We start from the raw sequence: 57,671 nt of genomic DNA, 5'->3' as shown, positions 1-57,671 counted from the left end.
TCCGAAGGGTTTTACTATGAAGAAGGAGAACGTCCTGGCAAGCATCCGTATTATCATGCAGGCCTTTATTATATTCAAGAGCCTAGCGCCATGGCGCCAGTAGAGCTGCTTCAGGTTCAGCCTGGCGAAAAAGTGCTCGATTTGTGTGCAGCCCCCGGCGGGAAGTCTACTCAGATTGCAGCCAAACTTCAGGGCGAGGGAGTGCTTGTCGTGAATGACAACCACTCGGACCGGGTGAAGGCTTTGGTCAAAAATTTAGAGCTTTTTGGCGTTAGGAATGCCGTTGTTTTGAATGAACGGCCGGAGCGAATGCTGAATGTGTTTCAAGGCTATTTCGATAAAATATTAATAGACGCCCCTTGTTCGGGGGAAGGCATGTTCCGCAAGGAAGAGGATATGATGCAGCAGTGGGAGCGCCATTCTGTGCAGGAATTTGCCGCAATGCAGAGGGAATTACTTGGACAAGCGGCGCAAATGCTAGCACCTGGCGGAACCATTGTGTACTCGACCTGTACGTTCTCACCGGAGGAGAATGAGGCGCAGATTGCGGAGTTTTTGGACAAACATCCTGCGTTTGACGTGGTGCCGATTGACCGTTTCGACCATGGACAGCCGGATTGGCTGCGTGCACCTTGGTGTGAGGAGACTTATTCGGCTCAGGCTCGGGAAGCGGTCGCAGGGACTGCGCGGCTTTGGCCGCATCGTTTGCGCGGTGAGGGGCATTATGTTGCTGTGTTGAGAAGTGGTGTTGGGGCGGAAGCTAGAGTCGGGGGAAGGGCGGAAGTCGGAGAGAGCGTAAGGGCGGAAGCCGGAGCGAGTGTAAAGGCGGAAGTCGGAGTGAGCGTAAGAGCGGGTGCAGGAGCGGGGCGCAGCGGTCGTGACGCGCTGCGTGGGAAGGGCCGCGCGGGGACGGAGTCCCGCGTGAGCTTGGAGCCGCTTCAGGCGTTCGAAGACGAGCTGCTGCGCAGCGAGCCTTTCGCCGCTTTGCGGCTGGTCTGTTACGGCGAGCACGCGTATGCGTCGCCGGCGGGTTTGCCGGAGCTGCACGGACTGAAAGTCGTGCGGCCCGGTTGGTACATCGGCGCGCTGCACCGCGGCCGATTTGAGCCGTCCCATGCGTTAGCCATGGGACTGCGTTTGCGCGAAGCCAAGCGAGCGCTGAGCTTGGCTTCGAGCGACGAGCGAGCCCTTCGGTACCTGAAGGGCGAGACGCTCGAAGTCGCGGAGAGCGAGATTATCCGCGACCCGGAAGTGACCAAGGCAGCCAAAGGCTACTGCCTTGTCTGCATTGACGAACATCCCGTCGGCTGGGGCAAATGGATCGACGGGATGCTCAAAAACGAATACCCGCCCGGCTGGAGGTGGACCTAAGCGGTCATGAAACAAACACAAAGGCTCGATAAAATACTCGCCCATGTGGGCATCGGTTCGCGCTCTGAACTCAAGCGACTTGCTAAAGAAGGCGCAATTTATGTGAACGGCGCTAAAATCAAAGACAGCGGGATGCAGGTCAATCCCGATAAGGACATTATCCAGGTAAACGGTGAAACCGTGCGTTACAGGGAGTTCGTTTACCTGATGATGAATAAACCGCAGGGCGTAGTTTCCGCTACTGAGGACAATCGTGATCGTACCGTAGTGGATTTATTGGACGCGGCATATGCGCCGTTTGAAGTTTTTCCAGTAGGTCGATTAGATAAGGATACCGAAGGTTTTCTCTTGCTTACCAATGACGGAAAGCTAGCTCACAACCTGCTTTCTCCACGTAAGCACGTCTCTAAGACTTATTTTGCTAAGGTCGAGTGGGAGGTTACTGATGAGGATATCGAGGCATTTTCGCATGGAGTGACCTTGGACGATGGGTATGAGACGCTGCCGGGCATCTTAAAAATTCTGAGTGTCGGTAACGAAGCTAGTGGAGTGCTTTCCGAGATTGAGTTAACGATTATGGAAGGTAAGTTTCATCAGGTGAAACGCATGTTTCAAGCCGTAGGCAAGAAAGTTGCCTACTTAAAACGCATTTCCATGGGCCCGCTTGCTTTGGATCCAAACCTAGCATTAGGCCAAGTGAGAGAGTTAACGGACGAGGAGCTTACTGCTCTGAGAAATGCCCACGAGCTTCAAAATTAGTGATTTACAAAAATACTAGTATATGGTATTTTTGGAGTAATACAAATATTTCGCGCGGAAGAACCGCCCATGTCATCGTTGAGTTTCGTTCATTGCGATGGCAGGGTGGTTTTTTATGTTGTTTTATAGGATTTTACTACCAAATTTGTATCCTGTTAGTGATGAGAGAGGGGTTATTTATGAGAAAAAGATTTTCTGTATTAGGAATGACAGTACTTTGTGCAATATCTGTTGGCTATGATGTCATGAATTCTTCTGCACAGAGCGCTACGCAATTCAAAGACACATACCAGCATTGGGCAGAATCTTCTATTCAAAATGCCGTTCAAAAGAAGTACGTTGACGGTTACGAGGATGGCACTTTTAAACCTGATGCCCCAATTAGTCGTGCTGAGTTTATTAAAATGGTGGCGGTGGCTACAGGGGAGAAGGTCAACAAAGTTGATGGGGATGGGTGGTTTCAGCCCTATGTGGATCTTTTGAAGTCGCAGGGAATTATTCCTGCTGAGTTTCCAGAACGGTACAATGAGCCACTGCAAAGGTATGAGATGTCTATTTTGAGCGTGCGAAGTGTCGATAAGACATTGAAAGGATCTATGGTTGATTCTACGAAAATGGGGCTAATTCATGGCGTAAGTAGGACAGATCTGGACGTGTATGGGACTAGTACGCGTGCTCAGGCGATTACGATCATTGAGCGGATTCTTGCTGCCAAGAATGGAGAGAAACTGTCGGTTGATAAGTACGCGGCGAGTGCGGCTGAGATTGCTGAAACTGGGAGTAATGTGGGGACTATGTTGGGGTTGAAGGCGAAAAACATAGGAAACTCTTGGAGTGCAGGTCAGGGAGCAGTTGTTACGTTAAACCAGGTAATCATAGCTGACCCGTCTGACGAGAATGATCCTAATATGGAGTATATTGATACTTCGCATTGGAATTCTAGAGTGGATAAACAGAGGGATTTTGTGGTGATGGCTAAATTCACTGTGGAGGTGGATGAGACAGCTGATGATAGTTTTAGTTTAGGTGGCTATCAGTATCTTACATTGTATGATCAGACTGGACCTTTACATCTTGCTAAAGAAGGTTTAATTAGAGTTATAAGATTCGCTGTCCCAGGAACATATGTAGGGAATGTAGCTTATGGGGTAATGAAAGATCATTCTAGAACGGGATTAACTCTTGATGTTATAGGAAATGAAGTCGGAATTGCAAAGCCATAAGGGGGGGGATATCATTCGAAAATTCTTTTATAGAGTTTTGCTATTTCTTACATTTTATCATTTGATGCTACCATTTGTAGAACTCCCTTCTGAAGCTTCCGGTTCTAAGATACTTTATTATGATTATGAGAAGGGACAGTTTAAAGATTCAATTGTAAATGCACAATATTCGGCATCATCAATTAAACAAATAAATGAGGAAATATTTTCTAATATAAATGGTGAAATTACTTCTCTAAAAATTATTAATAATGGATCTATAATGTTATGTTCAAATTGTTTTATTGGAACTAGAATAAATATTACCAATATAAGCGGTCAAAGTGTATCAGTTTTTGGAATGACAGAAACAAAGCCAGGACATCAAATATATAGACAACCTATAGGAAAAGTTTGGGAACATAAGGGAGAGAATACGCCAGTTGTAGAATTTGATGGGAAATCAGGAATACCTTCACCATACCCTGGACTAATACCTAATATTGGGAGATACAGATACACATTTAATTCGTTCAACTATCGAGATTTTGGAGGTTCAAATAATGGACCCGATTTACGTTATAGCTATGATTCAAACCAATATAAAATATCTGGGAGAATTGATGCACCAGCAAGTGGAGATATAGTGAAAGACTTTGGTAAGGAGGGATGGGCGGTAACAACTGCTTATGAAGTTGATCGTCCAAATCGTTGGTTTATCAATGAGTCTTCTGTAGTTTTAAATGATGGATCACCTGAAATAACTGATGGTGACAAGTTATTACAGAACAGTATAACGATCATTGATGCTAAACAACATCCAGCTTCCCAAGCCCTCCCTTTATCTTACGGTAAAGGAAAAACAGACGGCAAAGGCATGATCAGAACGATGTTGCCTCTAGATAATTCAGTAGACTCATTTTACTACGAAGAACAGGACGCAATAACAGGTGGCCAAACGCCTCCTTACGGTCTGCTCCGAAATTATTACATGTACGCCATAGGCCTATGGAAAGGAGAAACCTACAAATACCAAACCTACATCGAAGTCACCTATACCCCACCAAACAAACCCGATCTAGCCGCAATATCGATCGACGCCGGCAGTTGTGTCCTCTCGGGTGCAAGCACGAACCTCACTATCAAGTTCAAAAACGCTGGTGTGGCTATCCCCAATGGAAGCACATTTAAAGTAACAGTAGCGGCTGACGGCGCAGTGTTCAAGACCTTTACTTACACGGCAGGACTTCCGCCAGGAGAGAGCAAAACCGAGACAGTCCCCTACACCTTCAACAGTATAAAGAGCATTACGTTAACGGTAGATGCTAATGACGATATCTCAGAAACCTCTTCCACGAATAATACGCTTTCCCAGATTGTTACCCCACAAGCTAGCTGCGCGCCTAAAGGCGGTGGCTACTCCGGAAAAACCTCGGCAGACAAGCCTACGATTACATGGAAAGATTCCAACATGATAAAAGCGGATTGGACAATTCCGTCCAGTTGTACACCGGTTAGAGGACGTTTTATTTTATCCCAAGCAACCGGGGAAGACGTTCAATATGGTTGGAGTACACTAGGAAGTACCTCAGTGAATGATATGTCTATTTTTGCTTATGGGATGATGGGTTTTATTGGCTATCCTGGCAACATGCAAAGTGGGCAAGTCGATATTGCTTACCAACTTGAGGATAGTTGTGGAGGAACTTCTTATTTTTATGAAGGGAAATTTACAGTAGGTCCTAAGCCTCCCAATAGACCGCCACAGTTCGAAATCGGGTGGTTTCCGGACAACGACTATTATACTCGCACATCCCTGTCAGAAGCGGTAGTTGGGGACAAGCTGAATGTACGATTGCTGCCAGAAATTGCGCCGAATCATTATGATCCTGATGATGATTCCGTTTCTTTTGAGTGGTTGTTCGCGAACAGCTCAAGTCCTTGGATCAAAAGTTTTCCTTCCATGGGCTATTTAAAAGGAGAGGATAAACTGACATGGCTTACGGCATCAACAGCCGGAGATCATTCAATTTCGGCAAAAATGTGCGATGACAAAGGAGCCTGTACGCAAAAGGAAGCGACAATAACAATCATGCGTCCGGAGCCAGTCCCTTGCATAAATGTTCCGAATCGTGTCGTGCAAAATCGACCGCTTCCGCCTAATGCCATCAATGGCGCTTGCAGCCGACCGGCTAAGAACAGGACAATTACGGAGTATTTTTGGACGAATAATCTTTCAGTTTATCCTAATGTCGGTATGGAAACCGTTACTCTCGAAGTCAAAGATAACTATGGCGTACGAAGTTTACCGGAAAATAAAGCGATCAAAAATATCCATGTCGTCGAGGATAAACCTCCTGTAGCCGTCATTAACCTTCCGCTTTTCGCGGTTCGTGGAAACATTCCATTTCGAGATATTTCATTTAGCCCTGATGGGGATGTCATTGTTGAAACTACGATTAACTATGTCTACGACAGTAATAATGATGGAATTTTTAATGATCACATGCCACTCAATCTACCTATTGCAGTAGGTGGAACGGCACAGCTGCCGGCTGCGAAGATAGGGAAGTATAAACTTACCGTTAAAACCAAGGAAGACTGGGGGCTAACTGACACGAAATCTTTTGTGATCGATATCAAAAATGACTCGCCTGAGGTCGCATTCACGGTAACTAGTGCAAATCCCGAACCACCTTTGTTTCAAACCGCAACTGAGAACGAATTGTTAATGGCGTTCGGGGATCAGTGGGAAGGTTCGACACTTACAAATGCGAATTTACATAAAACAAAGGATATTGCTTTCACGTACAACCCTATTACGAAAGGTTTCACTTCTCATTTTGGAAAGTCGCCTTATAAAGCGCCTGCCAGTAATTTGATTTTTACTAGCGCTATAGCGACCGTTGGACTTGATGTGGGAAGCAGTTTTAGCATGCCACCTTTGTATGGCACTCAATATTTAGGTAATAGAAGCGGAGTGGCTGTTCGCGGTGCAATCCCCTACACGGTGCAAAAGATTGATTGGCAAGGAAGTCCGAACGGTCAACCTACAACTACTCAACTCAGTGGTGTTGACCCGCCGACAGCAAGCAATACGGGTAATTATTTAACATTTGACGCCAAAGGAGGCAGCTACAGTTTATCCTGCAAATATTATTTTGAAAACTACTCAAGTGATGACGATGTTTATCATTGGTGGTGCGACTATACGAGGAAAAATGCATCTGGTCAGGTTTCGTGGGTGAAAAGCTTCGAGAGTAACAGTTCTTCGGTTACTGGTTTTTTTGCTCTGCCAACACAGCCTAATCACATTGGCAATGCAAATAACATGGAGATTAATGATGATGGCACGAAAATAAAAATACCTTATGTACTTTTTAATCCTAATTACTGCTCTTATTGTGGTGGCGGTGATCTTTCTCGTTGGTATGATGTGGAAACTGGTTTTGAAGTACCTTCGGCAACAATTACAAGGCCAAACTCAGGAAATGCAGCTATATATGAAGATACCGAGGTAGCCGTTTATGTGCATCAAGAATATAAGAGCACTTATAGTAATTCCAGCTATTCAAATAGTGGCAGTAACTCAGCTTACAGAGGGATTTATACCAATTATCTGACTTCGCATAACAAACAAACGGGTATTACGAAGCGATTAGATATCAGTACGGTCAATCGAGACGATAGCAGCCAATCCCGTGACGGCAGTGTCATTCGAGGAGAAGGCTCAGATCGTACAACAAGCTCGATCGTGCAAGTAAAATGGGATGTTTCTGAAGACGGCTATGTGTACATCGTAGATGGGTTTAATAAAATAACAGTCGCTGATAAATTTGCCACAAAAATTGCAGACTTCACGACGGCAAATTTGCGTCCCAAGGACTACTCAAGCAATGAACAATTTTTATATGAGAATAGGCAGTTTACGATTGCCTCATCAGGATTCGGGGCTGACGGTGAATACTATCTTATGCTCCAGGAACGATATCACAAGCTCCGAAGGTATAATTTTGTATGGGAATCTTGTGGCAGCTGTAGTGTTGGCAGTTACGTCTCAAGTTATGATGAAGATTCTTCAGGTTCATTTAACAAGTATTATTTTTACACGATAAAAGGAGCCGTTGCCAGTCCCAAATTGTATGCCTCTTCTGAGGTGGGCCAAGTTTTAAAGAAAGACACGGAAATAAGCGATGCAGACTATTCTTTCGACTTTATGCAAACGAATTTGAATTACAGCTTGAATTCACCGTCGGGGTTTATTTTTAGGGCGAAGAACAATAAAAATATGTATAGGCTGGAACTGACATCAAATTGGATTTCTCTTAGCAAAATAGTGAACGGGGATCGTACAGTCCTGAGAAGCAGTCCTATTAATTTGAACACGACAGATTTTGTAAATCTTAAAGTTTCCGTTAGAGGATCGAAATTGAAGGTTAGATTAGGTCAGTTTCCCATTTTTGAAACATCAGACTCTACGTTCACTTCGGGGACTTATGGAGCTTTTATCGGTGGCTTTGGTTCTCATTTGCGTAACGTTTATGTGAAAATACCCATCGTTGATAATACGATAATAAGCGATATAGGAATAGCTGGGGAAGAATTGACGTACGGGACAACTTATGAGGACCCAGAGAACGATCCGCATCTGATTGTTAAAGACAAATGGAAATATGAGCACACGAATTCGGTGAAATTTCTGGATGCTGGCGATGGAAAAAGCGGCTTGTCCAGTTATCATGGCCAGACCTTAATGGGTGCTCCAACGAAAATACTTGATAAAGTTGGTATTTATACACTTTCCTATATTGGCGTTGATGATCCTGCACCACTAGGCTATATGTATCCTAATGTAACTTTTGCCGATTACGTCTCTGAGTCGGATCCTTATTCGAGAAATGTTTTGATTCATCGCAAACCAATCAGTAAGATATCTTGCAGTCAAGATCTGTACTATAAAGTGACCTGTGATGACTCACAAAGCTATGATCCGGATCGTTGGTTAAGTTCCACAAACTACTCTACAGAAGCTGCGGGAATTAACTATGCCTTAACCAAAGGGATCCTTGATCGTAGATACGAATACATTCTTCCGGACGGTACTACAGTTCCCGGGCTTATCGATCGTGTCAAAGAAGTTGGGTTATATACGTTCAGGGTAGCTGTAAAAGATGAGTACAATGCTTGGTCAGACTGGGGAGAGGCGTATATCTGGTTAGACGCTCCGCCTGCAAATCATGCTCCTTTTGTAGATATAACGAACCCTGTAAGTAGCGACTTTAATCATCCATCCGGGGCGGCATCATCAAACCCGCTGTTTACTTGGAACGCTGTTGATTTTGATGCGGATAGTTACATTGTAAAGTCTGAAATCGATGTTCAATATTACTACTACGATTATTATAGTAATCCGCAATATCGATGGGTAAATCAATTTACTCCAACTCTTTTTATGAATAGTAATCTAAAAAGCGAAGGAACGGCGGTTGGTTTAAGCTACACAGCTCCGATGACTTTACAGGATAATAGAGTTTACAAGGTGAGAATACGTGTACAGGATGAAAAAGGGATGTGGTCGCAGTGGTCGGAGAAATATTTTAGCAAGGGATACCCGCCTTCTGCTGTATTGACTTTCCCCAATGGAACACAATCTACCCCTACTCCGATATTAAGTGGCTTACTCGCACCTTCTTGGAATCAATCGGATCCAGACATTCCAACTCAATATAATAGCTTCCAGTATAGAATCCTTGATGATAATGGGAATCAGGTCACATACAGCGAAAATGGGCTTACGAATCAAGCCATTCGAGGAGGCAGCTACGCTTATTCGTGCAGCTATAATAGTAATTCGGGAGCATGGCGAAGTTGCAAGTACGGAACGACGAGCAGTTCATGGACGGTTCATCCGATTGAACAATTTGACCTGTCAGATCTTGAAGGCTTATCAGGCCCATTTCAAGTTCAGGTTCGTGTAAATGACGGCAAGTACTGGTCCGAGTGGTCCAATTCGGGATGGTTCACTTTGAACAGACCTCCCAACGTGACGATGACAATACCTAATGGGACGCAAGCTGCGCCTACGATATACGATGAACTTCGACCTACGTTTCAATGGACACAAACGGATCCTGATCCAGGAACAACGTTCACTTACTTTCAGCTGCTAATTACGAATGAGGCTAATGATGTAATGGTTCTGGATTCTGGGCAATTTTACCAAGGTGCAAATTCAAGTCTAGGAAGTTGGCAAGTCAATCGCGATCTTCCTCCTGCCCAAAAGCTGCGTGTCATAATAAGAGTTTTCGATGGCATTGTTTGGTCTGATTATTCAACACCAACTTGGTTCTACATTAATCGCGCTCCTGTTGCTCAGTTTGACTGGACTCCTAAGCCGGTCTGGGAAGGTGATGTGGTTCAAAGCATGAATTCCTCTTATGATCCTGATGGGGATTCTCTGAGCTATGCATGGAAATTGGAGCAGCCCAACGGAACGGAAGTTTTCTTTTCCTCACCAACGTTTAGCCATAAGTTCCTAACTCCCGGTGTTTATAAAGTGACACTTACTGTGTCAGATGGACGGCTTACGAACTCGATTGTCAAAATGATTACAGCGGCTCCATTAACTATTCACTCCGATGTGACTTATACGAACAATTGGCTGATTTTACATGAGAAAAGCGGTCACCAAACAGTGGCGGCGCCGAAGGATTTTTACTCCGGTGAAATTTTTGTGGTATCTAGTCAAAGCTCGCCGGCGCCTGTAGACGAAGTTACGGCATGGATTGATACTACAGGGTTAGACGGTAAATTGCTTTATGTATCCGAGCGTTTAAGTCCGGCAGCAGGGGATGCCACATCTTTTTGGGGTGAAATTTTCGATGCCAAATTTCAGTCATTCTCGGAGGGATTGCCGGAAGGCTTGCAAACCATTCATTTTCGAATACGATATCGCAATGGGGTGATAAAAACAGAAGATATTCACGTAAATATTATCGGCAATGTCAATAAATCCGTAGGTGTTCACAGGGTTCAATAAATGCTAAGCAGCAGTTATCTTCGGATAGCTGCTTTTTGTATGAAACGGTGAATCCCAAGCTATCCTATGATACAATTAGCGATAAAAAGGCTATGACTAAGGGAGCGAGAAGACCGTGAACTATCGTTTAATTGCATTGGATGTTGATGGAACGCTTTTGAATGACGATCATGAATTAACCGAGCAGACGATTGAAACGATTCAGGAAGTGCATGATCAAGGGGCACATATCGTCTTGTGTACAGGAAGAGCTCCTGACAGCACGCTGCCTATCCTGCAGCAGCTTGGATTAGAAGGAACGATGATTACCCATAACGGAGCCGCGACGGTTCATGCAGACGAACGAGGGAAATCGTTAGTGAATGAGTTTTCTTTTACGCTGCCGGAAATTGCCCCCATGTTGGATTACGTAAGGAGAGAGGGCATCCATTTCGATGTTTGCACATCTTTCAATATGTACATCGAGCGAATTGGCGAATACGAAAAAGAGATGTACACCAAGTTTCTGGTTAGTCCCAAACTCGTAACGGATGTATCTGAGTTAGGTTTGCCGATAGTGAAATTTACGCTTTTTAGTAACCCGGAGATCCTGGATCGTGTTCAACAGGAATGGGACGAACAGCAGCTGTATGGACATTTGCGGATGATTCGAAGCGGTGATTTATTCATCGATGTGATGAGCGCCAAAGCGAATAAAGGAAATGCGTTGAAGGCTTTAGCTGCATCCTTAGAGATCGATCCGAGCGAAATTATGGCCATTGGCAATTATTATAATGATTTGGAAATGATGGAGTTTGCCGGACTTGGTATCGCGGTAGAAAATTCACCGAACGGGGTGAAGGAAGCCGCGGATGCGGTAACCGCATCGAATAATGATGAAGGTGTGCATAAAGCCCTATTAAAATATTGTTTATAAGATAAATTTCCTATAAAATCCTCGATTTTTGGGGATTTTTGTCGTTTCAGGGGTTCTTCCGATTACCAGGCTATGGTAGAATGAGGGAAATAAACTAGACGACGGTGGTGTCATTATGGGGAAAGAACAGAGGAGTTTTAGTAGAAAAAAGAAACTGGTAGGGGCCATTGCCAGTACGGCGATGATTGCCGTGCCATTCTTGACTGTGCCTGCTGCGGCAAATGTGGAGACGGAAATTCCGATTTTAAACCACGATAAGCTGCAGACGATTGTTATTCCTGAGGGCGGGAAAACATATATCAATTTGCACACCCTCTACTATGCGGGTAGGGAGTTCCAGATTAATAATACTTCCACGCTGGCGACTGTAAACCAAAGTTTGTTGCGTTACGGCATTTTAGAAATAAACGCGAACCCGCTAGTAACAAATTCTCCGACTGGACTTGCCACATTTACGGTAACGGTAACCCCTTATGAGAGTGAAGCGACTTTCGACGACACCTTTAATGTAATTATCGTACCAAGTTCCGGAAGCGGGACGGGGCCAAATTTTAATATTAAAAATGTTGTTTCCGTGCTACAGAATTTCCCGTCTCAGTATTCAGAAAAATCAAAGATTGAAGAACTGATGGGACATATCGATCTTGCTTCACCAACAATCAAGAAAGACGATCCATATAGTCAACCTGGGAATCAAATTCCTGTGCCAAAAATGAATGTGACGCCGTTTGAGGCTTTTTCTGGTGTCGATGTGGATGTTAATTCTTATGGTGAAAGTCCGCTATCTTTTGATATTCATCAGTTTTACGAAGATCCCGACGATGAGTCGAATGAATTCAATGAGAATTCATATTTGCATGTTGTTTTCGCAACTTCAGGAAACGAATACATACGAGTCAATAATACGGAGTATGGACAAACTCTGACTCCACTTCAAGCAACAAGTGAGCCCGTGTATCTCCCTGTAGTTGTTTATGACAACGAGGGTGGTGTTGTTTCAGGGACAGTTCCCATTCTTGTACGGCCTTCGGAACGATTTGATATAGAGGAACGTGCTTCTATCACCCTGGATATGCACAATTATTTCAATAATGTAGACGACAGTTCCTATATTGATATGGAAATTATAAATATTAGCGAGGGATTTGGTAGTTTACCCAGCATAGACGGAACTCATGTTACGTTATCACCGCTTAACGGCATCTATAAATTCAAACATATGAAGGCAGATAGCGAGCAAGAATCCATCTGTTTTGTAGTGAAAGAGAATTACGATTTGTATGAAAATGAATTATCCAAGAGCTTTTTATATGAAAACAGCACCTTGGAATTTGACTTAAATCAAATGTTTCCGCAAGAGGCGGGGGCTTCTGTTCAATATTCCGTGTATCATGAGAATCCTTCAATCACATCGATTACATATGGAATTGATTTGACTGAAGGAAACAAGTTGTCTTTTACAGCGTCTAAAGATGCAGCTAATGGTGTTACAAACGAAGAACAACAAGCACCTAACAATTTCACGATCATTGCCAAGGATGTAGTCAATCATCATACCTATGTAGATCGAATCAATATTGCTCCGCGGAACCGAGATGATTCTCATTATACTATTTTTCCAGACAAATTATTCGATTGGCAGAGTAAAGGGGAAGATGTGACAGTTTCCTCAACAGATTCTGATTATCATTTTACGATTCAACATGGATGCAGCGTATATGTTCAAGGTGACAATTTGCCTCCAAATACAAGCACGACGGTTGTCCTTACCTTAGAGAATGGCAAAGTTGTATATAAAATCCCCTATACCTCATATGGACCAGCCTAATTGATGATGAAACAAATGAAACCATCGGTCAGTGAACTTTTAAAACAGAGGAATTACAAAGAAGCGGAGCTCGCGGCCAAAGAGCACATTCGGGCTAATTCATTAGCAGCGCAAAACTGGGTGTATCTTGGGGAAGCTCTCATGCATCAAGGCTATGGGAGCGCATCGACCAAAGCGTTTTATCGTGCTTGGCTGCTCGATCCTGAAGCGACTTGGGTGGTGCCGGTACTAGATGCACTCAAAGAAATCCCTGCTGGTGATGAAAGGGTAGATATTGAGGGACTTCTTCATGTAAGAAAAGTAACGGTGTCTGCCGGAATAATCACGTACAACATGGAAAACACGATTGAGCGTTGTTTGGATTCGCTGCAAGGAGCAGTTGATGAGATTGTTCTTATTGATTGCTCTACGGACAGGACTGCTGAACTTGCTTCGCAATATCCGAATGTCACGATTATTCCTTTTGTTTGGGTGGATGATTTTGCCGCCGCGAGAAATGAAGGTCTTCGACACATGAAGTCGGATTGGGTATTTTGGATGGATGCGGATGAGCATTTGGTAAAAGAAGATGTGAATGCTATACGCGAAGCGGCTGGTCTTTATCACCAAACGGCAATTCCCGCCATATTATGTTTATGGCAAATCAACTCCATCCAAAATCATATCAATCATAATTTTTCACAAGCTCGTTTATTCCCTTTAGGAAAAGGCCTGAAGTACTGGGGAAGGGTTCATGAACAGGTGGGCACACAATCCGGCGTCTATAATCTCGAAGCACAACGTTTTAAGGTAAAAGTAAGAGTGCTGCATGATGGATATGAACCATCGGTCATGAAGAACAAGCAGAAAATCGAACGGAACCTGAAGTTACTGTATAGGATGGTTCAGGAGGGGCCTGATGATCCCGCGGCTTGGTTTTATCTAGGACGTGATCTGATCGGGGCAGGCAAAGAACTGGAAGCCATAGAAGCGCTTCTTGAGGCGGAACGCAGAGCATTAGCTCAACCCCTTTTTGGCAGGTTGCTTGATGTGTATAAATATTTGATGGAAATAAGTTATCATCGGAAAGAATGGGAACATGCGCTGATGTACAGTACGAAGGCTTTAAGCCATCATCCCGACTTTCCGGATGCCCATTACATGATTGCTCAAGTCCGTATAAAGCAAGCGGATCAGCTGTATACAGAAGCGGAAGCAGGGATGAGAAGAGCGAGAGAAGCCTTCCACTCTTTCCGTCATATGGTTTCGCCCGAACATGAAATAGGGGAATGGAAGGTGGATCTAGCCCTTGCAGAAATCGCGCAAAGAGCTGGAAAACCATCAGCCGCCAAGGCGATATATAAGCAAACATTGAAGCAGTATCCGCAAACGGCTGGTTTAATAAGCAAGAAACTCGCCGCCATCGATGCCGAACGGAAGCGTTTAAATCAACAAAGCGAATAAAAAAAAGGCTGTCCCCCCTCATGAAGATGAAGGGACAGCCTTTTTAGTTAATCAAAAATTAAAGAACAAATGCGCTAGTGATGATAACCAGCAAAATGAAAAGAACCAAGATTGCACCTACGCTATTGTATCCAGCAGACATGTCAGAATCCCTCCCTTTTGACTCTATAGGATAGCATATGAAGTAAAGGGCAGAAGTGTATAGACGTTTATCCTGTATACTCATATTTTGGACGATATTGGGACAATCTACAGAAGAATTATTAGATCTGTAGAGGAGGCGAAGAAAGTCGTGGCCGATATGATGCTTAGACCCGACCTGAAAACAGCAGGCGGAGAAGTCTGCGATATGATGTACAATGGGGAGTTTGTCGGTACGTTAACGCTAGTCTACAGGGAATCGGATCGACTTAAAGGCTCGATTCATCTGGAGCGGCAGTCCATTGCACAAGAGGACAAAGAAAGTGTCTATGAATTTGTCCAGTCGTATATTCAGAATGTCATTGATGCACTGGATATTACGGAATGCGAAGTAGTAGTCAGCTATAGTGATTATGATTTTGTGATCGCGACCGACCATGCCATTGGGCCAGTGATGGAGGAAGACGATAACCGAACAACTAATTACTATTTGGATGATGATGACGCTGATTATGAATGGGTGAACGATGATGAAACCAGATTTGATGATATCGAGGGAACGAACGGACCCGAAAGTTTGCACATGATTGAGCAGCGCAGGCAGCAATTGGGGTACGAGCTTGTCAATGTTGGTGAGTATAGAAACCGAGTGGAATATCATGTATACGATAAAGAATCGGAATTGGTTGCTGAAGTTATCACGCACGTGTACGGTTCAGATGTGATTGGGGAAGTCACCTGGCAATTTGATCCTTTTGATGAAGAAATGGACACGGTGACGGAATTGGTTGTAGCCGATTACGATGAAGATGAAACGGATACGTTCATTTTCAATATGATTTTTGATGGTGAAATGATTGACACTGTAGAGCTAACTCACATCGATTTATTGGAGCTTGTAGATGATATTAGGGAAGAATCATTAATTCCGCCGAATCCAGAGGATTATACGATTATTTTGGCCAGGGATGACGGGGATACGTTGACGTATGAAATTTATCAGCAATCGTACGGCGGTCTTCCGATCGGGACGGCAACGGTGGATATTAGTTCCCGGCAGTTAACCGGTTTTATTGACTTCAGGGAGCCGGGAGATTCCGATGATCGTGAGCTGATTGCGGCTTTGTTGTTGGAAGAGTTGGATAAGGAAAAAGAGTACGAAACCTTCAATGTGTCCATGCTGTATCGGAATAAATTGATTGATGAAATTTGGTTCGAGACCGATCAATTGCATTGACCTTGGAGAAAAAAGAAAAGGCATGAACTCCCATTTTGCTAGGAGAGCCATGCCTTTTTTTATTGGATTAGAATGTGTTGGAAACAGTAATTTGATCTAGGGACAAACGGCCGGATGGACGAGCTGGAGTAGCCGCCAAACCAACACTGATTAGCATAACAGGTACGTAACGAGCAGGAACGTTGAATGCTTCAACGAATTTCGCCGCGTCATATCCGCCCATCGGACAAGTGTCATAACCCATTGCTTTAGCAGCAATCATAAGCTGCATAGCGGCAAGGGAAGCATTGCGAATCGCTTCGTCACGAGCAACTTGCGGGTATTGATAAACATTTTCGATTTGAGCAACAAGTGTGTCTTTCACTTCTTTCGGCAAATGACCAGCTTCAACGGCTGGACCGAAAACAAGCTCAGCATTTTTGTTCGCTTCAAGATCACCCAGAACGGCGATAACTACGGAGCTCTCAACGATTTGTTTTTGACCGTATGCAATTGGAAGCAATTTCTCTTTTTGGGCTTGATCGTCAATAACAACCAGCTTCCAGTGCTGAAGGTTCCATGCAGATGGAGCTTGGGAAGTGGAAGTAAGGAGCTGCTCAAGATCAGCCTTCGGCATTTGGTGCCCTGCTTGATATTGCTTAACGGAATGACGGTCTTCCAAAACTTTTAAAACAGCGGATTGTACTTGTGTGCTCATTGAAATGCCTCCAAAAATAATATTATTGTAAAATTATAGAAATTATATTAAAAATTGTAACTCGAAAACAACAATTTACTGTAATCTTAAATGTTATAGTTAGAGTTGTCAAGGGGTCTTCCGTGATGTCGGAAAATGTTGGATAATGGAAGGAAGAAAGGGGTTGTCCCTCTTGAAAATGACGCAAAAAGAGTTGAGCCACCTTGTATTTCTATCGGAAGTTGTCCTGACAGGCAAGAAAAAAAGCCTCATGGAAGAAACACTGCAATGCCTGCTCTATATTGTAAAATCATTGGAAGAGGTTGATCTGCCGGAGACGGTTATCGATCAAATCGAATGTTTGATGGCAACGATTGAATCGGATTTGCGTGATGAAAACGAGCGGATGCAGGAAATCAGGGGCCACTTGGACTGGACGCAAAAGCGGAGGCGGAATCCGCCAGATGTTGATAGATTGTGAGAAGTGCTCACTTCATGATATAATGTAGAGTACTGTTTTTTTATAATTAAGAGGTGATAGATATGAGCTATGAAATCCCAAGAGATGTGCAAATGTTGGGACGTGACATCACAGAGAACCAATTAAAATATCATCACAAATCCGTTTTGATTTCTAAGGAATTTACGTTTGACAGTGCGCATCATTTGCATTGTTATGAGGGAAAATGTAAAAATCTGCACGGCCACACCTATAAACTGCAAGTTATTATGCGCGGTAAGGTGGATAGCCGAGGGATCGCAATTGATTTTGGGGATATTAAACGTATTGCAAAAGAACGCGTCATTGATCGCTTGGATCATAAATATTTGAATGAAGTGCTGCCCCCTATGAATACAACGGCTGAAAATATGGTTGTTTGGATGTACGAGGAGATTCATCAGGCACTTCTGGATGAAAAGCTGTACCCAGCCATTAAGCTGGAAGAAATCCGGCTGTGGGAGACGCCGACCTCCTACGCGGCCATCACTCGCTCGATGATGGAGGAGGAAGAGTAATGCGAGATATCCGCATTCCGATGGTCGAGATCTTCGAGACGGTTGAAGGCGAAGGGACCCGTGCCGGGTTCCCGACGGTCTTCGTCCGTCTTTTTGGTTGCAACCTGCGCTGCACGTGGTGTGACACCAAGTACAGCTACCCGCCCGCTGAAGCGGAGAACGTCATGACCATTGCTGAAATTGTCAGCAAGGTCACTTCGTTCCGCTCCCGGCATATTTGCCTCACCGGCGGCGAGCCGCTCCTGTACGGCGAGAAGTCGCTCGCATTGATCGAGGCGCTCGCCGAGCTGGAGCAGGTCGACGACCTGCACATCGAGACGAACGGCGCAATCGATCTCGCGATGTTTGTAGAGCGTGTTGCCTCGCCGAAGGTGCGATACATTATGGACTTTAAGCTCCCTGACTCCGGTGAGATGGAGCAGATGATTGTCAGCAACTTCGGCTTGCTGCGCGAGCAGGATGAGCTGAAGTTCGTGATCGGCAGCGAGCACGACTTCCGCACCGCGGTGGACGTGCTGGAGAAGTATCCGACGAAGGCGCTGCCGATGTTCAGCCCGGTGTGGGAGACGATGCCGCCGCACAAACTCGTCCAGCATATGCTGGAAGCGGGACTTTCCAAAGTAAAGCTGAATATGCAGCTGCACAAGATCATTTGGGATCCGGCGATGCGCGGCGTTTAGCCGCGCGCCAGCCGTGGTATCCCTTTTTTCAGTACAATAAGAAAAAATGAGGTGTCATGATGAGCATGAACAGCGATAAGAAGAAAAGAGCCGTTGTTATTCTGAGCGGAGGTCTGGACAGTACCACTTGCATGGGAATTGCCAAAGAGGCGGGATACGACCTGTACCCGATTTCTTTTGACTATGGACAGCGCCACAAAATTGAAATTGAAAATGCGAAGCAAGTCGCAGAGCATTATGGCGTGAGCCAGCGCCACAAAATTATTAAGCTTGATTTCCTGCGTGATTTTGGCGGCAGCGCCTTAACGGACGATACCATTGATGTGCCGAACGTGATGAATGGAGAAGCGGAGGAATCCGAAATCCCGGTGACTTACGTGCCTGGACGTAATTTGCTCTTTCTTTCCATCGCAACGTCTTATGCGGAAGTAACAGGCTCCGAGGCGATCTACATCGGTGTGAATGCCCTCGATTACAGCGGTTACCCGGATTGCCGTCCGGAGTTTATTCATAAGGTGGAAGAAGTCATAGCCCTGGCAACGAAAGTTGGTGTGGAAGGGAAAGGCATCACGATTGAAACGCCTCTGATTGATTGGACGAAAGCGAAAATCATCGAGGAAGGATTGAAAATCGGAGTTCCCTATGAGCTGACGACTTCTTGCTACAACGGAAAAGCTGAAGCCTGTGGCGTTTGCGATAGCTGCCGTCTGCGTTTGAAGGGCTTTGAAGAAGCGGGCTCGAAAGATCCGATTCCGTATCTGTAAGTAGTTCAATAGCTGAATGAAAGGCAGGGCGATTCGTGACCAGAATCATGGTGGTGGATGATGATGCGGACATCAGGGAGCTGATACGTGTCTATTTGGTTGGAGAAGGTTTGACGGTGACGCAGGCGAGCAATGGTGTTGAGGCGCTCAGCATGCTCGAAACGACCCCGGCGGATTTGGTCGTCCTGGATATTATGATGCCCCTGATGGACGGTTGGGAATTATGCCGCGAGCTAAGGGCGCGATACGAAGACTTGCCTCTGCTCATGGTAACGGCCAAAAGCGAGTCCGTACATAAGGTGAAAGGGTTCCAGCTTGGCACGGACGATTACCTCGTGAAACCTTTTGACCCTTTGGAGCTGGTGATGCGGGTCAAAGCATTGCTGAAACGCTATCGCATTAACGCTTCGCAGACTATCTCGGTCGGCAATGTCGTCATTGACCGAACGGCCTTTGAAGTTCGTTTGCCAGATCAACGACTGTCCCTCCCTTTGAAAGAATTTGAATTGCTTTATAAGCTGGCCAGCTATCCGGCTCAAATTTTCACGCGAACCCAGTTGATTGAACAGATCTGGGGGATCGATTACGAAGGCGATGATCGGACCATCGATGTGCATGTCAAAAGGTTGCGGGAGCGCTTCGAGCCGCTGACCGAAGAGTTTCGGATTTCCACGATCCGAGGATTGGGGTATAGACTTGAGGTGAAAGCATGATCAAGTCGCTCTACCTCCGTGTGGTGCTGACTTTCTTGGCCGTTGTAGTCGTGAGTGTGTCTGTGGCCTTTCCGCTCGCAACGTTATTTTTCAGAAGTTTGATAACGAGCGAATTTCAGGATGAAATGCTCACCATAGGCAGTCAGATCGTTAAGCTTAGCGAAGATATGCAAGTGAGGCAGTTGGATACGTTCGTGACGGAGAGCAATCGGTTTAATGAAAATTACATTTTTACGCTTTTCAATGAACAGGGCGAGCCGATGACGGCAGTTTCATTAAATAAAAAGGGAGTCCCCCGTATCAGCGCCTCAGAAGTCGCCTATGTTTTGAACGGCAGCATATTCAAAAGCTTGGATTATGGTTTGATCAAAGATCCGCTTGGGGAGATGAAAGTTGGCATTCCTCTTGTGCTTGGTGAGAAGACATTCGCGCTCTTCATTCATCCGAATTTATCTGAAACGACTCGTCGTCAAGTACAGACAGCCATTATTACGGTTCTTGTTATTGTGCTTGTCGTGGGCAGCCTGCTCATTCTCGTTGCTTCGCGATACTTGGTTAATCCGCTGAAGAAATTGACAGTGGCTACGCAGCGGCTCGCTCGTGGGAATTTTAACGTGCATGTTGCTGTGAATCAGAAGGACGAGCTGGGACAGCTGGCTGACAGCTTCAATCATATGGCTGGCGAACTGAAGCAGCTTGAGCAGATGCGGCAGGATTTTGTTTCGAATGTATCGCATGAGTTTCAAACTCCGCTTACGTCGATCCGCGGCTTCTCTAAAGCATTGCGTGGGTCTGAAATCGATGAGTCAGAGCGTCTGCGTTACCTGGAAATCATTGAACGGGAAAGCGATCGGTTATCCCGGCTAAGTGACAATTTGTTAAAATTGGCTTCGCTCGAATCCGAGCATCACCCGTTTAACCCAACTACGTTTGACTTGGATGAACAACTGCGAAGAATTGTTGTTTTCTATGAGCCATTATGGTCTGAGAAACAGCTTGATATGGACTTGTCATTGCCACGTGTGAAAATTTCGGCGGATGCCGATCAATTGAACCAGGTTTGGATGAACTTGATCGGAAATGCGGTCAAATTTACGCCTGTGGGCGGGCATATTTTTGTCAAACTTGTCCCCTTAAGAGATCGTGTTCAGATCTGGGTTCAGGACAACGGGATTGGGATTTCGGAGGAAGATCAAGGACGGATTTTCGAAAGGTTCTATAAAGTAGATCAAGCTAGGCAGCGCGATACGGGAAGCGGGCTCGGGCTTGCCATTGTAAGAAAAATCATAGACCTCCACCAAGGCACGATTGAAGTTCGGAGCGAAGAAGGAAAAGGGACTCGATTTTTAGTAACTTTGCCAATTTTAACCTATACCTTGAAGAAATCATGAACACGGAAGCTTGGAAAGTTTATTTCCAGGCTTTTTTGGCGTTTGTTCATATTGGGTTCATATTTGAAATGTATCTTATAGAAACAATCATTAGATGAGGGGAGTAAAGGAATGAATCGACTCACATACTTTTCCATGAAAAATGTTTCGGCATTATTCATTATCATGATCATGCTTTTTGTAGGCGGCTTGTATTCTTCATCGCAGCTTAAAGTAGAGAACATGCCGAACGTTTCTTTTCCGGTAGTTGCTGTAACGACTACGTATACAGGTGCACCAAAGGATGTCATGGATGAAATTACATCACCCATTGAGAAGAAGTTGGCTAATATCGAAGATTTGGATTCGATGACGTCGACATCAAGTGATAACTTTTCCATGATTATTTTGATGTTCAAACAAAATGTAGACACAGATAAGAAAAAGCAAGCTGTACAGGATATGCTTGCTGAAGTTTCTCTTCCAGCTACGGCTGGAACACCGAAAGCTTCAACTTTTGGCGCGGCTTCCTTCCCATCCAACTACTTAGTTGCTTATGCGGATAATGGAATCAGCCAAACGGAGCTTGATAAATCTTTTAAAGATAAAATCAAGCCAGCTCTTGAAGGAATTAAAGGGATTGACCATATGGACGTAATCGGCGCCAGAGACACCTCGCTGGATATTGAGCTTGATGCTGCCGCGCTTGATGTCTATGGTTTATCGCCAGGCATGGTATCGAATGCGATTAATGCTGCTGCGACGAAAAGTCCGATTGGCAGTGTAGAAATCAGCGGCAATGACAAGATGACGCGTGTAACGGGCAACTTGACCAGTTTGTACGATTTGGAGCAGCTGGAAATTACAACGCCAAAAGGTGATATCGTAACGCTTGATCAGGTTGCAAATGTCAAAGCGATTACGGAATCTGATTTCATCGGTCGACTGGATAGCAAGCCGGCGATTGGGATGATCTTGTACAAAGCAGGCAGTGCGAACGCGGTTGATTTCTCCGATGAGATTCAAAAGCAAATTAATGAGTGGAAAACAACTTTGCCTAACGTTACTTTCAAGAATACGTACGATAGCGCAGACCAAATTAACGAATCCATTGCAGGACTAATTCGTGAAGGTATCGTAGGGGCTATTCTGGCATCCTTAATGATCCTGATTTTCCTCCGTAATGTTCGGATGACGCTTATTGTTCTGGTTTCGATTCCACTTTCCATTTTGATTACTTTACTATTAATGTCTACCCTAGGATTAACGCTCAATACGATGACTCTCGGCGGTATTTTTATTGCCGTAGGCCGGGTCGTGGATGACTCGATTGTCGTTATTGAAAATATATATGCCTCCTTGCAGAAAGCACAGGAGCGTAATGAGTCCGTTATTGCTCTAGCAACGAAACAAGTATCAATGGCAATTACGTCCTCCACCCTTGCAACGGTTGGGGTATTCGCACCACTCGCTTTGGTTACGGGCGTTGTCGGCGGATTCTTTAGACCTTTTGCCTTAACAATTGCTTGTGCGTTGCTTTCTTCCTTGATTGTTGCTTTAACGGTTATTCCGATGCTGGCTAAGCTGCTTGTGCTTCGCAGTAAACCAAGCAAAGTTCATCATGATGAGTCGGCACCAACGAAGTTAACAACGTTCTATGAGAAAGTATTGACTTGGAGTTTGAAAAACAGAATCAAAACGCTGCTTATCTCAGCGCTGATGCTCGTTGTGACAATGGCCAGTACGATTCCATTCTTGTCCGTCGCCTTCTTGCCTGAATCAAGCGCCGCGACGACGATGTATTTCCAACTGAAATTGCCATATTCAACTTCTTTTGAAGCGACGGATGCAAAAACGAAGGAAATCGAAAAAGTCTTGTTAGATACGAAAGACTCAACTGGCGAGCCTGTTTTCAAATTTGTGGAATCCTTAGTCGGTTATGCCGGCAATGACGATGAGCGTACACCGTATGCATCACAAATTTTCGTTCAAGTAAATGACAAAGTAGATGGCAATCAAGTAAAAGATGAAATGAAGGCTTATATTCTCTCTGAATTGCCAGCCGGCTCTGAAGTTGAGCCAAAATCGATGGAAGGTGACTTCGGCGTTTCTTCGACGGACTTTGCCTATACATTGCAAGGCGATGACCAACTTCAACTGGAGAAAGCAGCTAAAATGGTTAAAGATAAGCTGCAAACTTTCCCAGAGCTTTCTGAGATTGAAGATAACTTAAGTGATGCTAAAACAGAAATAGAGATTGCTGTGGATCAGAATAAAGTAAGAGCTTATGGCTTAAGCGCCTCATCTGTTCGAGATACAGCACGCGCCTGGATTCAAAAACAAAGTCTGGGAGATATGAAATTCGATAATATCACATATACCACAACGGTATCGTTAGACAAATCGGATAAAAACACGCTTGAGAAACTGGGCAACATTCCATTAGCCGGATCAAATGGTTCAACGATTCTGTTGAAGGAAATAGCCAAAATTAACGAAACGAAAGGTGCTGCGTCCCTTGCACGTGAAGATCAGCAGCAGCTTGTCAAAGTATCAGCCAAAATTAATGATTCAAATAAAACCGGCGTAAGTGCTAAGCTTACCGCGGCATTAAAAGATGTTGAATTACCGGAAGGCGTAACACCGAAAGTGACGGGTGTTTCCGACGATGTTAATGAGAGCTTCGGTCAATTGTTCGTCGCGATGGGAGCTGCGATCTTCGTAGTTTACCTGATCATGGTTCTAGCTTTTGGAAACGCAAGTGCACCATTTGCTATCTTGTTCTCTCTACCGCTTGCGGTTATCGGCGGGTTGCTCGGACTCGTTATTGCGCACGAGCCACTAACGGTTACTTCTATGATTGGTTTCCTCATGCTCATCGGTATCGTCGTCACGAATGCCATCGTCTTAATCGACCGTGCGCAGCAGCTGCGCCATGAAGGCTACACGGTTCGCCATGCTTTAATCGAAGCAGGGAAAGTGAGACTTCGTCCGATTATTATGACAGCTGGAGCTACGATTATGGCTTTGGTGCCGCTGGCCTTAGGTATTTCTGCAGAGGGCGGGTTGATCGGTAAAGGACTTGGTGTTGTCGTTATCGGTGGTCTGATTACCTCTACGGTTCTAACGCTAGTTGTCGTACCTATTGTGTACGAGTTGATTGAAAGCATTAAGAACCGCATGGGTCGTATGTTCAATCGTAAAAAAAATGACCAAAACACAACCACAAGTACGATAGAGGTATAAGGAGGCACATAGATGATTAACGATAGTTCGAGAAAACGTAAATTTAAATATCGCTCGATGGGCGTAATTGCGCTATTGACCGCTGCTGCGGTCTTAGCGTCCGCCTGTTCCGCGCCAGGAGCCAAAGGGGCTGCGACGGTTTCGTTAGCGCCAAAAGCAGTTAAAACCGAGGTTATTAAGAAGCAAAAAATTAGCAATCCCATTGAGCAGGTTGCTGATGTAGCGGCAGGAACAACGCTGGATGTTGTTTCGAAAGCAAACGGTGAAGTTATGAACGTGGTGAAAAAACGCGGAGAATACGTGGAAAAAGGCGAAGTGCTATTCACTATCGATAATAAAGACGCCTTATCCGCACAACGCAAAAATGAGCTGGCTCTAAAAACCGCTCAAGAATCTTTACAACAGGCAAAAGACAATAAAGTGAACAACCGCAAGGATATGGCGGACAATGTGACAAAGGCACAAACCGCTTTGACTAACGCACAGCAAGATTACAACAAAATGCGTAATGATTTTGATGCAGGTACGGCGGTTCAACATCAAGTGGACCAAATGAAGCAAGCTTTGGACAGTGCGCAAATGAATTTGGAAGCAGCGCAAAGCAAGCTGTCGGCTTTTGACAATTCCGATTCGATCTCTTCCGCTCAAACGCAGGCAGAATCTGCCAGCTTAGCCTTAGAGGATGCGACGCGCTCCTTGGAGAATTATGAAGTTAAGGCACCGGGCAGTGGCGTACTAACTGACTTCAATGTGGTCGTTGGACAAACGATCTCCGCGGCTGCCGGTAAGGTCGGTCAAGTTCAGCAAATTGATCCGATTAAAATCAAAACGGAGCTTACGGAAACCAATTACCAGCTTGTAAAAGGGAAACAAGAGTTGGTTTACTATAATCCAGATACACCGGACAAAAAAGGAACAGCAAAAATTAGCTATTTAGCTCCGATTATGAGCGCGGCATCCAAAACATACACGCTTGAGTTGGAAGTTCCAAACAGTGATCACCAGCTTCAGCCAGGTAGCAGATTCATGGTGCAGCTAACGACGGAAACCGAAGAACAAGTTGTTGCGATTCCAACGTTAAGCGTAATTCGTGAAGAATCAGATACGTTTGTGTTTGTTGAACAAGGCGATCAATATGTGAAACGTAAAGTGAAACTTGGACGTATCAGTGGAGAGTTCCAAGAAGTAATAGATGGCGTCAAAGATGGCGAGAAATTAGTCACTTCCGGACAAAACACATTGAAGGACGGACAAAAGGTAGAGAGCGCTAGTGCTTCCCCAGCCGCGAGTGCGACACCGGCAGCGAAATAAACCAGCAGCGAAACTACACAAAGAGGAGCGTATATACATGAAAAAAAGACCATGGAAAAACAGTCTGACCGCGATTATGCTTGGCGCCATGATCGTGCAAGGCGGCACCGCCGTATGGGCAGCCGATGCTGCGCCAACAGCGCCAGTGAGTAGCCCTTCAGTTAATTATGGACTGACAAGTGACATCCGCGCAGCCGTGAAAAGTGTAGCCGTAACTCCAACGGCTACCGGTTCACAGCTTGCTGTCACTGTTCGCTTATACAATGGAGGCGTGACACAGAACCGGGTGCCTGAGCATGAGCTTCGCGTGCAGACTTCCACCGGCGTGTCCTATACGCTGAAACCAAGCGGAACCAATAAAGAGTCCTTACAGCCGAAAGAAATCGGCGAGCTTGTTTATATGACAGCCGTTGATACGAAGGAGATCGGTACAATTGATCAGTTATCCTTCGTCAACGTTGACGTTTACTCATACCCGAAAGTGGAAACAACGCTGCTTGCAATGCCAACCACTTCCGTATGGTATGGTGCAACGGGAAGTGCGGCGTTGCAAAGTCTTTCTAACATTGCTTGGGGTCAATCCTTCTCGATCCCAGGTGTTAACTCCGGATTAACCTATACAGCAATTGAAGCTTCCATGCAAAATACAACCGCAGGCCGTGTAGCTGTCGTTACTGTTCTTGCTAGCAACCCTGGCACAGGCCGCGAAACAGTACCAGCATTCCGTATGGATGCACAGTCTGAAACGAAGAACTACGAAGGAAAACGCGCGGAAGTAGAGCCAGTCACCTTGGAAGCCGGCGAGCAAAAATATATTCATTTTGCCATCCCGGTTGAAAATGGTGTGACCTTGTCTGACTTGGTTGTCTTGTCAACAGATAACTATGTTCCTAAGGGTGGAACTGATGCGGCGACATTAGCGACAGGTAAATTGGCTATTGCATGGCCGAAAGAGCAAGGGACTTCAACAGCAGTTCCTTATACGATCGGTCAACCGATCGCATTCGATGCCTTGACGAAAGTGGTCGACAAGTCCACACAAGTCTCTTTGATGGAACTTCACCTGCATGAAAACCCAGGCGAGGGTTACAAAACTGCCGTAGCCAAGTTCAAACTAACGAACACGAGCACAACGCCAATTGCATTGCCTGCCTTCGCATCGGAATTGGTGAGCACACAAGGTTTAACGTACCAAGGAGCTCGTCAAGCCAATGTGACACAAATGATGAACCCGGGTCTCAGTTACGTCGTAAGCTACTCTTACATCGTACCGCAATCGGAAACAGGAACCAGCTTCTCCTTGAAGTTGCTTGATTCTGTTGCAGCTTCACCGTACACAACAACAATTGCAGCACTGCAAACGGATCTGCAGCAGGAAGATACTGACTCAACGATTTCCTTGTATCCATTTGATCTTAAATTCAATGATGTGACAGTTAACTCGGTAACGACACCTCAATTGACTTACACGTACAAAGTACGTCTTGATTTGGGTATTGAGCAAAAAGAGAATGTTGTCGTAGACAATAACTTCTCCAAATTGAGATTCGAGATCGTCGATAACGCGGGTCGCGTCATTGGCTCCAAAGATGCGGCTTTCAATGGCGACAATAAATTGATTAGCGGCGTACAGACGTTGGATGCTTCGAACATTACAACGGATCAATTCAGCTATCCATTCACTGTGAATGTGTATGAAACCATTGAAACGGCTAATGGTACAGCAAAACGTTTGTTGAAAGTCATTAAATAAAATGGATTCTAAAAAAGCACCCAGTATGGGTGCTTTTTTGATAAGCGCAGGTGGCCACGTTGGATGATATCCAATGAAAACACCAGTAACGCATCTAAATTGTTCAGTTCATTGGACGAAATCCAATAGAGCGGCCGTATTCATCGCATTAGCGCCGCGATTTATCAATCTCATTGGATTTCATCCAATAAGATTGCAAATTAAGCCTTCAAATCACAGTGTTCATTGGAATTCGTCCAATGCAATGAGCCCTGTGATTTCTTTTTATAATGAGAGGAAATTAAACACGCGCCTTCACCGATTTCGCATAATCCGAGGGTGACATCCCCACTGTTTTCTTAAAGTCTCTGGAGAAATAATGGATACTAGCGTATCCGAGCATCGCGGCAATTTCCGTAAAATTGTACCGGCCTTCTCTGATATAGGTTTTGGCTTGTTCGATTTTCAGCGATTTGAACGCTTCTAACACACCGGTCTGCATTTGTGACTGGAAAAGCTCCTTCAATCGGCTTTTTCCCAAATGAAACGTTTGGCACAACTGATCCTGGGTGAACGATTGCGATAGATTGTCCTTTAAATAAGCGATGATTTGCTGAACGATGCGTTGTTCGGCTTTTTCTTTTTGTAAAGAGGACTGCTTAATCCTGGTGGCTGGATCTATCGTTGAAGCGGCCGACTTTTGATTGCGAATCAACGTGATAAGCAGCGCTTCCAAATATGTTTTGATCAACTGCTCGCTGGCAAAAGGGGCTCCCGGATTCCGTTCCAGATGATGCACAGAAGGCTGATCAAAGGGAGGTAGAAAAGCTTGAAACCCCTCTTGGATGATGAGGGATAGCATATTTCGTTCCCGGTCGCCCAGCGGTAAAATTTTATTTTCAAAATCAGACATCGCTTCCGACGCGCATTCGAAGGAAATGACGATAAGATTAGGCGGTTTATGCTCATGTTTTACGCTAACGGTATGGAATTCTTCCGGTTTATGAAAAATCATATGCCCTTGCTGAAGCGTGTGGATGTGATCATCGGCCCGAACCTCGACCTCACCTTTGTCGACATATAGAATTTCCCAAAAGTCGTGTTGTTCGCCGTCAAACACATATCCCTTTGCATACTCAAAATAGTGAAAGGAAATGAGATTTTGAATGGTTAGTGATTCTTGAAGCTGTATGCGTGGGAATTCCATGCTGTCCGTCCTTTCTTAGCGTCGTTGTGGTGATAGGACCCAGCCTTATTTTATCATATTCGTTTTGGCAAAAGTGCAAATAAATCGGCTTTTTGGATAAATCTTATCCGGCCCGCGTCTTTTATAATAAAGGTAAGAGACGGAGGCGATAACGATGAAAAAAGGGATAAATATTTGGTCATTTCCAGGCTCCATGAAGGTGGAGGAATGTATAGCTGTCGCGAAGGATGCCGGGTTTGACGGTATCGAATTGGCTTTGAACGAAACAGGCGAGCTCAGTCTTGAAAGCAATGAAAGCGAAATCAAAGAATACCGCAAGATGGCTGACGATAAAGGCATTGAATTAACGAGTTTAGCCAGCGGTTTATATTGGACGTACCCTATAACGAGTGGACATGCCGGGACGCGTCAAAAAGCGAAGGATATTATCAAAAAGCAGCTGGAGAACGCAGCGATTTTGGGCGTAGACACGATATTGGTTGTGCCTGGTGCGGTTGGCGTAGATTTCATTCCGGACTCTGAAGTGGTGCCATATGATCAAGCCTACGATCATGCACTGGAAGGGTTCAGTGAGTTGTCTGCGGTTGCGGAATCTTTGAAAGTATCCATCGGCATTGAAAATGTTTGGAATAAATTCTTGTTGTCACCTTTGGAAATGAGAGATTTCATTGATAAAATCAATTCGCCATATGTAGGTTCCTATTTCGACGTAGGGAATGTCTTATTTGCCGGTTACCCGGAGCACTGGGTTACAATTTTAAACAAGCGTATCAAAAAAGTTCATTTCAAAGATTATCGCCGCGCAGCGGGAGGTTTGCATGGATTTGTTGATTTACTTGCAGGCGATGTGAACTATCCGGAAGTCGTGAAGGCGCTGCAATCAATTGGCTACGAAGATTATGTAATCGCTGAGATGATTCCTGGCTATACACATCACGGTCAGCAAATCATTTATAATACATCAGGTGCTATGGACGCAATTCTGGGGAGGAAATAAGCCATGTTGAAAATCGGATTAATCGGGTTAGGTTTTATGGGGAGAACACATCTGGAAAACTATATTCGCCTCGAAGCCGAAGGGGTTCCAATTAAAGTCGTGGCTTTATGTGATATTGATATCGAGAAGCTGGAAGGGAATGCATCCGGAGGGAATATCGATACAGGTTCTTCCGGCATTGACTTCAGCGTTTACAATAAGTATACAAGCGTTGCCGATATGCTTGAAAAAGAGCAGCTGGACTGTGTAGATATGACACTGCCAACGTTTTTGCATCGAGAAATTTCCATTCAATGTTTGAATAAAGGTCTACATGTTCTGTGTGAAAAACCGATGGCACTGAATGCCGAAGAGTGCAAGGACATGATTGAAGCTGCCGAGCAAAACGGGAAACAATTGATGATCGGTCAATGCCTGCGCTTCTGGCCAGCCTACGAGTATTTGAAACAAGCCGTTGCGAACGAAACGTATGGCAAGGTTCTCGCTGGGTACTTCTACCGCGGCGGCGGAACGCCAACTTGGGGACCATGGCTGCTGCAAAATGCCAAAAGCGGCGGAGCTCTTCTCGACATGCACGTGCATGACATCGATATGATTAACTGGTTGTTCGGTAAACCGGAATCCGTCTCCACTTTGGCTCGTAACGTCGTGCCGGGCAGCGGGTATGATGTTGTTTCAACCAACTATTTGTACGAAGACGGTAAGGTCATCAATGCGCAAGCGGACTGGACGCTGCAAGGGGATTATGGCTTCGATATGCAGTTCCGCGTTAACTTCGAAAAAGGTAATATCATTTTCAATGCAGAGGGACTTAAAGTGAACTTGAACGACGGTCCTGGCTTCAAACCTGAGATCTCTGCGGAAATGGGCTACTACCAGGAACTCAAATATTTCGTTGAGACTTTGATTTCCGGACAAAACGTAGCAACAGCTACACCTTTCAGCACGATGGACAGCATTGTCATTGCAGAAGCTGAAATTGAATCGGCGGATAATCGCGGTGCATGGGTTCGTGTAAAATAGCTTCGAAACATAGAGCAACCTTGGACTTCCTCGAAAGAGAAAATCCAAGGTTGTTTTGTTGGATATTAGTAGCATTTGACTGAAATCGCTTACGTATCCTAAACTAAAGGCATTTGAAAAATTGAGGAGCACAGAGGAAAATGATAGACACTCAGTCAACAGCAACATGGAAAAAGCTAAGTCTATTCGCCATCACGTGGCCGATCTTCATTGACTCCGTTCTACGGATGATGCTCGGTACCGCGGATGTGTTCATGCTCAGTCGGATTTCGGATGAAGTAACCGGAGCTGTCGGGTTAGTAAATGAAATTATCGTATTCTGCATCCTGATGTTTGGTTTCGTCGGAATCGGAACGAGTGTTGCAGTAGCCCAGAATTTAGGTGCAGGAAGGGCGAAGGAAGCGAGTCGCATTTCGGCATTGGCGATAACCATCAATTTATTATTTGGGATCGCTGTCAGCATCGTCTTGGTCGTATTTGGCGAATCGATCATGCAGCTAATGAACTTGGCTCCTGACCAGATTGCCATAGCTAAGAAATACTTGAACCTGATCAGTGCTTTTATATGGGTGGAAGCTCTGTCGTATGCAGTATCCTCCGTACTTCGTTCCAATGGCCAGACAAGAGATGTGATGTACGTGACGCTAGGCGTGAACGTGGTCCATGTCGTTGGGAACATCCTGCTTATCTTTGGGAACCTCGGATTCCCTGAGTGGGGAGTTACTGGGGCAGCGGTCTCCACGGTTGTAAGCCGTTTACTTGGAGTTATCGTCCTTTTTGTAATTTTATATCGTCGGATTCCGTTCCCGATTCGTTTCAAGGACTATCTCTCGTTTGATAAACGTATTGTGAAGCAAATCTTGAGCATTGGACTGCCTGCTGCGGGGGAACACTTGTCATGGCAATCTCAATATTTGATGATTGTGAGTTTTGTAAATATTATTGGTCAAGTCGCGTTAAGCACTCATGTGTATGTGATGAATATTACGAATTATTTTATGGCACTTGGTATGGCGATCGGTATGGGTACGGAGATTATCGTAGGCCATATGGTTGGAGCCGGCGAGTTTAAGGCAGCGTACCATAAGCTCATTCGCAGTCTGAGAATGACTTTCTTACTGACCTTTGTAGTTGTTGGTATCGCATCTATCTTCCGCAAAGAGCTGCTTGGATTATTTACGGATAATCCGGAGATTATTGCGATAGGATCGGGGATTTTACTGCTAAGTGTCATTCTGGAGCCTGGACGGACTTTTAATCTCGTTGTTATTAATTCACTCCGTGCGGCGGGTGATGCTAGATTTCCGGTTGCCATGGGTGTTCTCTCCATGTGGGGCGTTGCAGTGCCGCTTGCGTATTGGCTCGGCATTCACATGCACATGGGACTTCTAGGTGTATGGATTGCCTTTGCTTGCGACGAATGGTTGCGAGGTTTGATTATGTATTTGCGGTGGAGAAGCCGTGTATGGGAAAGCAAAGCGCTGGTGAAACCTGCCGGCGGCGGCGTAGCAGCCAACTCATAACCGAAAAAGCACAGGGCCCCTAAGGGTTCCTGTGCTTTTTTGGCTTGGAAGGTTGACATACACATGGCTGCTGGTGGCTGGCTGGTGTAATACTATTCTATTCAAGTTTCTTCTAAATAACTGGATGTTTGCAGGATATGATAGAAAAAATGCTAGTGTCCCGTACACTGGGCGATTACTCTCTAAAACCTGTATAAATGCGGATGGCATCTCTCAAAAATTGTGCGGTTCCTGGTTGTTTATCATCATAGTAAGCCTTAAATCTCTCATCATCCACATACATTTGGGCTAGACCGGCATGTGCCTCTTTGCTGTATTCGCTCCAGTAATAGGATAGCCATTGCTTGTGCAAATCCGCGGCTTTTTGGGCGGCTTCTCCGGCCGGATCCCCTGTTTTGAAAGCTTCTGCAAGTGTGGATATGACTTCATGGCTCAGTCTCGTAATCTCATCATGCTCAGCTTGCGTCATGTTTTTCACTTTGTGATTCGATTTATTTACTTGCTCATCGCCATATTTCTCACGAATCTCTTTCCCGTACTTATTCTCGTTCTCATCGATCAGTTGTTGTTTAAAGCCCTCGAATTTCTCTGTATTTGACATAGTGGATATTCTCCCTTCATGTAAGGCTATCGTTTTCTCCACATTAGCAATCAAGGCATCCAGCTGCGCTCTTTTGTCCAGGAGCTGTACATGATGTTCTTTAAGAGCATCGGCTCCATGGAAAGTGGGTGCTGTGATGATGTCTTTAATGCGCTCCAGATTCACACCTAATTCTCTATAAAATAAAATTTGCTGCAGCCTATCAACCTCCGCCTGCCCATAGATGCGATATCCGGAGGAATTGATTCTTGCCGGCTTAAGAAGTTCAATCTCATCATAATATCGAAGCGTTCTAGTGCTCACACCTGCTAATTTCCCAAGACTCTGCACGGTGTATTCCATCTGTTCACCTCCTGACACCTTCACTCTACAGCTTTACGCAGCGTGAAGGTCAATGACTTTTTTATTGCCAAAACCTGGTTCAAAGTTATACAAGCCCTATTCCGAGAATAGGATAATACGAGCCGTAAGGCTTGTATGTATAAAGTGCGAATGGGTGATTGAAATGTATGTGATGCTAAGTTTTTTACTTTTGGGGTTGTCGCTTTCCGCACCGATCGGCCCTATTAATGCCGCAATGCTGGATAAAGGCATCAAACGTGGCTTTGTGCATGCATGGATGATCGGCGTAGGCGGCATGCTTGCTGACGTCATCATGATCGTTCTCATTTATTTTGGTCTTGTCCACTTCCTTACAACGCCATTTATGAAGACATTTCTATGGATTTTTGGATGTTTTGTTTTACTCTATACAGGAATCGAAAGCGTCATTGGTGCTGGAAAGTTGAAAACGGAAGGTTATAAATCGGAAGAAACGTTGTCCAAATCCTTTTTTACCGGATTCCTCATGGCCATCAGTTCTCCCTTGTCCATCCTATTTTGGCTGGGCATCTATGGATCGGTGTTAGCTGAAACCATTGCCAAGTATGATAGAAACCATGTGCTGCTGTATACGGGGATCATGTTCGTGGGGATTATCCTGTGGGATCTCATCATGGCTTCGTTAGCCAGCGTATTTCGCAAATTCCTGTCGCCGCGCGGACTGTCGGTCATTTCCGTCGTTTCAGGTTTATCCTTGATTGGTTTTGGAGTGCATTTTGGATTAAAAGCCTTTCATGCCCTGTTTGCTTCCTAGGAAGCTGCTCCTTCCATTTGAAGCTGAGCCCCCAAGTGACAACGCCAATAACCCCAATGAACAAGCAGCTGATCCAGAAGCCAGGTCTGCTCATCGGGTGAAAGGCCGTTCCTGTGGTAGCGGCTAAGATAAGAAACATGCCTATGTATCTTTTGATTTTCCCCCATAAGGATAACTGAAGCAATCGTCCTGAGGAGAGCAGGATGAAGAGCCAATTCATCAGGAGCATGATGCCTGCTGCGGTGGTGATATAGGCGTACAATTTCTCAGGTAGAAATAAGGCCATTAGCACGGCTGCCGTTATTCCGCCAGTTGTAAATCCGATGGCGGGTAACGGCATTTGGCGTTTGCCCTCTGTTCGTTTAGCAAATATAGCGGGAGCATTGTGATCTTGAGCTAGTGAGACAAGAATCGTGGTAACCGCAAACAGGGATGCGACCATGGTTGAAAACCCCGCAATGATTAATATTGCATTGAAGGCATGAGGAACAAACGGGAGTTGGTAGGAACCTAAGGCTACCTGAAAAGGGCTTTCTTTTCCCTGCAGATCGCTCAGAGGGATCAAAGTCAAGGCGAGCGCTAACGAGGCGATATAGATGATGGTTAAAAGAACAATCATCGAGTTCCCGGCTTTTGGGGCCTCTTCAGGCCGCTTAAGCCTGGCAGCCATGATGCCCATGATTTCAATGCCGCCAAACGCATAAAAAGCATAAATGAAGGATGACCAAATACCTACTCCCCCTTTTGGCAGAAAGGCTTGCTTGGTAGTCGGAAACTTTGGCGGGTAGGTCCCTGTAAGGAATCCAAAGACTGCTGCGCCAGCGATAATCACAAACATCACAATGGCGGATACTTTGATAATGGCAAAAATATGCTCAGCACGTTCAAAAACTTTCGTCCCCAGAAGAATAACGCCAAGTCCCAGGAGCGCATAGGCCGTGGCAAAGACCCACATCGGGAACCTAGGGAACCAGAAGCGGGTAAAAAAGGATAGCGCTGTTAACTGACTTCCCATGATTAATAGCTCTGAGCACCAATAGACCCAGCCGCTGCTGAATCCTGCCCAGCGTCCGAAAGCCTTGGCGGCGTAGGTTTGAAACGAGCCTTGCTCGGGTTCCTTGCCCGTCATTTTAGCCAGAACGTCGTAAACAAGATAAGTGCCGAAAGCTGCGAGAATAAACATGAAAAGGACGGAGACCCCTCCCATTTGAATCGCGATGCCGGAGCCGAGGAAATAACCGGTACCTATCGTGCAGGCGACTCCGAGTAAAGTCAACTGCCACCACTTCATTCCCTGGGACTTGCTCGCACTCATCTTGTCGGTCATGCAGCCTCCTAATAGCCGTTCTTTTGATAACAACAGCTGTTATTATAGCTTGACCGCTGGTAAAATATACGTAAGATCATGCCATCTGAGCGAACAGCTGGTTGTCACGAAGGATGACGTTGTAGGAGGCGAGTCTTGCGCTAGGCACATTATGACAACGTCCTGTGTGCACTTCAAACGTCCAACCGTGCAGAGGGCATTCCAGCTCTCCGTCAATCAGATCCACGGTATAGCCGCCATGAGGGCAAACACTTGAGTAAAGGGTGTACTGGTCATCGTCTACCTGCATCAAAAAATATAGATCACGGTCAAGCTCAACCTCCGCAGGAAAAGCAGTAAATTGATCAATGGAACCGATGAGGATTTCCTTCATGTTTGAATCTCCTTTTTCGAAATAGTGTTAGATTGATTATAATCCACTGCCCTTCAGAGACCAAGAGTGAGCCATGACAAACTAAGGAGTACGATACAAATGAACAAAATCAATCCATTATTAGCAGCGTTCCAACAAACTAGCTACCCATTGGGTGGACATGGCAAAAGAAATATTCAAGTTTTGATAGACGCCTTGCAAGATGTTGATGGCCTTACGGATGGAGATACTTACGGGAATGGTAAGTTAATTGAGGATTTTCAAGCAGAAATGGCAACGTTTCTTGGAAAAGAATCGGCCGTCTTTTTCCCAAGTGGAACTATGGCGCAGCAAATTGCTCTACGCATCTGGTGCGACCGGAAAGGGAACAAGAAAGTCGCCTATCACCCGCTCAGCCATCTGGAAATTCACGAGGAAGACGGGTTAAAGGAACTTCATCACATCCAGCCTATTTTACTTGGTGAGAAAGATCGGTTAATTCGTCTGGAGGATGTGCAACAACTTAAAGATGATGTCGCTTGTATCTTGCTGGAACTGCCACAGCGGGAAATCGGCGGGCAGCTTCCGGACTATGAAGAGCTTACACAGATCTCATCTTATTGCCGCAGCCGGGGCATCCACTTACATCTGGACGGGGCTAGACTGTACGAGATTCTTCCTTATTATCAAAAGTCTGCACGCGAAATCTGTGAACTGTTTGATAGTGTGTATATTTCGTTCTACAAAGGGATTGGCGGCATTGCCGGCGCTATTTTAGCGGGAGACGAGACGTTTACGAAAGAGTCTAAAGTGTGGAAAAGGCGTCACGGCGGCGACCTAATCAGTCTGTACCCGTACATCGTTAGTGCAAGTTACTATTTCAAGCAGCGTGTGGATAAAATGGAGCAGTACTACGAGGGGGCCATAGAACTTGCTGCTAGGTATAATCAGGTTCCTGGCATTGTTACGAACCCTGTTCAGCCAGTCACGAATATGTTCCACGTACATATCCAAATGCCAAAAGAGAAAATGGAATCCCTGTTAATCAACTTATATGAGGCAACTGGGGTTGGACTCACACATTATGTAAAAGAGATAAACGAGACATCCTGTTGTTATGAGGTTTCTATCGGTGATCGGTATGCTAGTGTACCGAAGGATGAGCTTGGAAAAGCTTTTGCATGGTTAGAGAGTCAGATGATAGAAAACCGCGTTTAGAACGTTAATGAAATCCCCAAACTGGTAACAGGAGGGGATTTTATGTTGTTTTCAGGCATAAAGCCCCTCTATTGTCCAGAACTGAATTACATCATCTACTTAATTTGGTGAATCTTTCGTATCGTATAATTTTATGAAACATCCGCTTATCGGTAAGGGCATTAAAAATGTATTTATCTGGACGTGTATTGACCTCTATGATCCATGGCTTCATTTCTTTATCAATGCCTATATCTACCCCATATGAACGAAATTTCGGGAAAATGCCACTCATATGTTTACTAATCCTAATGCCTAGCACCTTAAGCGACTCCACATAGGAAACTTGCTCCTTTTTAGACATAAAAGGGGAAAGTAGTTTTTCCACTGGCATCGGCTTACCCCCGCTATGGAAATTGGTCACGACCTTATTAGGTTTCGCTAATCGTCCCACAACTCCGGTTACTTCCCACTTATGGTGTTGGTTTCGCTGTATCATAATGCGCAGATCAAACGGAAGTCCGTGATAGTGGAGTAAGGGGATGCCCTTCTGCACCAAGTAGACTTTCTTCCTTTTGGCATGCTGAAATGCGCGATACGTTCCCTTAAAGGTTGCGAATGAACGGTGCCGCGTGCCGTTCGCCAACCGATATCGGCTATCCGTGCGAGACAACTTAAAAATACCATAGCCTCCGGTGCCATTACTCGGCTTTAGATAAACGGTTCGATATTTTCCCAACATCCCCTCCACGTTTGCTTCGGTTGCAAGAATTGTGGGTGGCAGACTAAGAGCTAATTCCTCATTTGTTAATAAGGCTTTGTATTTGCCTAACTTGTTATTCCAGTAAACCATGCCTTCACCCCAATCATCAGTATTCATACTTTTCTATCGATCCGGTACAACCCGATAAACGTTTTTCTTCCCTACATTTTGTAAAATACGGGTTGGCACACGTGATATTTTCAACACATCCGTGATCCCTTTGGCATTTTTCGTCAAGGTTAACATCAAGATTGTTCCTCGCAGTCTAGCTGTATGCCGAGGAAGTTCGGTGGATACGAAATTTCCTAGAGATGACGCCGCTACCCGATTTCTAGTAAGTCCGTCGATGTCCGTCACCTTAAATAATCTTATCGGATGCAGCACATGGGGATGCGCTCCCAGTACTACATTCACACCATGATGAAACAACACCTGCATGAGCTGGATCTGGTTGCGGTCGGGATAAGTTCGAAATTCTTTCCCGAAATGTAGGCAGGCGATTATAAAATCTGTTCGACTCTTCAAGCTTCGCACGTCCGCTATTATTTTTTTATGGTTTAGCCGGTTGACTAACCAAGGCTCCGGGACTCGAATCCCATTCGTTCCTTTCGTATAAGCCAATATTCCGATTTTAATTCCCTTCACGTTAACAATCAGTTTCCGGCCAGCTTCCTCGGCGGAGCGATACGTGCCCGTATGTCGCAGACCGTGTCGATCGAGGACGTTTAATGTTCGCCTCAAACCAGATCGTTTCCCGTCCATACAATGGTTATTGGCTGTGCCTACTACATCGAAGCCCACGTCCCGGAGCGTAGCAGCGAATTTGTCTGGAGAGTTAAACAACAGTTTTCCGGGTTTTTCGCGGAAATGTTTGCCGGAGAAGGTCGTCTCAAGATTACCTATCGTTAGATCAGATTTTCGCAGATAGGGTTTCACTTTCGAAAAAATAGGGGCGAATCCTCCTTCCCGGGCAGCTGAGGCGATCATCTGCTTCTTCATCAACAAATCCCCGACTGCAGCGATTGTGATTTTCATCAATTCAACCACTCCTTCCTTGATTACACTTTATGCGATAAACAGCCAAATGCTTGTAAGTTAGGCACCCTCGGTTACTTTCGGTTTTGTGCTTTTCATTTCATTTTCAGAAAGATGGGGTATATTACAACGGAGTAGCCACAATCTATGTTTTATGGCAAATTTGGACGAAACTAGCTGCTTTGAAAAAAGGGTTGGTTATGGAACTTCGCATAAAATGTGGACTAGCCTTTGCTGTGTTATTTTTGATTCATGCTTTTTTATAGCGATTAAACTGAGGAAGTTGGTGGCAGGTCTGTGCATATTTTACTGGTTGAAGATGATGTGAAGCTTGGTGAGCTGATTCAATATAAGCTTAAAAAGCAACTGTACCAGGTGGAGTGGGCGTTAGATGCGGAGTATGCAATGGATTTAATGGAAAGAGTCACCTTCGATATTTATATATTGGACTGGATGATTCCACACAAAACCGGTATTGAACTGTGTAAAGAAATCCGATTGAAGAAGAATCGGACGCCTATCCTTATGCTAACGGCACGAGATTCCGTTACTGACCGCGTTCAAGGATTAAATGCCGGTGCAGATGATTACTTGGTGAAGCCATTTGATTTTGAGGAATTGATTGCTCGCCTTCATGCCTTATATCGTAGAAAGGAAACGAACTGGGAAGCGGATACTAAAATATTTGGCGATACACTTGTCATTGACCAGAGTACATTTGAAGTAAGTAGAAACGGGGTTTCGATTCCTCTTTCACGCCGCGAATTTCAATTGTTGTCTTTTATGTCACAGCATCCAAAACAAATATTAAGTAGAGAGCAGTTAAGTGACCGAGTATGGGGCATAGATGCGGAAATTACACTGAATACAGTTGATGCCACCATTAAATTACTGCGTAAGAAGCTGGACGACCCATTTTCAGATAAAATCATACAAAATGTACGTGGACTTGGTTACCGCTTGGCTGTAGAGGGAGGAGAATGATGTTCGAGCGAACAAGAAAGCAACTGACGATATTTTTCGGCAGTATCCTTGGCGTTGTCATCATCCTAATCACTGCTTTTTTTTATCTGCTTCTACAGAAAACACTCCAACACAATGAAATTCAGAAATTAGATGATCTCAAAAATAAAATGGCCCAGCAATGGGAGCATCGCGTAGAGGAACAAGCAAAAGGAATTCGACAAGTGGACCGTAAGAATGTTGAGTGGATATTCCTACTTTCAGATGAACTAATTGTTTGGGTGAGTCCGGATCAGAAAACCCAAATTTCACCTAGTCGTTACACTTCAATGTCCAATCAACTATTAAATTGGTCACAACGATATGAAATGAAACGTGAGAAGGGTGAACGGTTTTATATAGATGAAAGTGGGAAAAGACAGACCTTTCTAGTCAGTTCTCAAATTTTAAATGACGTTGGCGGCGTATATTGGATGGCCATAGACATATCCTCAAATGAAGCGCTTCTACGTACAATCAGGCTAATCCTCATGCTTTCTACCGTTGTTTTATTATCCATTGCAATCTGGTTAGCTTATTTCTTTGCTGGCAAAGCAATGGTCCCTATTAAAAAATCCTATGCTCGCCAGGTTGAGTTCACAACGAACGCATCTCATGAGCTAAGGACACCACTGAGTGTTATTCATTCATCGGTTGAATTATTGGAGGAATGCAAGGACACCTTACCAGAGTTCGAACAGCATATCCTAGATAGTTTGCAGGATGAGGTGAAAAGGATGATCCGACTTGTAGAGTCATTACTAACTTTAGCCCGCAGTGATTCGAAATCACTTCCGATAAAGATGGATAAGATTAATATAGTTCAAGTTTCTCATCAAATGTATCAGGCGATACAGCCGCTGGCACTTGCGAAAGGAATTATTTTAAAGTTGGATGCCCCAGTAATTGAACATGAACTTACATTCATTCACGGAAACCTCGATCAAATCAAGCAGTTAGTTTATATCTTACTTGATAATGCGATTAAGTATACACCACCTGGTGGACAAGTAACGATCACTTATCTCACTTCACAAGACGATAGACCAACTTTACAAATTGCTGATAGTGGAATTGGTATACCCAAGGAAGAACTAGCGCGCATATTTGAACGTTTCTACCGAGTAGACAAAGCACGTTCACGAGAATTGGGTGGCGCTGGATTAGGTCTATCTATTGCCGCGGATATCCTGACCAGTCACAGTGCCTACATTCATGTAACGAGTGAAGAAGGGAAAGGTAGTCTATTCGAAATTGAATTCCAGCCAGAGTGAATTTCAGTTTAATTTCATTTACATCATGTATCATGATTGAAGTAGATGAAAAGTAAAGCAGGATATCACAAGTACTTCTTGTGTAAGTTGGAGGAATGAATATGGCCAAAATGGATAAAAAATGGGTTGTGCTTTGTACGACAGCCATTGGCGTCATATATAGTGTTGGATATATAACGACAGAAACCCAAGCTGTTCTATCTCAACCACAGAAGCAAATTCAAACCAATACTCATACAGTTAACAGCCAGGTCAAAAGCCAATATAAGAGTGGCACCTTCGAGGGAAGTGGCAGTAATCGGCGTGGTTCCATTGGAGTAAAAGTGACCATTACAAATGATAAAATAACCGACGTCGAAATCAGTCACTTTGCCATGCATTATTCCGAAAAAGACGTTGTTGGATTACCAGAAGAAGTCATACAAAAACAAAGCGCTCAAGTACAGAATGTTTCAGGCGCAACGTATAGTACACAAGCTTTTCAAGATGCTATAGAAAATGCACTTACACAAGCGCGGAATGTCTAATGGTTCGTATTTTTAAAAAAACTAAGTTATTTATGGATACGGTCGTTGAAATAAAAGTCGTTAGCTCCCTTTCGGTGACTGAGGTCGAGCCGGTGATTGAGCAAGCATTTGAAGCATTTCGGAATGTGGAACTTGCATGCAGCCGTTTCTCTCCGGATAGTGAATTAATGAAGGCTTCTCAACAGATTAGAACTCATGTTCAGATCAGCTCGTGGTTATTTCAACCATTGAAGTTTGCTTTGGAAGTAGCGGAATGGACCCAGGGGATATTTGACCCAACAATCGGTAAAACAATGGAAGATTATGGATTTAATCAGCATTATTTAACAGGGAAAATTAGCTCGAATCTAGCTTCAGATAAGGCTACTTATCGAGATATCGACTTACGAGAGCAAGATTGCTCGATGTATTTGCATAAACCAATGGTAATTGATTTAGGAGCGGTTGCGAAAGGATTTGCTATCGACATCGCCTCCCGGACGCTGGCTTGTTTTCAGGGCTTCGTTATTAATGCTGGTGGAGATCTTTTTGCTGGTGGGGTAGATGAGATGGGCCAAGCTTGGCGAGTTGGCATTCAACATCCAGTACACAAGGATCATATCATAGAAACCATTGAAGTATCGAACGAATCGGTATGTACATCTGGCGGCTACGAACGTAAAAGCAAAGTCAGTGCAGAGATCCATCATATTATTAACCCGAACAGCAAGCAATCGCCTCATGAGTTGATTAGCTGCAGTATTGTGGCTCCATACGCCATGTTGGCAGATGTCTTCTCAACGGTTATTTGTATATATGGGTTGGATCAAGGCAAAAAAATGATGATTGAAATGGAATTGAAGGGGATTTTGATTACACACAAGCTACATGTGGAAAGAGTTGGAGGGATATAAATGTCTACTCATCCATGGCATAAAAAACCAAAGAGCTATGTTATTATTTGCTTGGTAGCCTTTCTAATCATAGCTGAGGTATTATCTTCAGATTTAAGAGGAAGTTATAATGTCTTGATTGCTCTGATTACAGCAGTAGGGATGGATTGGATCTGTTTTCTGTTAGGTAAAAGAAAAAAATGGCTAGCAGATGGTTCTGTAATAACAGGGATAATTATAGGCTTAATTTTAAGTACAACAACCTCTTGGTATTTGATAGTTATTACTGTAATCATGGCTATTCTATCTAAACACCTTATTGTTTTTAAGAAAAAACCGGTATTTAATCCAGCCGCCTTCGGCCTACTTTTGTCTATTCTCTTTTTTCAAACTGGGCAGAGTTGGTGGGGAGCATTTGGGGATCTACCGGTGTGGACAATTGGATTCCTTTTGGTAGGCGGTTACTTGGTTACAAATCGCGTGAACAAATTCCCACAAGTTTTTTCATTTCTTAGTGCATATTTTTTGTTATTGCTTCTTATGGGGTTCATGCATGTCGGAGAAGTTGCCGATGCATTTCGACCGCCTTTTATAAACGCTTCATTGTTCTTTGCTCTCTTTATGCTGACAGACCCACCAACCTCGCCAGCCTCCAATAAGGATCAAGTAATTTTTGGTGTGCTAAGCGCAATAGTAGGTGTTGGTGTTTATGTTTTTTTTGGTGGCCTAATGTACTTATTTATCGGACTGCTTATTAGTAATGCCTATCAGGTGGCTAGATCGAGGAAATAAAAACCGCCTTCTTAGAAGGCGGTTTTCTTATGGTCGAACCCAAAAGAGCAACTTCGGATAAAATCAATTATTTTGGATTCAATGTGAGCAAATAGTTGTATTTACTTGCATGTTTTTGCTCATCTAATATAATGCCATACAAAGTATCACGATAAATACCAGGAGGGAGACCAAACCATATTAGCCGATATTTCTCAACTGCAGACCACTCACCTTGGATAGCTTGTTTAAATCCTTCAGTATAAGAATGTACTTTCGGGTATAGTTCATTGCTGACACCATAGATCTCCTGTCCAGTAAGATCTTTATAAATACCACGAAACATCTGATTATGTCCTCGTTCATCATCACGTATGGCGGCAATAAGGGCTGACTGTTCAGCAGTTGGTGCAAGCTTAATAAGTTCATCGTAGAACAACTCATCGTTTCGTTCACCCTGTACAGATGATTTCACTAATTCTAAAGCTTGTTGTAAGTTTACATTCCATTTTGGTTGAAATGTGGCACGATATTGATTTGGATATATGCAATACATCTTGATCCTCCAATGATTCTATAATGAGATCATTTTATGTACGAATATTTCTTATTGTTCTAAGTAAATGTAAATAGAATATTCAGAAATCAGTGATCGGAATGCCCGTGTACCGAAGGAAGAACTTACGAAAGCTTTTGCGTGGTTGGAGAGTCAGATGAGAGAAAACCGTGTTTAGATCGTTAATGAAATCCCCAAACTGGTAACAGGAGGGGATTTTATGTTGTTTTCAGCTATCAAACCAATGGCTGTCAGTGCTGGTGGGGAGCCGTTTGACGATCAACACTTTATTTTTGAGCCGAAATGGGATGGCGTTCGAATCCTTATCCATAAGCAGGGAAGCCGCATTGAAGCCTACACGCGGAGCGGGAGAGCGGTCACACACAAATTCCCGGAATTGCAGGATGCGCTAGGTGCGATTAGGACGTCTTCTGCCATTTTGGATTGCGAGGGGATTGTACTGCGTGATGGTATACCTGCGTTTGATGACTTTATGTATCGGGACCGGATCAGTCAATCAGGTAAAATAGCCCGTGCTGTGCATACGCATCCAGTGACTTTTGTTGCTTTTGACCTTTTGTATACGGACAGAGAGCATTTAGATGAGCCTTTAGTGGAGCGGAAAAAGCGTTTATCGGAATCCATTGATGCTACACCGGTACTGATGCCGACGTTGTTTGTGGAGACGCAGGGGAAGGCGCTTTTCGAAATGATGAAAGAACGGCAGATGGAAGGAATCGTGGGCAAGCGGAAGAGCTCGACTTATGTGCCTGCTAGCCGAAGCAGCGAATGGCTTAAGATCAAGGTTGTGAAATCGATTCATGTGGAAATTTTGGGGTATAAAATAGACCCTTTCGAGCTGATCATCGGGCTGAATTTCAGGACGGTGAGGCATAAACCGGTTGGCGTAGTGGCAACGGGTATTACGACGGCGGATAAGGAATTATTTCTTATGCTGGCTGCACCGCTCTGCACGGTAAGAGAGGGCAACACGCAGTGGGTGGAGCCGCGCTTATGCTGCCGCATTGATTATCTGGATCGATCGGATATGCATCAGTTGGAAAAAACGACATTTCGGGGATTTCTTTTAGATATGAGAGCTGAGGATTGTGTTTGGCCGTACTGAGATTTGTTAACAATAACAAGGTTCTTCTTGCAAATTGCAACTTGGTAAAATAAGTATGATAGAATGAAATCTGTGGTAGGAATAACTACAATCAGGAGGTTGAATCTACGTGATGTTTGAACACATGGTTTGTTTTAAATTTAAGGAGACTTTAGCTCCGTCAAAGGAACAGGAATTGATAGCGAAATTGCTGTCGTTCAAAGGCCAGATTCCGGGCATTGTTGAAATTACCGCAGGAGTGAATGAGACGGAAGAAACGGGGAATAGGCAGGGATACACGCTGGGATTGCGGGTGACTTTCCAAGATCGCGAGTTTTTACAGCAATATGGTCCCCATCCTCTTCATCAGGAATTTGTGCAGTCACTCAAAGGTATCCTTGATAATGTGGTTGTGATTGATTACCCTATTAAATAGTGTTGGCGGATTGATAGGAAGGGGCTGGCAGCTTTTGCCGGTCCTTTTTTTGCTTTTGGGAAAACTCCATTGCAGGAAAAAGACCAGTTACCTTAAGGGATTGGAAGACCGTTAGTTTACCCTTATTTCCCATAATAGAAATGAAGTAGCGCACTAGAGAGTTGGGAAAAGTATTACCGCGGTAAAATAATTTTCAACTTAAGGAAGGTGTCTGCTAGTGCAACAATGGAAGGAAAATGACAAGCAAAGAACGAAAATCACTAGGTTTGCGGGAAAATATCTTGGTGTTGCGATACTGTCAGTCATGCTTCTCTTGTATGTGCCAAACCTGGCAGGGGCAGTAGGAAAACCTGCGCATGGTCCTGACGTATATGTTATTCAGGGAATGCTGAAGACACTGGGCAGCTATTCAGGTGAAATTAACGGATACTATGATGATGTGACTGTTAGGGGAGTTAAGTATTTTCAGAAAAAACACGGACTTCCCGTAACTGGCGCGGTCGATAATCGGACCCTCGAATCAATCACATATGCTTATATAAGGGCTAAAGGAGCGGGTCAAGGCGGAACTGGAAGCGGCCAAGGCGGTGGTCATGGTCATGGTGAAGGTAAAGGCTTTGGCGGAGGTGGCAAAGGTCAAGGCGGGGCCGGAGGCGGACAAGGTGGCCAAGGCGGCGGTCAAGGCCAGGGTGAAGGTAGAGGCTTTGGCGAAGGTGGCAAAGGTCAAGGCGGAACCGGAGGCGGACAAGGTGGCCAAGGCGGCGGTCAAGGTCATGGTGAAGGTAGAGGCTTTGGCGGAGGTGGAAAAGGTCAAGGCGGAACCGGAGGCGGACAAGGTGGCCAAGGCGGCGGTCAAGGCCAGGGTGAAGGTAAGGGCTTTGGTGGAGGCGGCAAAGGTCAAGGTGGTGGCCAAGGCCAAGTAGCGCCGACGCCAGCACCGAACGGCAATGGTTTTAAAGCGCCGAATGGCAACGGAGGACAGACACCAATGCCAAATGGCAATGCAGCACCTACGCCAGCACCGAACGGCAATGGTTTTAAAGCGCCGAATGGCAACGGAGGACAGACACCAATGCCAAATGGCAATGCAGCACCTACGCCAGCACCGAACGGCAATGGTTATAAAGCGCCAAATGGTAACGGAGGACAGGCACCAATGCCAAATGGCAATGGAGCGCCGGCACCGAACGGCAATGGCTTTAAAGCGCCGAATGGTAACGGCGGGCAGGCACCAGCACCAAATGGTAACGGTAGTGGGAACGGAAACGGCAGTGGAAATGGAAATGGCACGAATGGCAATGGAAACGGCAACGGTAACGGTAGTCTGTCAGATGATGAAGACTAATAGGGATAAAGTAGAGTAACTATCTGGAAAAGTCTGTTTCATTCTTATAGGATGAAATGGGCTTTTTTAGTTGTTTATCCCTGAGTCGTTTGACCATCCTCAAGTTTTGATTCCTGACGCTGCTTCCAAAATAAAACGGTCAGCATCCGCTCTACCCATTCTTTGTCTTCATCGGTTAAAAGAAAACCATCGAACATCAGCTCATTCTCGCGCAGAAACCTCCGTAAATTCACAGGGTTGCTCTGGAATTTCTCTGTGGAAGGTGATGATTCCAAGTATCCGGCGAGGTCCATAAGCTCAGAATACGACGTGTTGAGTCCTTCGGAGAGTTTCATCAACACTTCCGGAGAAGGGATGCCGCGATTTCCGTTTTCCAACTGGGAGATGTATGCCGCAGAAACGCCAGAACGGTCAGCTAATTCCCGCAGAGTAAAACCTTTTAATTTACGCAAATCTCGTAATTTATCATAAAAATACATGTATTTTCACCCTCGCGATTTGAAAAGTAAACAGTAGTAAACATTTTAATAATATCATGTATACAAAAGTAAGTACACTGAGCGGCGCGTGGGAAATATCCAAGATGAATGTTGTTTAAAGTAAACAATTTTGGTTGCGATAGTTAAATTTTGTGATATAATAGGTACTAGGGGAACAAGATGAGAACAGAAGGAGAGCAGGGATGATATAATCTGGCAAAATAAAGATAGTTACCGGAAAATAAAGTGCGTTACTTGAAAATAAAGTTTGTTAGCGAATGTTAACTTTTGTAAACAATTGGTTTTCGAGGCTAAAGTGAGCGTGAATAATGAGATTAGATACTAATCTACTCTTTTCTTAGCGCATTTAGAATTTTTAATAGGTTTGAGCAAGGACATGAATAATCCGATTTTCAAATGAGACTTATTGGTTTTTTTTAGATATATGTAAAAGGGGAGGAGAGCAGAGATATGAGGATCATGGCTAAGACCGATTCGTTTGTGAAGGCTCGAATAATCAAAGGGTACTCCCAAAGGGAGCTGGCAAAACACTCGGGTTTAAGTCATTCCTATATCAGCTTGCTGGAGAGATCGTTGAAGTCGGTGGGACCTGCAACCGCGAAGAAATTAAGTGATTTGTTGGAGAAGGATTTGGAAGATGTATTTCGGATTTATTAATAGTAGAAATAGTTCAAGACAACAGATTACAACCTCTCATTGAAAAACCTAGATTTAATAGGGCTAATGGGAGGTTTTTATTGTGAATATAAATAAATTTGTGGGGACTATATGAAGTCGGTAAACGAATCCAGAGATTCAGAATAAACACAGAATTGTAACCGATTTTGAATGCAATTCCTTCATAGAGGGTACTTCACATAGCACCGTATTCACGCCGCCATTCAGAAATCCTCGTAGAATCAACAAATCCAATCTATAACTTTATTTTCTTCAGACAGGTACTATACTATGTTAGTACTATGTTTAGCGAACTCTTCCCGTTATGATATCACTATCTGATTTTTGGCAAAATTCTCGGATAGGGAGATTATTATGAACCGCTATGTGATAGGACTAGCCCCATCTGTATTAGTGGCACTTGGAATTCATGTTGGACACAGTGTAATACTTACGTTTGTGCTCTTTTACAGTTGGATAGGTATTATACCGTTTATGGACTACCTTGTATGTCGAAAGAATAGGCTGGCCCGTACGATTGGCGATTGGGGACTTACAGCATCCCTCCGTCAAATGATAGTTGGACTTAGCTTGGGGCTCTTTTTTCTGGTTACTCTCCTAATTGGTGCTTATTATTTGCAAGACATGTTGTTCGATATCGAGCGATTGAGATACTTGTTAGAAGAGTGGAATTTTTCCGGTGACCACTCCGTACTATTGCTACTCATATTGGTACTGCTCAATCCGTTTTTAGAAGAAATCTATTGGCGCGGATACTTATATCACAGGATCGGACAAAGCCTTGGTTCTGTGAAAAATTTGCTTCAGGCTTCTTTTTGGTTTGCCTCTTATCATTTGATCGTCATAATACCGGTATTCAGTTGGCCGCTTAACGCTGTCGCTGTGGTTCCTATTTTTGCAGCAGGTGTAATATGGGGATGGATTCGCCACCGTACGGGTTCGATACTCATTCCGATTATAAGCCATATGTTTGCCGATCTTGGAATTGTGATCATAAATATGCAGTACGTAAAGTAATATCTCTCGAGCAAGCTCGATTTTATGAGCAAAAAATCGGAGGGACTTTTAAGGGTTATGCTAAGTTTCTTACCTTCAACTGGTAATGATTATAAAAAATTAATTGAGTATCATGGTGAGGTATTAGAAACTGTCATTATTGAGGATATCTTCATGCCTGAAATTATTAAGCTTTTAAGTGAGAATAGAAATAATCCCTCTTATTCAAGTAATATGGTAATATAAGGTAAATATCTTGGAGAGGTGTGGATTTTATTGCGGAAAAAATCACTGTTTATCTACTTGTGTATTGTACTCACATTAATCACAGCAAATGCAGAGACTCATACCGCTATTGCGAAAACATCTGCTGATTACAAAGACCTTATCGGCTTGGATGAGAAAACGAAGGCTAAAGTAGACAAATGGTTAAATGAAGGCTTAATTCAGGGGATCTCGGAAGAAAGATTCGGTGTCAATGAAACGATAACCCGTGCTGAGTTCGCGAAGATCGTGGCTCTTTCCGTAGGAATAACAATAAACAATACATTGAAAATTTCTAGTTTCAATGATGTGAGGTCAGATGATCCCGTATATGGAGACAAGCTTTCTTTTATAGAAGCACTTCGCGAATCGGGTATTACTGATGGTATAGAGATCGATCATTTCAATCCTAGTGGGTTGGTCACCAAAGAGCAGTTTGCTGTTTTTTTAATTCGCGCTCAAGGAAAAGATGCAGAGGGTAAACAAACGCAAGCAGGAAGCGATGAAACAGTATCCAATTATGCAAAAGGGTATGTGGCGCTAGCTTTAAAATTGTTTCCATATCTACGTTCTGAAGGATCATTCTATGGTTCGATCCCAATTACTCGTCAAATGGTCCTTCTCGGTTTGGATGACTTAACGGTAAGTTATTGCGGCTGTAGGAACTCCGAAGGTGATCGATTAAGATAATTTTGTTGAATTTGGTAGAGGGTATGATTTCATTACGTTAACGAGGAACCATTGTTGAGGGCATGCTTCGCGGCATCTCCTCTTTTTGCTCATTCAAGTAACGGGCAGATTTGCGTGGTATAATGGCATGGTAAAATATACATATAGCTTACTAACAGGAGGATGCTAAATGGGGAAGTTTGCGCTTGCTAAAGCAATCTATGAAACGGCACACCTAACAGGGGAGTTTAAACTGCGTTCTGGTCAAGTTTCAAATCAATACTTTGATAAATATTTATTCGAATCAAACCCAGCTCTGTTAAATCAAATTGCAGAGCAATTATCAGAGTTGATTCCTGAAGGAATTGAAGTACTGGCTGGTCTAGAAATGGGGGGCATCCCCATTGCAACTGCACTTTCACTTAAAACAGGAATTCCTGTTGTCTTCGTACGAAAAAAAGGTAAAGAATATGGTACTTGCAAGCTTGCCGAAGGTATGAATATTTTAGGGAAAAGAGTGTGTATTATCGAGGACGTTGTTACCACTGGTGGTCAAATACTGTTAAGTGCAGCTGATCTAAAGGAAGTCGGTGCAATTGTACAAAATGTGCTCTGTGTCATTGAACGTGATCAAAAGGGAAGAGATAATCTCGAAGAAACTGGACTAGAGTTTAATTCTTTATTCAAGATGGATGATCTACTCGAAAGTGTAAAATAAACAACGAATAAATCGGTGCCTCTAAGAGGTGGCACAGATTTTATTGAAACAAAAAAGGCCGTTTCCGCACGAAGACTTTAGGCAGTTAGAATTTTATTTTGAAGGAAAATTTAAAAAGTATGCACCTAATGAAATCATAAATGCTGACTTCAATACTCATATTATGTTTGTTTATGGGCTATCCTCAGGGGGAATTATTTGGATAATTATTGGAATTATAGAGTTGTTAAAAAAAATTGGAAAAATGGGCTTGTTTCTTATGATGTTTGCGAAGTTTATTATGAAAATGACAAACCCACATCATGGATTTGGGGTAAAAATGTACTTAGTGGTGAGAGCAAAGTGGGCTTAGAATTGACGTTAGATTCAGTTCAGAAAGCTTTTACAAAGCCAGTGCTTGAAATCATTGGAGATGATGAGGAATTAGTTGAAATAGAGGAGTAATAGGGTACGGTAATATTGAACTTTTTTGCACTAACGAAAGAACTATAGCTCAAGAATGACACCGCGGCTGCCGGCATGAATCGGTAGTCTAGTTAAATCCGTAGATATTCAATGGAATGAAGGAAAAAAGTGGTGACTCCCAGAATGATATCTTAATAATTCATATTAACTTTTTGAGTGTCTTGTTATGAGGTGAATTAGGTGACTAAGTGGGAAAGAGCGTTATCAAAGGTATGTGAATGTTTAGAATCAAGATCAAATTTAGAATGGTTATTAGTTGGTTCGGTCGGATCCGTTTTGCAGGGATGTGAGATGTCGCCAGGTGATGTAGATATTTATGTAAAAAATAAAGAAGAAGTAGAACAAATTGCAGACTTATTTAAAGAGTTCTCGCTAGTGTCTAAATGTGAGCCTCCTCATGGGGAAAAATGGTTATCATCATTAGAAGAACCAACATTTACCCAAACCTTTGGCTCAGGATTCACATGGACAAAGGGTTGCTGGTTAATAGAAGATTTCAAAGTTGAAATTGTTCAAATTTCCAATTCTGCTGGTATACCAGATTCGTTAGATGGAGAGGGGATTTGGGAAGGTGGGCAATTCGTATGGAGTCATTCTAGGGAAATATACTTTGGAAAGCACATAATTCGTACGGTGCCTTTAGAAATACAGTTAGAATCGAATTTAAGACGAAAAAGAACTGATAGGATACAATCTATTTTGGCATCATTTAAAAAATATGGTTACGATAATAAATTAATTCAAATTGCATTATCAAAAGAGAATTTAATTTATTTTTACAATGAAATGGATATAATCATTAACTAATCGAAAAACGTTTGTTTAATAATAAACTAGGACTGTATCAAGACGTAGAACGTAACTGCAGAGATACGAGGGCAACCGAGCAGATTGCTCGGTTGCCTTTTCCGCAATAAATGGCAGGATTTTGGAAGTAGGAAATAAAAAGAGGTGCAGTTTATGAATAAACCATATGAAATTCAACCAATAAGATTATTGGGAGGATGGATGGTAGAATTTAATAACTTTTATGAATGCGAACCTGATAATTGTGATGATTTTGCTGCATATTTTGTTGAAGGCTTATTACAAATTACCAATAACGAATATAATCTTGTTCTCGACTTGGGTTGGTATCCAAATAGTGATAAGAACGGTACATATGAACTATTTTTAATTAAAGATTATAATTGGGAAAACCCATTAGAATATTTTCAAAGTAGGAATACAAAAGAAATTGTAGATAAAATTGAGTATTGGACAAACTATGGATTTTTTCAAAAATATCTATAATGGATGTTCCGTTATTACCAGACTTTTAAATTTATATTGTTAAGTTAAAGGTGAAAGTTGGTTAAATAAACTACAAAGTGAGGCTGACGATGTCTTAGTCAATAAGCAGGACTATGCAGGCAACTCGCATAATCCGTGCTGCCTGCATAGATAATTGGTTTAAGCTTTATTTCACAATAAAAGTACATACAGTAATTGAATTTTATCTGTTCAGAAGTTCACGATCAGTCCAAGTTTTGTAACGATCCTTTGTCCAGTTGGTGATGGTGTTGCTGTAATGGTTAATTGTATATACATCTCCAAGTTTATCTTTATATAAGTATAGTTCTTCTTGATCATCAGGTGCTCCAGATAGCCTGCGTAAATGAAAGTTCGTGTCCACTTCATAGATGCCATTTTGTATCACTTCAGCCGATTGAACGATAGAGGGGGCAATTTCTCCAAGGCTGCCTTCTTTATTCGGTATTCCATAGAGACGAACGAGCATTTTTCCTCCTTCATTAACTACACTATTACTTGAGCTTGTTAAACCCAATGGGGAAACATCTTGTTGATTTAGAACTGTGTTCGCCACTCGAATGTTACCATTTAGATCCATCACAGCGATTCTGCCGGAACCTGGATAGTAGCCTTTTCTAGCCGCTCTCCGTTCGCTTGCAATCCATACGGATCCGTCCGCATTTTTTTGAACAAACTGTGGTAGGAAGGGGAAGTCAGTCACTGCCTGCGTTTGACCATCAATAATTGAAAATAACTGAAAGCGGCTATTCGGAGGAGGACCGATAACAGCAATGGGAAAATAGGAATAGATGGCAATGAGCTGCCTTCTATCATCGATTGGATACAAAGTTCCCTCAATTCGAAGTGTCGTGTCTCCTAATATGTGCTGTTCTTCTTCCTTTAGCTGACCCAATGGATGGCCTTTGTAATATAGTTTACCTTCTTGGTTTTCAATCTCGATGCTAGTTCCTTTCATACCTTTTGCTATAGGCATTTCATTTTCGGCTAACTTGTCTTCAATATTTTTCGCCTTCACGTCATCGAGCCATACTGGAGATTCCTTTAAGGATTTTGACACTTTTATCATCTTGCTGGGAGCATCTACGGAATATCCTGCTCTAATGTAAAGCGCTTCATCATCGTCATCAACTATTTGTGTCATAACCATATCCTGCCCACTCCAAATAGAAAGACCCTCTACAGTAGTCCACTTCAAGTCTATCATCAATTGTGTATGGGCAAATTTCCAGGTTAGTGGTAGATAGGTGACATCGCGAAACTCCAGAAAGGGGAACAGTTCATCTTCATTTTTAATATGCTCGCCCCAAATTTGGATTGGATACTGACTGACTTGGGCTGTGTAAGTAATATTTGTGGATTGATTAAATGTAAGTTCTTGCGTGTATGGCTGTTTCTCTAATGCTTTTTTCATCCAATAGGGGGAGGTACAACAGCTTCTGTAAACGGTTAAACCATTAGATTCGCTCCAGTCAGAGTCAAGTTCAAGTTCCTGTAATGTATCCCAATTAAGCGGAGCGTAAGTAATATCTTTATAAACGATAAAAGGAAAACGGCTTTTTTTATTATCAACAAGCTGCCCATTAACTTTAATGGGAAAGTTAGCAATATGAATTTTCACAGCACCATTGTCAGCTTGTGCAGTGCTCGGTAACAGATAGATACCAATCAAAGCAACTAGTCCAAATAAAATCCTTTTTTTCATACAAATACACATCCTTATAAAAATCTAATTATTTTGAAAGGAGCGGGATTGCCTAGAATAGGGAATCAGAGCGCACAGATTGAATAATTTTGTAAGCAGTGGTGAGTCTTTGTTTTCTGATTAGAATTGATTATTTATCCATTCTTCAAAGCAATTGTTATCGCTAATTGGGGCTATTGAAAATGAAATACCTAGCCGAAATTATAAAAGCAATTTTTAAAAAATAAAACTTCAAATATAAATGATCTCAACCAAAACACCTCCACGTATTAAGGACATATACTTCAGACGATAACATGTGGAAAAAGTTTCTTTGATATTACAAATAATTGAAAACAACAAAACGTTTAAATGGCTGTGAAAAAGAAGCCGCTGATTCTAATCACCGTGGTAAGAATATTGGACAGCTACTCTTACAACATGTCGAGGAATATTATAGGTCAAAAAATTGTCATTGGATTGTGCTTCTAAGCAACCTGTGAAAGAGCTCATCAGTTCTTCGAACGAGAAGGATATTACGGCATCCGGCACATGATCTGTTGCCTCAGTCTATTAAAGTAACGAGAGATGAAGTTAATACCAAGTCGTACGTAAGTTTTTATATAAACATTCTCTAGTGCTTAATTGATGGTACAATTTACTGGTACAGCAATTATCTTCTTAAGGAGTGCAAGAATGCTAAATTTTAAAAACACGACATTGGAAATTTCAAATAGTGGTATTGATACAGCTGTTCTATCCGTTGGGGCTACGGAACAATTCGGACCGTACTTGCCTATGCATTTAGATACGCTTATAGCTGAGTTATATGCGACCGCATATGGAAACGAATTGAATGCTTATGTGTTGCCTACAATCCCTTTTAATACCTCCGAAGAACATGCCAATTTCAAGGGAACAGTTACTGTAAGTCCCAACATCTTAACAGCTATGTTGGAGGATATTGTTTGCAACCTGATAAGACAAGGATTTAGAAAATTCTTGGTCTGCACCGGACATGGCGGTTCTTACTGGGAGGGGGCATTTGTTAAACATATCAATTACAAATACCCGGAAATTATTGTGATTTCCGCAAATCACAATAGTCATCTTGCGTGGAATGAGGCAGTTGAAGCAGCCGGTTTGAAAGGCTTAAATGAAATGCATGGTGGTCTATTGTCCGTTTGTACGGCTATGTGGCTTTGTCCTGAACTAGTTAAATCTCACTCTATGGGTTCAGAAATACCTTCAGAGAACCGTCTTTATGCTGATTATTTAGGATGGGATAAGCTTACCAAGGATGGTTGTTGGGGAAAGTATGATGTAGGGATCTATTCACAAGAAGAATTAGCGGATAAGGGCAAGATTTTTTGGATCACCTTTATTCAAAAGAGGACTGAAGGTCTTAAACGAATCCTTGAAGAAGGATTCCGTCGAAAAACTCAAGGTTGATTAACTTAATGAAAGAACGTTAGTTTATAGAGGAGAACTTCTAGTGTACATATGTGTAGTGTGCGGATGGGATCAATTAGAAATGCCTCAGTATATGGAAAATGGACTTCCTATGTTTAACATCTGCGATTGCTGTGGGTTCCAGGCGGGTTTTGATGATGACGCTAAAAATGAACCAGAATCAATTGAACAATACAGGAAGAGATGGGTTGACTATGGTTCTAATTGGTTCAGTAGTAAGCCATCAAAACCACAGGGCTGGAATTTGGAAGAGCAACTTAAAAAAATTGGAGTTGATCTATAGTTTAATTTCAGTTAATAAATTGGTTGTTGAACTAACGCAGAACGAAAGTTTGTCACAACACGACAGCAGCCGGCAAACGCTCCCTGTCTTCGGTATTTGATCGATGGTTAAATATTAGATTGACAGGAATTATTTGGGATTATATACTGGCGTAATAATTCAAAATTATATATTTCAAACGCAATGATTGGGATTATTAAGGAATATCTATTGCCCAGAGAACTGTCGCCTGGTGCGAGACAGTGTATAGGTACCCCAACTCACCCATAAGCGGTTAGACTGAAGTTAGTAAGTCTTAACGGGTAACCTCCGTAATCTGGTCCTAAGGATTTGTGATAAATCTTGTTGCAAATCAAAAAGAGTGGTACCGCGAAGGTAAAACCTATCGCCTCTTTGAGGCGATAGGTTTTTTGTGTTTAAAAAAGGAGGGAATAAATATGAAAAATGTTATTGAGTATTATTCAAGTTTTGATGAGTGGGGAAGGTTAGATAGAGAACCACTCGAATTCACTATTAATTGGCATTATATAAAGAAATACTTGCCGAATTCTGGCTCTATCTTAGATAATGGCGCGGGACCAGGAAAATACTCGTTTGAATTAGCAAGACAAGGATATAACGTGACCCTCTCTGATATCACACCTAAATTAGTCGAGATGGCAAAAGAAAAGGCAGATGAGCTGGGATTAACTGAGAAATTTAGCGGGTTCCATTCGTTGAATGCTACTAATTTAAAGGAAATTTCAAATGAAAATTTCGATGCTTCTCTTATGTTAGGCCCCTTGTATCATTTGCAGAACGAAAATGATCGAATAGCTGCTGTTAGGGAATTGCATCGTGTGACAAAGAATAACGGTATCGTTTTTGTAGCTTTCCAAAGTCGAATGAGGATGTTACTTACTTCCTTGCTCTTCCCGACATTTTGGAAACCAAATGATAATATAGATACCATTAATAAATTCATAGATGAAGGAATTTTTAATCACACTGATCAAGGTCGTTTTACAGGCGCATATTATTACAATATTGAAGATATCAAACCATTCATGGAGAACCATGGGTTCGAAACGATTGACTTAATTGGTTCTTCAAATCTCGGTGCATTAATAAACAACGAACAGAAACAATATTGGACCGACCAAGGTGAAAAAGAAAAGTTAATTGAACTACTTATAAGAATAGCCGGGGATCCATCAGTATTAGGAGTATCATCTCATTTACTTTACATAGGCAGAAAGAAATTAAAAGTATAAGCTAATTTTAAAAAACAAAGAACGATAGATAAATTAAGGTAGCCGACGAATAATTTGAAGGAGGTGATGTGCATGTCTTGCTTCATTTGTGACAAACATAACGGAATTTCTAACCAACCACCTGGTGGGTATATTTATGAAGATGAGCACTGGATGGTTTGCCATTTTCCTACTGAGCAATCAGTTCTAGGACAATTATTGATAGAATCAAAACGACATTTCCTGGATTTCTCTGAAATGACTGATGAAGAGGCTAGAACGTATGGATATCTGGTTAAGAAACTCTATTCAATCTTGAAAGAGATCACTGGTGCGGAACGGGTATATTCTCTTGTAACGATCGATGGAGTTCCACATTTCCACGCACATTTCATCCCGCGAATGGGTCAAAGTGCAACCAAAGGTATTAAATTTATTACACAGGAAAAGTCATGTGAAGTAAGAGATGCCACCGAATTAGTAAAAAAGCTAATTGCGAAGTTTAACTAATTCCTCGTGTGTATTTAACGGTGAACTATAGTTTAGCGATATAGGAGCAGTTGCCGCTACGGCAATTGCTCTTTTTCATGTACGCCCAGCATGGGCGTCATCTCTAGGGTGAAAGTCCCGAACGGGGGCTGGCGAACGCCTACCGTTAGCCAAGAGCAAGGGTGTCCATCGCGAGGTGGAATCCGAAGGAAGTTGGAGGCAAATGCACGAGCCAAGGTACACGAACTGGGTTAGAGGCAGGGTTAGTCGGATGAGCCACCATGTCATGGCGAAATCCGAAGTCGCCAAAGGCTAACTCTGTAAACCCCAGTGGTTGCGGGCAGAAAGATGACGTTCTTATCTGTGGAGGCCTGCGGAAAAAAAAAAAAAGCGAAGTAACTTCGTAACCACAACTG

Annotated in this window: 54 protein-coding genes and 1 other annotated feature (1 of these 55 only partly in view); of the genes, 43 read left to right on the top strand and 11 right to left on the bottom strand. The window is 43.4% G+C overall.

The features are described 5' to 3' along the window. From GON05_RS23965 to GON05_RS23935, 7 genes are all read left to right on the top strand, one after another. Positions 1-1,371, top strand: partial view of an RsmB/NOP family class I SAM-dependent RNA methyltransferase gene (locus GON05_RS23965; RefSeq protein WP_157322599.1) — the 3' portion only. It extends 189 nt beyond the left edge of the window; only the last 1,371 of its 1,560 coding nucleotides appear in the window; its start codon lies beyond the left edge, outside the window; its stop codon occupies positions 1,369-1,371. 6 nt (positions 1,372-1,377) lie between these two features. Beyond that, positions 1,378-2,130 (top strand): pseudouridine synthase, encoded by a 753-nt coding sequence (locus tag GON05_RS23960; RefSeq protein WP_157322597.1) that lies wholly within the window; start codon positions 1,378-1,380, stop codon positions 2,128-2,130. A 179-nt stretch (positions 2,131-2,309) separates the two neighbouring features. Continuing rightward, positions 2,310-3,353 carry an S-layer homology domain-containing protein gene (locus GON05_RS23955; RefSeq protein ID WP_157322595.1) on the top strand — a complete coding sequence of 348 codons (1,044 nt, stop codon included), beginning with the start codon at positions 2,310-2,312 and terminating at the stop codon, positions 3,351-3,353. Between the two features lie 625 nt (positions 3,354-3,978). Then, complete coding sequence (locus GON05_RS23950; protein WP_181646684.1) at positions 3,979-10,371, top strand: PKD domain-containing protein; 6,393 nt, start codon at positions 3,979-3,981, stop codon at positions 10,369-10,371. Between the two features lie 115 nt (positions 10,372-10,486). Beyond that, positions 10,487-11,287 (top strand): Cof-type HAD-IIB family hydrolase, encoded by an 801-nt coding sequence (locus GON05_RS23945; RefSeq protein ID WP_181646683.1) that lies wholly within the window; start codon positions 10,487-10,489, stop codon positions 11,285-11,287. Positions 11,288-11,402: 115 nt separating this feature from the next. Then, on the top strand, positions 11,403-13,115 hold the full coding sequence (locus GON05_RS23940; protein WP_157322591.1) for a hypothetical protein: 1,713 nt from the start codon (positions 11,403-11,405) through the stop codon (positions 13,113-13,115). 3 nt (positions 13,116-13,118) lie between these two features. Next, positions 13,119-14,558 (top strand): tetratricopeptide repeat-containing glycosyltransferase family 2 protein, encoded by a 1,440-nt coding sequence (locus tag GON05_RS23935; RefSeq protein WP_157322589.1) that lies wholly within the window; start codon positions 13,119-13,121, stop codon positions 14,556-14,558. A gap of 58 nt (positions 14,559-14,616) precedes the next feature. Here GON05_RS23935 and GON05_RS39415 read toward each other — a convergent pair whose 3' ends face one another. Further along, positions 14,617-14,700 (bottom strand): hypothetical protein, encoded by an 84-nt coding sequence (locus tag GON05_RS39415; protein ID WP_127454711.1) that lies wholly within the window; start codon positions 14,698-14,700, stop codon positions 14,617-14,619. Between the two features lie 159 nt (positions 14,701-14,859). Between GON05_RS39415 and GON05_RS23930 the strand changes: the two genes are divergently transcribed. After that, the gene (locus tag GON05_RS23930) at positions 14,860-15,936 is read left to right on the top strand and encodes a hypothetical protein (protein WP_157323231.1); all 1,077 of its coding nucleotides are present in this window, start codon (positions 14,860-14,862) and stop codon (positions 15,934-15,936) included. A gap of 67 nt (positions 15,937-16,003) precedes the next feature. Here GON05_RS23930 and GON05_RS23925 read toward each other — a convergent pair whose 3' ends face one another. Continuing rightward, the gene (locus tag GON05_RS23925; protein WP_127454496.1) at positions 16,004-16,633 is read right to left on the bottom strand and encodes a nitroreductase family protein; all 630 of its coding nucleotides are present in this window, start codon (positions 16,631-16,633) and stop codon (positions 16,004-16,006) included. A gap of 178 nt (positions 16,634-16,811) precedes the next feature. Here GON05_RS23925 and GON05_RS23920 point away from each other — a divergent pair, with 178 nt between their 5' ends. From GON05_RS23920 to GON05_RS23880, 9 genes are all read left to right on the top strand, one after another. After that, positions 16,812-17,093: a hypothetical protein gene (locus tag GON05_RS23920; protein WP_246239435.1), complete on the top strand. Its 282-nt coding sequence runs from the start codon at positions 16,812-16,814 to the stop codon at positions 17,091-17,093. 62 nt (positions 17,094-17,155) lie between these two features. After that, positions 17,156-17,629, top strand: a complete 474-nt coding sequence (queD, locus tag GON05_RS23915; RefSeq protein WP_157322585.1) for a 6-carboxytetrahydropterin synthase QueD — start codon at positions 17,156-17,158, stop codon at positions 17,627-17,629. Continuing rightward, a complete protein-coding gene (locus GON05_RS23910; protein ID WP_127454490.1) occupies positions 17,629-18,309 on the top strand; it encodes a 7-carboxy-7-deazaguanine synthase QueE in 681 nt (226 codons plus the stop codon). Before queD ends, GON05_RS23910 begins: the two co-directional genes overlap by 1 nt. A 65-nt stretch (positions 18,310-18,374) precedes the next feature. Further along, the gene (gene queC, locus GON05_RS23905; RefSeq protein ID WP_157323229.1) at positions 18,375-19,073 is read left to right on the top strand and encodes a 7-cyano-7-deazaguanine synthase QueC; all 699 of its coding nucleotides are present in this window, start codon (positions 18,375-18,377) and stop codon (positions 19,071-19,073) included. A gap of 35 nt (positions 19,074-19,108) precedes the next feature. Next, entirely contained in the window at positions 19,109-19,786 is a 678-nt protein-coding gene (locus GON05_RS23900) for a response regulator transcription factor (protein ID WP_181646681.1), read from the top strand. Beyond that, positions 19,783-21,177, top strand: coding sequence for a HAMP domain-containing sensor histidine kinase (locus GON05_RS23895; RefSeq protein ID WP_157322584.1), 1,395 nt, complete (start codon positions 19,783-19,785; stop codon positions 21,175-21,177). Before GON05_RS23900 ends, GON05_RS23895 begins: the two co-directional genes overlap by 4 nt. A gap of 111 nt (positions 21,178-21,288) precedes the next feature. After that, positions 21,289-24,402 carry an efflux RND transporter permease subunit gene (locus tag GON05_RS23890; protein WP_157322582.1) on the top strand — a complete coding sequence of 1,038 codons (3,114 nt, stop codon included), beginning with the start codon at positions 21,289-21,291 and terminating at the stop codon, positions 24,400-24,402. Between the two features lie 12 nt (positions 24,403-24,414). Continuing rightward, positions 24,415-25,713, top strand: a complete 1,299-nt coding sequence (locus tag GON05_RS23885) for an efflux RND transporter periplasmic adaptor subunit (RefSeq protein ID WP_157322580.1) — start codon at positions 24,415-24,417, stop codon at positions 25,711-25,713. A 37-nt stretch (positions 25,714-25,750) separates the two neighbouring features. Further along, positions 25,751-27,466, top strand: coding sequence for a hypothetical protein (locus GON05_RS23880; RefSeq protein WP_157322578.1), 1,716 nt, complete (start codon positions 25,751-25,753; stop codon positions 27,464-27,466). A gap of 280 nt (positions 27,467-27,746) precedes the next feature. Here the strand turns inward: GON05_RS23880 and GON05_RS23875 are convergent, their stop codons facing one another. Beyond that, the gene (locus GON05_RS23875; protein ID WP_157322577.1) at positions 27,747-28,652 is read right to left on the bottom strand and encodes an AraC family transcriptional regulator; all 906 of its coding nucleotides are present in this window, start codon (positions 28,650-28,652) and stop codon (positions 27,747-27,749) included. A 154-nt stretch (positions 28,653-28,806) separates the two neighbouring features. On the opposite strand from GON05_RS23875, the gene GON05_RS23870 reads away from it, so the two are divergent. The 3 genes from GON05_RS23870 to GON05_RS23860 all read left to right on the top strand — a co-directional run bounded on the left by GON05_RS23870 (position 28,807) and on the right by GON05_RS23860 (position 32,195). Continuing rightward, the gene (locus GON05_RS23870) at positions 28,807-29,649 is read left to right on the top strand and encodes a sugar phosphate isomerase/epimerase family protein (RefSeq protein WP_157322575.1); all 843 of its coding nucleotides are present in this window, start codon (positions 28,807-28,809) and stop codon (positions 29,647-29,649) included. 3 nt (positions 29,650-29,652) lie between these two features. After that, positions 29,653-30,672: a Gfo/Idh/MocA family protein gene (locus GON05_RS23865; RefSeq protein WP_157322573.1), complete on the top strand. Its 1,020-nt coding sequence runs from the start codon at positions 29,653-29,655 to the stop codon at positions 30,670-30,672. Positions 30,673-30,812: 140 nt separating this feature from the next. After that, positions 30,813-32,195, top strand: coding sequence for an MATE family efflux transporter (locus tag GON05_RS23860; protein WP_157322571.1), 1,383 nt, complete (start codon positions 30,813-30,815; stop codon positions 32,193-32,195). Positions 32,196-32,370: 175 nt separating this feature from the next. Here the strand turns inward: GON05_RS23860 and GON05_RS23855 are convergent, their stop codons facing one another. Next, positions 32,371-33,138, bottom strand: a complete 768-nt coding sequence (locus GON05_RS23855; RefSeq protein ID WP_157322569.1) for a MerR family transcriptional regulator — start codon at positions 33,136-33,138, stop codon at positions 32,371-32,373. A 163-nt stretch (positions 33,139-33,301) separates the two neighbouring features. Here GON05_RS23855 and GON05_RS23850 point away from each other — a divergent pair, with 163 nt between their 5' ends. Then, positions 33,302-33,931 carry a LysE family transporter gene (locus tag GON05_RS23850; protein ID WP_157322567.1) on the top strand — a complete coding sequence of 210 codons (630 nt, stop codon included), beginning with the start codon at positions 33,302-33,304 and terminating at the stop codon, positions 33,929-33,931. Here the strand turns inward: GON05_RS23850 and GON05_RS23845 are convergent. Both GON05_RS23845 and GON05_RS23840 read right to left on the bottom strand, forming a co-directional pair. Beyond that, positions 33,846-35,258, bottom strand: a complete 1,413-nt coding sequence (locus GON05_RS23845; protein WP_157322565.1) for an amino acid permease — start codon at positions 35,256-35,258, stop codon at positions 33,846-33,848. The genes GON05_RS23850 and GON05_RS23845 overlap by 86 nt on opposite strands. A 76-nt stretch (positions 35,259-35,334) precedes the next feature. Continuing rightward, a complete protein-coding gene (locus tag GON05_RS23840; protein WP_127454465.1) occupies positions 35,335-35,631 on the bottom strand; it encodes a Rieske (2Fe-2S) protein in 297 nt (98 codons plus the stop codon). Positions 35,632-35,730: 99 nt separating this feature from the next. Between GON05_RS23840 and GON05_RS23835 the strand changes: the two genes are divergently transcribed. Further along, on the top strand, positions 35,731-36,828 hold the full coding sequence (locus GON05_RS23835; protein ID WP_157322563.1) for a threonine aldolase family protein: 1,098 nt from the start codon (positions 35,731-35,733) through the stop codon (positions 36,826-36,828). Positions 36,829-36,919: 91 nt separating this feature from the next. Here the strand turns inward: GON05_RS23835 and GON05_RS23830 are convergent, their stop codons facing one another. Both GON05_RS23830 and GON05_RS23825 read right to left on the bottom strand, forming a co-directional pair. After that, on the bottom strand, positions 36,920-37,687 hold the full coding sequence (locus GON05_RS23830) for a YheC/YheD family protein (RefSeq protein WP_157322561.1): 768 nt from the start codon (positions 37,685-37,687) through the stop codon (positions 36,920-36,922). A gap of 6 nt (positions 37,688-37,693) precedes the next feature. Further along, on the bottom strand, positions 37,694-38,605 hold the full coding sequence (locus GON05_RS23825) for a CapA family protein (RefSeq protein WP_246239392.1): 912 nt from the start codon (positions 38,603-38,605) through the stop codon (positions 37,694-37,696). Positions 38,606-38,902: 297 nt separating this feature from the next. Between GON05_RS23825 and GON05_RS23820 the strand changes: the two genes are divergently transcribed. From GON05_RS23820 to GON05_RS23800, 5 genes are all read left to right on the top strand, one after another. Next, positions 38,903-39,589, top strand: a complete 687-nt coding sequence (locus tag GON05_RS23820; protein WP_181646680.1) for a response regulator transcription factor — start codon at positions 38,903-38,905, stop codon at positions 39,587-39,589. Further along, positions 39,589-40,881: a sensor histidine kinase gene (locus GON05_RS23815; protein ID WP_185157243.1), complete on the top strand. Its 1,293-nt coding sequence runs from the start codon at positions 39,589-39,591 to the stop codon at positions 40,879-40,881. Before GON05_RS23820 ends, GON05_RS23815 begins: the two co-directional genes overlap by 1 nt. Positions 40,882-40,982: 101 nt before the next feature. Then, positions 40,983-41,408, top strand: a complete 426-nt coding sequence (locus GON05_RS23810) for an FMN-binding protein (protein WP_157322555.1) — start codon at positions 40,983-40,985, stop codon at positions 41,406-41,408. Beyond that, positions 41,408-42,301 (top strand): FAD:protein FMN transferase, encoded by an 894-nt coding sequence (locus GON05_RS23805; protein ID WP_157322553.1) that lies wholly within the window; start codon positions 41,408-41,410, stop codon positions 42,299-42,301. Before GON05_RS23810 ends, GON05_RS23805 begins: the two co-directional genes overlap by 1 nt. After that, positions 42,302-43,072 carry an RnfABCDGE type electron transport complex subunit D gene (locus GON05_RS23800; protein ID WP_157322551.1) on the top strand — a complete coding sequence of 257 codons (771 nt, stop codon included), beginning with the start codon at positions 42,302-42,304 and terminating at the stop codon, positions 43,070-43,072. It abuts the gene before it with no gap. A gap of 67 nt (positions 43,073-43,139) precedes the next feature. Here GON05_RS23800 and GON05_RS23795 read toward each other — a convergent pair whose 3' ends face one another. After that, positions 43,140-43,607 (bottom strand): ferritin-like domain-containing protein, encoded by a 468-nt coding sequence (locus GON05_RS23795; RefSeq protein WP_157322549.1) that lies wholly within the window; start codon positions 43,605-43,607, stop codon positions 43,140-43,142. A 220-nt stretch (positions 43,608-43,827) separates the two neighbouring features. On the opposite strand from GON05_RS23795, the gene GON05_RS23790 reads away from it, so the two are divergent. From GON05_RS23790 to GON05_RS23780, 3 genes are all read left to right on the top strand, one after another. Beyond that, positions 43,828-44,733: an ATP-dependent DNA ligase gene (locus GON05_RS23790; RefSeq protein ID WP_157322548.1), complete on the top strand. Its 906-nt coding sequence runs from the start codon at positions 43,828-43,830 to the stop codon at positions 44,731-44,733. Positions 44,734-44,845: 112 nt separating this feature from the next. After that, entirely contained in the window at positions 44,846-45,148 is a 303-nt protein-coding gene (locus tag GON05_RS23785) for a Dabb family protein (protein ID WP_157323223.1), read from the top strand. Between the two features lie 217 nt (positions 45,149-45,365). Beyond that, positions 45,366-46,493 carry a peptidoglycan-binding domain-containing protein gene (locus GON05_RS23780; RefSeq protein ID WP_309492730.1) on the top strand — a complete coding sequence of 376 codons (1,128 nt, stop codon included), beginning with the start codon at positions 45,366-45,368 and terminating at the stop codon, positions 46,491-46,493. A 74-nt stretch (positions 46,494-46,567) separates the two neighbouring features. Here GON05_RS23780 and GON05_RS23775 read toward each other — a convergent pair whose 3' ends face one another. Next, the gene (locus GON05_RS23775; protein ID WP_127454445.1) at positions 46,568-46,972 is read right to left on the bottom strand and encodes a helix-turn-helix transcriptional regulator; all 405 of its coding nucleotides are present in this window, start codon (positions 46,970-46,972) and stop codon (positions 46,568-46,570) included. A 471-nt stretch (positions 46,973-47,443) separates the two neighbouring features. On the opposite strand from GON05_RS23775, the gene GON05_RS23770 reads away from it, so the two are divergent. From GON05_RS23770 to GON05_RS23735, 8 genes are all read left to right on the top strand, one after another. Beyond that, entirely contained in the window at positions 47,444-47,650 is a 207-nt protein-coding gene (locus GON05_RS23770) for a helix-turn-helix domain-containing protein (RefSeq protein ID WP_127454443.1), read from the top strand. 375 nt (positions 47,651-48,025) lie between these two features. Further along, positions 48,026-48,688: a CPBP family intramembrane glutamic endopeptidase gene (locus GON05_RS23765; protein WP_157322546.1), complete on the top strand. Its 663-nt coding sequence runs from the start codon at positions 48,026-48,028 to the stop codon at positions 48,686-48,688. A 24-nt stretch (positions 48,689-48,712) separates the two neighbouring features. After that, complete coding sequence (locus GON05_RS23760; protein WP_246239390.1) at positions 48,713-48,913, top strand: hypothetical protein; 201 nt, start codon at positions 48,713-48,715, stop codon at positions 48,911-48,913. A 30-nt stretch (positions 48,914-48,943) separates the two neighbouring features. After that, positions 48,944-49,621 carry an S-layer homology domain-containing protein gene (locus GON05_RS23755; protein ID WP_157322544.1) on the top strand — a complete coding sequence of 226 codons (678 nt, stop codon included), beginning with the start codon at positions 48,944-48,946 and terminating at the stop codon, positions 49,619-49,621. A 169-nt stretch (positions 49,622-49,790) separates the two neighbouring features. Beyond that, entirely contained in the window at positions 49,791-50,318 is a 528-nt protein-coding gene (pyrE, locus tag GON05_RS23750; RefSeq protein WP_157322542.1) for an orotate phosphoribosyltransferase, read from the top strand. A gap of 198 nt (positions 50,319-50,516) precedes the next feature. Then, positions 50,517-50,762 carry a hypothetical protein gene (locus GON05_RS23745; protein ID WP_157322540.1) on the top strand — a complete coding sequence of 82 codons (246 nt, stop codon included), beginning with the start codon at positions 50,517-50,519 and terminating at the stop codon, positions 50,760-50,762. A gap of 201 nt (positions 50,763-50,963) precedes the next feature. Further along, entirely contained in the window at positions 50,964-51,590 is a 627-nt protein-coding gene (locus GON05_RS23740) for a nucleotidyltransferase family protein (RefSeq protein WP_157322538.1), read from the top strand. A gap of 153 nt (positions 51,591-51,743) precedes the next feature. Next, positions 51,744-52,076 (top strand): hypothetical protein, encoded by a 333-nt coding sequence (locus GON05_RS23735; protein WP_157322536.1) that lies wholly within the window; start codon positions 51,744-51,746, stop codon positions 52,074-52,076. Positions 52,077-52,278: 202 nt separating this feature from the next. On the opposite strand, the gene GON05_RS23730 is transcribed toward GON05_RS23735, so the two are convergent. After that, entirely contained in the window at positions 52,279-53,799 is a 1,521-nt protein-coding gene (locus GON05_RS23730; RefSeq protein WP_157322534.1) for a hypothetical protein, read from the bottom strand. A 329-nt stretch (positions 53,800-54,128) separates the two neighbouring features. Between GON05_RS23730 and GON05_RS40125 the strand changes: the two genes are divergently transcribed. The 5 genes from GON05_RS40125 to GON05_RS23705 all read left to right on the top strand — a co-directional run bounded on the left by GON05_RS40125 (position 54,129) and on the right by GON05_RS23705 (position 57,276). Continuing rightward, complete coding sequence (locus tag GON05_RS40125; RefSeq protein WP_157322532.1) at positions 54,129-54,281, top strand: GNAT family N-acetyltransferase; 153 nt, start codon at positions 54,129-54,131, stop codon at positions 54,279-54,281. A gap of 193 nt (positions 54,282-54,474) precedes the next feature. Continuing rightward, on the top strand, positions 54,475-55,230 hold the full coding sequence (locus GON05_RS23720; protein WP_157322530.1) for a creatininase family protein: 756 nt from the start codon (positions 54,475-54,477) through the stop codon (positions 55,228-55,230). A gap of 94 nt (positions 55,231-55,324) precedes the next feature. Then, complete coding sequence (locus GON05_RS23715; RefSeq protein ID WP_246239389.1) at positions 55,325-55,534, top strand: hypothetical protein; 210 nt, start codon at positions 55,325-55,327, stop codon at positions 55,532-55,534. Positions 55,535-55,708: 174 nt separating this feature from the next. Continuing rightward, positions 55,709-55,930 (top strand) — a binding site (T-box leader). Between the two features lie 41 nt (positions 55,931-55,971). After that, positions 55,972-56,787: a class I SAM-dependent methyltransferase gene (locus GON05_RS23710; RefSeq protein ID WP_157322528.1), complete on the top strand. Its 816-nt coding sequence runs from the start codon at positions 55,972-55,974 to the stop codon at positions 56,785-56,787. A gap of 72 nt (positions 56,788-56,859) precedes the next feature. Next, positions 56,860-57,276 carry an HIT family protein gene (locus tag GON05_RS23705; protein WP_157322526.1) on the top strand — a complete coding sequence of 139 codons (417 nt, stop codon included), beginning with the start codon at positions 56,860-56,862 and terminating at the stop codon, positions 57,274-57,276. The last annotated feature ends 395 nt before the right edge of the window (positions 57,277-57,671 follow it).

It is taken from the genome of Paenibacillus anseongensis (assembly GCF_009757995.1).
GTDB lineage: Bacteria > Bacillota > Bacilli > Paenibacillales > NBRC-103111 > Paenibacillus_E > Paenibacillus_E chondroitinus.
This window is presented reverse-complemented; position numbering and strand designations above follow the sequence as displayed.

Excerpts from the sequence above, each read along its gene's own strand:
- GON05_RS23960 (WP_157322597.1), top strand. The coding sequence starts at position 1,378 with ATGAAACAAACACAAAGGCTCGATAAAATACTCGCCCATGTGGGCATC.
- GON05_RS23955 (WP_157322595.1), top strand. The coding sequence starts at position 2,310 with ATGAGAAAAAGATTTTCTGTATTAGGAATGACAGTACTTTGTGCAATA.
- GON05_RS23940 (WP_157322591.1), top strand. The coding sequence starts at position 11,403 with ATGGGGAAAGAACAGAGGAGTTTTAGTAGAAAAAAGAAACTGGTAGGG.
- GON05_RS23935 (WP_157322589.1), top strand. The coding sequence starts at position 13,119 with ATGATGAAACAAATGAAACCATCGGTCAGTGAACTTTTAAAACAGAGG.
- GON05_RS39415 (WP_127454711.1), bottom strand. The coding sequence starts at position 14,700 with ATGTCTGCTGGATACAATAGCGTAGGTGCAATCTTGGTTCTTTTCATT.
- GON05_RS23930 (WP_157323231.1), top strand. The coding sequence starts at position 14,860 with ATGATGCTTAGACCCGACCTGAAAACAGCAGGCGGAGAAGTCTGCGAT.
- GON05_RS23925 (WP_127454496.1), bottom strand. The coding sequence starts at position 16,633 with ATGAGCACACAAGTACAATCCGCTGTTTTAAAAGTTTTGGAAGACCGT.
- GON05_RS23920 (WP_246239435.1), top strand. The coding sequence starts at position 16,812 with ATGACGCAAAAAGAGTTGAGCCACCTTGTATTTCTATCGGAAGTTGTC.
- queD (WP_157322585.1), top strand. The coding sequence starts at position 17,156 with ATGAGCTATGAAATCCCAAGAGATGTGCAAATGTTGGGACGTGACATC.
- GON05_RS23910 (WP_127454490.1), top strand. The coding sequence starts at position 17,629 with ATGCGAGATATCCGCATTCCGATGGTCGAGATCTTCGAGACGGTTGAA.
- queC (WP_157323229.1), top strand. The coding sequence starts at position 18,375 with ATGAACAGCGATAAGAAGAAAAGAGCCGTTGTTATTCTGAGCGGAGGT.
- GON05_RS23895 (WP_157322584.1), top strand. The coding sequence starts at position 19,783 with ATGATCAAGTCGCTCTACCTCCGTGTGGTGCTGACTTTCTTGGCCGTT.
- GON05_RS23890 (WP_157322582.1), top strand. The coding sequence starts at position 21,289 with ATGAATCGACTCACATACTTTTCCATGAAAAATGTTTCGGCATTATTC.
- GON05_RS23885 (WP_157322580.1), top strand. The coding sequence starts at position 24,415 with ATGATTAACGATAGTTCGAGAAAACGTAAATTTAAATATCGCTCGATG.
- GON05_RS23880 (WP_157322578.1), top strand. The coding sequence starts at position 25,751 with ATGAAAAAAAGACCATGGAAAAACAGTCTGACCGCGATTATGCTTGGC.
- GON05_RS23875 (WP_157322577.1), bottom strand. The coding sequence starts at position 28,652 with ATGGAATTCCCACGCATACAGCTTCAAGAATCACTAACCATTCAAAAT.
- GON05_RS23870 (WP_157322575.1), top strand. The coding sequence starts at position 28,807 with ATGAAAAAAGGGATAAATATTTGGTCATTTCCAGGCTCCATGAAGGTG.
- GON05_RS23865 (WP_157322573.1), top strand. The coding sequence starts at position 29,653 with ATGTTGAAAATCGGATTAATCGGGTTAGGTTTTATGGGGAGAACACAT.
- GON05_RS23860 (WP_157322571.1), top strand. The coding sequence starts at position 30,813 with ATGATAGACACTCAGTCAACAGCAACATGGAAAAAGCTAAGTCTATTC.
- GON05_RS23855 (WP_157322569.1), bottom strand. The coding sequence starts at position 33,138 with ATGGAATACACCGTGCAGAGTCTTGGGAAATTAGCAGGTGTGAGCACT.
- GON05_RS23850 (WP_157322567.1), top strand. The coding sequence starts at position 33,302 with ATGTATGTGATGCTAAGTTTTTTACTTTTGGGGTTGTCGCTTTCCGCA.
- GON05_RS23845 (WP_157322565.1), bottom strand. The coding sequence starts at position 35,258 with ATGACCGACAAGATGAGTGCGAGCAAGTCCCAGGGAATGAAGTGGTGG.
- GON05_RS23840 (WP_127454465.1), bottom strand. The coding sequence starts at position 35,631 with ATGAAGGAAATCCTCATCGGTTCCATTGATCAATTTACTGCTTTTCCT.
- GON05_RS23835 (WP_157322563.1), top strand. The coding sequence starts at position 35,731 with ATGAACAAAATCAATCCATTATTAGCAGCGTTCCAACAAACTAGCTAC.
- GON05_RS23830 (WP_157322561.1), bottom strand. The coding sequence starts at position 37,687 with ATGAATACTGATGATTGGGGTGAAGGCATGGTTTACTGGAATAACAAG.
- GON05_RS23825 (WP_246239392.1), bottom strand. The coding sequence starts at position 38,605 with ATGAAAATCACAATCGCTGCAGTCGGGGATTTGTTGATGAAGAAGCAG.
- GON05_RS23815 (WP_185157243.1), top strand. The coding sequence starts at position 39,589 with ATGTTCGAGCGAACAAGAAAGCAACTGACGATATTTTTCGGCAGTATC.
- GON05_RS23810 (WP_157322555.1), top strand. The coding sequence starts at position 40,983 with ATGGCCAAAATGGATAAAAAATGGGTTGTGCTTTGTACGACAGCCATT.
- GON05_RS23805 (WP_157322553.1), top strand. The coding sequence starts at position 41,408 with ATGGTTCGTATTTTTAAAAAAACTAAGTTATTTATGGATACGGTCGTT.
- GON05_RS23800 (WP_157322551.1), top strand. The coding sequence starts at position 42,302 with ATGTCTACTCATCCATGGCATAAAAAACCAAAGAGCTATGTTATTATT.
- GON05_RS23795 (WP_157322549.1), bottom strand. The coding sequence starts at position 43,607 with ATGTATTGCATATATCCAAATCAATATCGTGCCACATTTCAACCAAAA.
- GON05_RS23790 (WP_157322548.1), top strand. The coding sequence starts at position 43,828 with ATGTTGTTTTCAGCTATCAAACCAATGGCTGTCAGTGCTGGTGGGGAG.
- GON05_RS23785 (WP_157323223.1), top strand. The coding sequence starts at position 44,846 with ATGTTTGAACACATGGTTTGTTTTAAATTTAAGGAGACTTTAGCTCCG.
- GON05_RS23775 (WP_127454445.1), bottom strand. The coding sequence starts at position 46,972 with ATGTATTTTTATGATAAATTACGAGATTTGCGTAAATTAAAAGGTTTT.
- GON05_RS23770 (WP_127454443.1), top strand. The coding sequence starts at position 47,444 with ATGAGGATCATGGCTAAGACCGATTCGTTTGTGAAGGCTCGAATAATC.
- GON05_RS23765 (WP_157322546.1), top strand. The coding sequence starts at position 48,026 with ATGAACCGCTATGTGATAGGACTAGCCCCATCTGTATTAGTGGCACTT.
- GON05_RS23760 (WP_246239390.1), top strand. The coding sequence starts at position 48,713 with ATGAGCAAAAAATCGGAGGGACTTTTAAGGGTTATGCTAAGTTTCTTA.
- pyrE (WP_157322542.1), top strand. The coding sequence starts at position 49,791 with ATGGGGAAGTTTGCGCTTGCTAAAGCAATCTATGAAACGGCACACCTA.
- GON05_RS23735 (WP_157322536.1), top strand. The coding sequence starts at position 51,744 with ATGAATAAACCATATGAAATTCAACCAATAAGATTATTGGGAGGATGG.
- GON05_RS23730 (WP_157322534.1), bottom strand. The coding sequence starts at position 53,799 with ATGAAAAAAAGGATTTTATTTGGACTAGTTGCTTTGATTGGTATCTAT.
- GON05_RS23720 (WP_157322530.1), top strand. The coding sequence starts at position 54,475 with ATGCTAAATTTTAAAAACACGACATTGGAAATTTCAAATAGTGGTATT.
- GON05_RS23715 (WP_246239389.1), top strand. The coding sequence starts at position 55,325 with ATGGAAAATGGACTTCCTATGTTTAACATCTGCGATTGCTGTGGGTTC.
- GON05_RS23710 (WP_157322528.1), top strand. The coding sequence starts at position 55,972 with ATGAAAAATGTTATTGAGTATTATTCAAGTTTTGATGAGTGGGGAAGG.
- GON05_RS23705 (WP_157322526.1), top strand. The coding sequence starts at position 56,860 with ATGTCTTGCTTCATTTGTGACAAACATAACGGAATTTCTAACCAACCA.